General features: G+C 71.1%; 58 protein-coding genes and 1 tRNA gene (2 of these 59 cut by a window edge). 32 read left to right on the top strand and 27 right to left on the bottom strand.

The genetic code is table 11. The annotated features are described in order from the left end of the window. Nucleotides 1-214: the 5' end (the start) of a histidine phosphatase family protein gene (locus ASG91_RS11025; RefSeq protein WP_056922748.1), read on the bottom strand. The gene continues 536 nt to the left of window position 1, outside the view; 214 of the gene's 750 nt are visible here — the first part of the coding sequence; it begins with the start codon at nt 212-214; the stop codon falls past the left edge of the window. A 331-nt stretch (nt 215-545) separates the two neighbouring features. Between ASG91_RS11025 and ASG91_RS21205 the strand changes: the two genes are divergently transcribed. From ASG91_RS21205 to ASG91_RS10995, 6 genes are all read left to right on the top strand, one after another. Beyond that, the gene (locus tag ASG91_RS21205) at nt 546-809 is read left to right on the top strand and encodes a hypothetical protein (RefSeq protein ID WP_056922669.1); all 264 of its coding nucleotides are present in this window, start codon (nt 546-548) and stop codon (nt 807-809) included. 4 nt (nt 810-813) lie between these two features. Next, on the top strand, nt 814-1,698 hold the full coding sequence (locus ASG91_RS11015) for a DUF72 domain-containing protein (RefSeq protein ID WP_235545537.1): 885 nt from the start codon (nt 814-816) through the stop codon (nt 1,696-1,698). A gap of 105 nt (nt 1,699-1,803) precedes the next feature. Next, a complete protein-coding gene (locus ASG91_RS21030) occupies nt 1,804-2,667 on the top strand; it encodes a hypothetical protein (RefSeq protein WP_200961281.1) in 864 nt (287 codons plus the stop codon). Next, entirely contained in the window at nt 2,664-3,083 is a 420-nt protein-coding gene (locus ASG91_RS11005; protein ID WP_056922666.1) for a phage holin family protein, read from the top strand. Before ASG91_RS21030 ends, ASG91_RS11005 begins: the two co-directional genes overlap by 4 nt. Next, nucleotides 3,080-3,658, top strand: coding sequence for a DUF3618 domain-containing protein (locus ASG91_RS11000; protein WP_056922665.1), 579 nt, complete (start codon nt 3,080-3,082; stop codon nt 3,656-3,658). Before ASG91_RS11005 ends, ASG91_RS11000 begins: the two co-directional genes overlap by 4 nt. A gap of 216 nt (nt 3,659-3,874) precedes the next feature. Further along, nucleotides 3,875-4,351: an SRPBCC family protein gene (locus ASG91_RS10995; RefSeq protein ID WP_056922664.1), complete on the top strand. Its 477-nt coding sequence runs from the start codon at nt 3,875-3,877 to the stop codon at nt 4,349-4,351. On the opposite strand, the gene ASG91_RS10990 is transcribed toward ASG91_RS10995, so the two are convergent. From ASG91_RS10990 to ASG91_RS10980, 3 genes are all read right to left on the bottom strand, one after another. Then, nucleotides 4,341-5,930, bottom strand: a complete 1,590-nt coding sequence (locus tag ASG91_RS10990; protein WP_056922663.1) for an NAD(P)/FAD-dependent oxidoreductase — start codon at nt 5,928-5,930, stop codon at nt 4,341-4,343. The genes ASG91_RS10995 and ASG91_RS10990 overlap by 11 nt on opposite strands. Before the next feature lie 87 nt (nt 5,931-6,017). Further along, entirely contained in the window at nt 6,018-6,680 is a 663-nt protein-coding gene (locus ASG91_RS20895) for a lysoplasmalogenase (protein ID WP_056922662.1), read from the bottom strand. A gap of 20 nt (nt 6,681-6,700) precedes the next feature. Beyond that, nucleotides 6,701-7,168 carry a DUF4396 domain-containing protein gene (locus ASG91_RS10980; RefSeq protein ID WP_056922661.1) on the bottom strand — a complete coding sequence of 156 codons (468 nt, stop codon included), beginning with the start codon at nt 7,166-7,168 and terminating at the stop codon, nt 6,701-6,703. A 185-nt stretch (nt 7,169-7,353) separates the two neighbouring features. Here ASG91_RS10980 and ASG91_RS10975 point away from each other — a divergent pair, with 185 nt between their 5' ends. Next, a complete protein-coding gene (locus ASG91_RS10975) occupies nt 7,354-7,992 on the top strand; it encodes a hypothetical protein (RefSeq protein ID WP_056922660.1) in 639 nt (212 codons plus the stop codon). Here ASG91_RS10975 and ASG91_RS10970 read toward each other — a convergent pair. Beyond that, complete coding sequence (locus tag ASG91_RS10970; protein WP_056922659.1) at nt 7,980-8,831, bottom strand: arylamine N-acetyltransferase; 852 nt, start codon at nt 8,829-8,831, stop codon at nt 7,980-7,982. The two genes, ASG91_RS10975 and ASG91_RS10970, sit on opposite strands and share 13 nt — an antisense overlap. A gap of 112 nt (nt 8,832-8,943) precedes the next feature. On the opposite strand from ASG91_RS10970, the gene ASG91_RS10965 reads away from it, so the two are divergent. The 9 genes from ASG91_RS10965 to ASG91_RS10925 all read left to right on the top strand — a co-directional run bounded on the left by ASG91_RS10965 (nt 8,944) and on the right by ASG91_RS10925 (nt 15,043). Continuing rightward, nucleotides 8,944-9,378, top strand: a complete 435-nt coding sequence (locus tag ASG91_RS10965; protein WP_082594100.1) for a DUF1232 domain-containing protein — start codon at nt 8,944-8,946, stop codon at nt 9,376-9,378. Nucleotides 9,379-9,441: 63 nt separating this feature from the next. Then, complete coding sequence (locus ASG91_RS10960; protein WP_371262047.1) at nt 9,442-10,566, top strand: anti-sigma factor RsbA family regulatory protein; 1,125 nt, start codon at nt 9,442-9,444, stop codon at nt 10,564-10,566. A 212-nt stretch (nt 10,567-10,778) separates the two neighbouring features. After that, nucleotides 10,779-10,970: a hypothetical protein gene (locus tag ASG91_RS10955; RefSeq protein WP_056922657.1), complete on the top strand. Its 192-nt coding sequence runs from the start codon at nt 10,779-10,781 to the stop codon at nt 10,968-10,970. A gap of 380 nt (nt 10,971-11,350) precedes the next feature. Beyond that, nucleotides 11,351-11,788 carry a hypothetical protein gene (locus ASG91_RS10950; RefSeq protein ID WP_056922656.1) on the top strand — a complete coding sequence of 146 codons (438 nt, stop codon included), beginning with the start codon at nt 11,351-11,353 and terminating at the stop codon, nt 11,786-11,788. A 198-nt stretch (nt 11,789-11,986) separates the two neighbouring features. Beyond that, complete coding sequence (locus tag ASG91_RS20670; RefSeq protein ID WP_157606299.1) at nt 11,987-12,211, top strand: hypothetical protein; 225 nt, start codon at nt 11,987-11,989, stop codon at nt 12,209-12,211. A gap of 172 nt (nt 12,212-12,383) precedes the next feature. After that, nucleotides 12,384-13,472 (top strand): sigma-70 family RNA polymerase sigma factor, encoded by a 1,089-nt coding sequence (locus ASG91_RS20205; RefSeq protein WP_235545536.1) that lies wholly within the window; start codon nt 12,384-12,386, stop codon nt 13,470-13,472. Beyond that, nucleotides 13,469-14,368, top strand: a complete 900-nt coding sequence (locus ASG91_RS10935) for an STAS domain-containing protein (protein ID WP_056922654.1) — start codon at nt 13,469-13,471, stop codon at nt 14,366-14,368. The genes ASG91_RS20205 and ASG91_RS10935 overlap by 4 nt, the downstream gene beginning before the upstream one ends. Continuing rightward, entirely contained in the window at nt 14,365-14,757 is a 393-nt protein-coding gene (locus ASG91_RS10930) for an STAS domain-containing protein (protein ID WP_056922653.1), read from the top strand. Before ASG91_RS10935 ends, ASG91_RS10930 begins: the two co-directional genes overlap by 4 nt. Continuing rightward, nucleotides 14,750-15,043: a phosphatase RsbU N-terminal domain-containing protein gene (locus ASG91_RS10925; protein WP_056922652.1), complete on the top strand. Its 294-nt coding sequence runs from the start codon at nt 14,750-14,752 to the stop codon at nt 15,041-15,043. The genes ASG91_RS10930 and ASG91_RS10925 overlap by 8 nt, the downstream gene beginning before the upstream one ends. Nucleotides 15,044-15,107: 64 nt before the next feature. Here ASG91_RS10925 and ASG91_RS10920 read toward each other — a convergent pair whose 3' ends face one another. The 3 genes from ASG91_RS10920 to ASG91_RS10910 form a co-directional block, all read right to left on the bottom strand. After that, nucleotides 15,108-15,983: a YrzE family protein gene (locus ASG91_RS10920; RefSeq protein ID WP_056922651.1), complete on the bottom strand. Its 876-nt coding sequence runs from the start codon at nt 15,981-15,983 to the stop codon at nt 15,108-15,110. A 246-nt stretch (nt 15,984-16,229) separates the two neighbouring features. Continuing rightward, nucleotides 16,230-16,886 (bottom strand): hypothetical protein, encoded by a 657-nt coding sequence (locus ASG91_RS10915; protein WP_056922650.1) that lies wholly within the window; start codon nt 16,884-16,886, stop codon nt 16,230-16,232. Nucleotides 16,887-17,177: 291 nt separating this feature from the next. Further along, a complete protein-coding gene (locus ASG91_RS10910) occupies nt 17,178-17,957 on the bottom strand; it encodes a GAF and ANTAR domain-containing protein (RefSeq protein WP_056922649.1) in 780 nt (259 codons plus the stop codon). Between the two features lie 265 nt (nt 17,958-18,222). Between ASG91_RS10910 and ASG91_RS10905 the strand changes: the two genes are divergently transcribed. From ASG91_RS10905 to ASG91_RS10895, 3 genes are all read left to right on the top strand, one after another. Beyond that, complete coding sequence (locus ASG91_RS10905) at nt 18,223-19,218, top strand: NADP-dependent oxidoreductase (protein ID WP_056922648.1); 996 nt, start codon at nt 18,223-18,225, stop codon at nt 19,216-19,218. 39 nt (nt 19,219-19,257) lie between these two features. Continuing rightward, nucleotides 19,258-20,124, top strand: coding sequence for an alpha/beta fold hydrolase (locus tag ASG91_RS10900; RefSeq protein ID WP_056922647.1), 867 nt, complete (start codon nt 19,258-19,260; stop codon nt 20,122-20,124). A gap of 150 nt (nt 20,125-20,274) precedes the next feature. After that, entirely contained in the window at nt 20,275-20,877 is a 603-nt protein-coding gene (locus ASG91_RS10895) for a TetR/AcrR family transcriptional regulator (RefSeq protein ID WP_056922646.1), read from the top strand. Between the two features lie 507 nt (nt 20,878-21,384). Here ASG91_RS10895 and ASG91_RS10890 read toward each other — a convergent pair. Both ASG91_RS10890 and ASG91_RS10885 read right to left on the bottom strand, forming a co-directional pair. Continuing rightward, on the bottom strand, nt 21,385-22,044 hold the full coding sequence (locus tag ASG91_RS10890; RefSeq protein WP_200961280.1) for a response regulator transcription factor: 660 nt from the start codon (nt 22,042-22,044) through the stop codon (nt 21,385-21,387). Continuing rightward, entirely contained in the window at nt 22,041-23,975 is a 1,935-nt protein-coding gene (locus tag ASG91_RS10885; protein WP_056922645.1) for a sensor histidine kinase, read from the bottom strand. Before ASG91_RS10885 ends, ASG91_RS10890 begins: the two co-directional genes overlap by 4 nt. Nucleotides 23,976-24,150: 175 nt before the next feature. On the opposite strand from ASG91_RS10885, the gene ASG91_RS10880 reads away from it, so the two are divergent. Then, nucleotides 24,151-24,513 (top strand): hypothetical protein, encoded by a 363-nt coding sequence (locus tag ASG91_RS10880; protein WP_056922644.1) that lies wholly within the window; start codon nt 24,151-24,153, stop codon nt 24,511-24,513. Further along, nucleotides 24,510-25,202 (top strand): DUF4386 family protein, encoded by a 693-nt coding sequence (locus ASG91_RS10875; protein WP_056922643.1) that lies wholly within the window; start codon nt 24,510-24,512, stop codon nt 25,200-25,202. The genes ASG91_RS10880 and ASG91_RS10875 overlap by 4 nt, the downstream gene beginning before the upstream one ends. A 306-nt stretch (nt 25,203-25,508) precedes the next feature. Here the strand turns inward: ASG91_RS10875 and ASG91_RS10870 are convergent. From ASG91_RS10870 to ASG91_RS10850, 5 genes are all read right to left on the bottom strand, one after another. Then, a tRNA-Ala gene (locus tag ASG91_RS10870) sits at nt 25,509-25,581 on the bottom strand. 99 nt (nt 25,582-25,680) lie between these two features. Next, nucleotides 25,681-26,292 (bottom strand): histidine phosphatase family protein, encoded by a 612-nt coding sequence (locus ASG91_RS10865; protein ID WP_056922642.1) that lies wholly within the window; start codon nt 26,290-26,292, stop codon nt 25,681-25,683. Further along, on the bottom strand, nt 26,289-26,663 hold the full coding sequence (gene rsfS / locus ASG91_RS10860) for a ribosome silencing factor (protein ID WP_082592622.1): 375 nt from the start codon (nt 26,661-26,663) through the stop codon (nt 26,289-26,291). Before rsfS ends, ASG91_RS10865 begins: the two co-directional genes overlap by 4 nt. A 7-nt stretch (nt 26,664-26,670) precedes the next feature. Continuing rightward, a complete protein-coding gene (nadD, locus tag ASG91_RS10855; protein WP_256363723.1) occupies nt 26,671-27,279 on the bottom strand; it encodes a nicotinate-nucleotide adenylyltransferase in 609 nt (202 codons plus the stop codon). 2 nt (nt 27,280-27,281) lie between these two features. Next, nucleotides 27,282-27,515 (bottom strand): hypothetical protein, encoded by a 234-nt coding sequence (locus ASG91_RS10850; protein WP_056922640.1) that lies wholly within the window; start codon nt 27,513-27,515, stop codon nt 27,282-27,284. A 1,077-nt stretch (nt 27,516-28,592) separates the two neighbouring features. Between ASG91_RS10850 and ASG91_RS10845 the strand changes: the two genes are divergently transcribed. Further along, nucleotides 28,593-29,573: a glycosyltransferase family 2 protein gene (locus ASG91_RS10845; protein WP_056922639.1), complete on the top strand. Its 981-nt coding sequence runs from the start codon at nt 28,593-28,595 to the stop codon at nt 29,571-29,573. On the opposite strand, the gene ASG91_RS10840 is transcribed toward ASG91_RS10845, so the two are convergent. Continuing rightward, on the bottom strand, nt 29,527-30,222 hold the full coding sequence (locus ASG91_RS10840) for a bifunctional 2-polyprenyl-6-hydroxyphenol methylase/3-demethylubiquinol 3-O-methyltransferase UbiG (protein ID WP_056922638.1): 696 nt from the start codon (nt 30,220-30,222) through the stop codon (nt 29,527-29,529). The two genes, ASG91_RS10845 and ASG91_RS10840, sit on opposite strands and share 47 nt — an antisense overlap. A gap of 84 nt (nt 30,223-30,306) precedes the next feature. After that, on the bottom strand, nt 30,307-31,587 hold the full coding sequence (locus tag ASG91_RS10835) for a glutamate-5-semialdehyde dehydrogenase (protein ID WP_056922637.1): 1,281 nt from the start codon (nt 31,585-31,587) through the stop codon (nt 30,307-30,309). Between the two features lie 151 nt (nt 31,588-31,738). On the opposite strand from ASG91_RS10835, the gene pdxY reads away from it, so the two are divergent. Both pdxY and ASG91_RS10825 read left to right on the top strand, forming a co-directional pair. Beyond that, entirely contained in the window at nt 31,739-32,590 is an 852-nt protein-coding gene (pdxY, locus tag ASG91_RS10830) for a pyridoxal kinase PdxY (protein ID WP_056922636.1), read from the top strand. Nucleotides 32,591-32,643: 53 nt separating this feature from the next. Continuing rightward, complete coding sequence (locus tag ASG91_RS10825) at nt 32,644-33,576, top strand: hypothetical protein (protein ID WP_056922635.1); 933 nt, start codon at nt 32,644-32,646, stop codon at nt 33,574-33,576. Nucleotides 33,577-33,607: 31 nt separating this feature from the next. Here the strand turns inward: ASG91_RS10825 and proB are convergent, their stop codons facing one another. From proB to ASG91_RS10795, 6 genes are all read right to left on the bottom strand, one after another. Then, the gene (gene proB / locus ASG91_RS10820; protein WP_056922634.1) at nt 33,608-34,732 is read right to left on the bottom strand and encodes a glutamate 5-kinase; all 1,125 of its coding nucleotides are present in this window, start codon (nt 34,730-34,732) and stop codon (nt 33,608-33,610) included. Beyond that, nucleotides 34,729-36,261: a GTPase ObgE gene (obgE, locus tag ASG91_RS10815; RefSeq protein WP_056922633.1), complete on the bottom strand. Its 1,533-nt coding sequence runs from the start codon at nt 36,259-36,261 to the stop codon at nt 34,729-34,731. Before obgE ends, proB begins: the two co-directional genes overlap by 4 nt. Nucleotides 36,262-36,430: 169 nt before the next feature. After that, entirely contained in the window at nt 36,431-36,700 is a 270-nt protein-coding gene (gene rpmA, locus ASG91_RS10810; protein ID WP_056922632.1) for a 50S ribosomal protein L27, read from the bottom strand. Between the two features lie 37 nt (nt 36,701-36,737). Then, complete coding sequence (rplU, locus tag ASG91_RS10805; RefSeq protein ID WP_056922631.1) at nt 36,738-37,046, bottom strand: 50S ribosomal protein L21; 309 nt, start codon at nt 37,044-37,046, stop codon at nt 36,738-36,740. A 216-nt stretch (nt 37,047-37,262) separates the two neighbouring features. Beyond that, nucleotides 37,263-40,442: an Rne/Rng family ribonuclease gene (locus tag ASG91_RS10800; protein ID WP_082594083.1), complete on the bottom strand. Its 3,180-nt coding sequence runs from the start codon at nt 40,440-40,442 to the stop codon at nt 37,263-37,265. Between the two features lie 170 nt (nt 40,443-40,612). Further along, nucleotides 40,613-41,365: a TIGR03936 family radical SAM-associated protein gene (locus tag ASG91_RS10795; RefSeq protein ID WP_056922630.1), complete on the bottom strand. Its 753-nt coding sequence runs from the start codon at nt 41,363-41,365 to the stop codon at nt 40,613-40,615. Nucleotides 41,366-41,444: 79 nt separating this feature from the next. Here ASG91_RS10795 and ASG91_RS10790 point away from each other — a divergent pair, with 79 nt between their 5' ends. The 4 genes from ASG91_RS10790 to ASG91_RS10775 all read left to right on the top strand — a co-directional run bounded on the left by ASG91_RS10790 (nt 41,445) and on the right by ASG91_RS10775 (nt 45,497). Next, nucleotides 41,445-42,422, top strand: a complete 978-nt coding sequence (locus tag ASG91_RS10790) for a phosphotransferase (protein ID WP_056922629.1) — start codon at nt 41,445-41,447, stop codon at nt 42,420-42,422. Next, nucleotides 42,422-43,339, top strand: coding sequence for a TIGR03086 family metal-binding protein (locus ASG91_RS10785; protein WP_056922628.1), 918 nt, complete (start codon nt 42,422-42,424; stop codon nt 43,337-43,339). Before ASG91_RS10790 ends, ASG91_RS10785 begins: the two co-directional genes overlap by 1 nt. A gap of 65 nt (nt 43,340-43,404) precedes the next feature. Beyond that, entirely contained in the window at nt 43,405-44,772 is a 1,368-nt protein-coding gene (locus ASG91_RS10780; protein ID WP_056922627.1) for a transaminase, read from the top strand. A gap of 161 nt (nt 44,773-44,933) precedes the next feature. Then, entirely contained in the window at nt 44,934-45,497 is a 564-nt protein-coding gene (locus ASG91_RS10775) for a hypothetical protein (protein ID WP_235543874.1), read from the top strand. 364 nt (nt 45,498-45,861) lie between these two features. Here ASG91_RS10775 and ASG91_RS10770 read toward each other — a convergent pair whose 3' ends face one another. Further along, nucleotides 45,862-47,814: a protease pro-enzyme activation domain-containing protein gene (locus ASG91_RS10770; protein WP_056922625.1), complete on the bottom strand. Its 1,953-nt coding sequence runs from the start codon at nt 47,812-47,814 to the stop codon at nt 45,862-45,864. A gap of 359 nt (nt 47,815-48,173) precedes the next feature. Between ASG91_RS10770 and ASG91_RS10765 the strand changes: the two genes are divergently transcribed. Next, complete coding sequence (locus tag ASG91_RS10765) at nt 48,174-49,130, top strand: plastocyanin/azurin family copper-binding protein (RefSeq protein WP_082594082.1); 957 nt, start codon at nt 48,174-48,176, stop codon at nt 49,128-49,130. Nucleotides 49,131-49,200: 70 nt separating this feature from the next. On the opposite strand, the gene ASG91_RS10760 is transcribed toward ASG91_RS10765, so the two are convergent. Continuing rightward, nucleotides 49,201-51,216, bottom strand: a complete 2,016-nt coding sequence (locus ASG91_RS10760; protein WP_056922623.1) for a TIGR03960 family B12-binding radical SAM protein — start codon at nt 51,214-51,216, stop codon at nt 49,201-49,203. A gap of 136 nt (nt 51,217-51,352) precedes the next feature. Between ASG91_RS10760 and ASG91_RS10755 the strand changes: the two genes are divergently transcribed. Next, nucleotides 51,353-52,210 carry an SGNH/GDSL hydrolase family protein gene (locus tag ASG91_RS10755; RefSeq protein WP_162257529.1) on the top strand — a complete coding sequence of 286 codons (858 nt, stop codon included), beginning with the start codon at nt 51,353-51,355 and terminating at the stop codon, nt 52,208-52,210. A gap of 11 nt (nt 52,211-52,221) precedes the next feature. On the opposite strand, the gene ASG91_RS10750 is transcribed toward ASG91_RS10755, so the two are convergent. Beyond that, nucleotides 52,222-53,364 carry an esterase family protein gene (locus ASG91_RS10750; RefSeq protein ID WP_056922621.1) on the bottom strand — a complete coding sequence of 381 codons (1,143 nt, stop codon included), beginning with the start codon at nt 53,362-53,364 and terminating at the stop codon, nt 52,222-52,224. A 151-nt stretch (nt 53,365-53,515) separates the two neighbouring features. Between ASG91_RS10750 and ASG91_RS20665 the strand changes: the two genes are divergently transcribed. Continuing rightward, entirely contained in the window at nt 53,516-53,689 is a 174-nt protein-coding gene (locus ASG91_RS20665) for a hypothetical protein (RefSeq protein ID WP_157606297.1), read from the top strand. Between the two features lie 28 nt (nt 53,690-53,717). Continuing rightward, nucleotides 53,718-54,329, top strand: a complete 612-nt coding sequence (locus ASG91_RS10745) for a protein-L-isoaspartate O-methyltransferase (RefSeq protein ID WP_256363722.1) — start codon at nt 53,718-53,720, stop codon at nt 54,327-54,329. A gap of 3 nt (nt 54,330-54,332) precedes the next feature. On the opposite strand, the gene ASG91_RS10740 is transcribed toward ASG91_RS10745, so the two are convergent. Beyond that, on the bottom strand, nt 54,333-55,010 hold the 3' end of the coding sequence (locus ASG91_RS10740; RefSeq protein WP_056922620.1) for a long-chain fatty acid--CoA ligase. Its footprint extends 1,173 nt past the window's final position; only the last 678 of its 1,851 coding nucleotides appear in the window; its start codon lies beyond the right edge, outside the window — the gene reads right to left on this strand; the stop codon is at nt 54,333-54,335.

The following is a 55,010-nucleotide window of genomic DNA, read 5'->3' as shown; positions in this document are numbered from 1 at the left end:
CCGCAGTGGGCCTCGCGGTCGCGTCCAGGTCCCTGAGGTGCCGGCCCAGGGCGTCCGCCTGCTCGCGCCCCGTGTCTGAGAGGGGGACGTCCGCGTCACGGTCCTGCAGGTCGAGCCGCGCGGACCCGGCCTGCCGGGCCGCGCGGTCCGCCAGGTTGCCGATGCTCTCGGCGTGACGGACCAGGACCAGGCTGGCCGGTCCGAGTCGCTGCATGTCGAGCACGAAGCTCTCCCTCCTCGCGAGCGCCGCGTGGGCCGCTCCCGTGTCCGGTGGATGTGCCTGTCTTCCTGCCTGCTACCCGGTCGGCTCCCCGACAAACCAGCGCGGTCGCCGGGGGGGCTGGATCCACCTCGCCCACCGCCGCGTCTCCGTTTCCCCGGCCGTCCCCGGGGTAGGGGCTGCCTGAGGCGCGCCACTCGGCTCCAACAGCGCGGGTCGGGTGGCGCGTCCACCTGTGGTGCGCGTTTGGATCCGGGCGGGTCGGGTATCGGTGGAGGAAGCACCATGGGGCAGGCCGGGTGCGACGCCACCCGAGGAGACGCGCATGACCACCGCGACCGGTTCCATCACGCACCCCGACTCGAGCTGGTCCGACGAGCTGGCCACCTACCTGGGTCCGGGATGCTTCCCCGCCACGCACGACCGGCTGACCGCGACGCTGATCGAGCGACATGCACCCAGCCACCTCTGGTGGCGCCTCTCAGTCGCTCCCAGGACCCGGGACTTCCAGTCGCTCGAGGACCTTGTCGGACACCTGGAGGCGTCCGGGCACGGTCCGTCGCTGGGCAGCATCGAACCCCTCTCCTGAACCAGTGGCTCGGCCGCAGGGCGATCGGGCTCCCGCTGTGCAGGCGTCACGGCGCGGAGAGATCCGCATCGGCACGTCCGGCTGGCGCTACCCCTCGTGGCGGGGTGACTTCTACCCGGTGGGGCTGCGCCAGCGTGACGAGCTCGCCCACCTGGCCAGCCAGCTCAACGCGGTCGAGATCAACGGCTCCTTCTACTCGCTGCAGCGACCGACCAGCTACGCCGCCTGGGCCGAGCAGGTGCCAGACGACTTCGTCTTCGCGGTCAAGGGTGGCCGGTTCATCACCCACATGCGCCGCCTCGTCGACGTGCAGCCGGCCCTGGCCAACTTCTTCGCCTCCGGCGTGCTCGCCCTCGGCGCCAAGCTGGGCCCGGTGCTGTGGCAGCTGCCCGCGAGCCTGCCCTTCGACGAGCAGCTCCTCAGCGACTTCTTCCGGCTGCTCCCCCGAACCACCGACGACGCGGGTGCGCTCGCCAGGACGCACGACGCCAAGCTCGACGAGGCGCGCACCCTGACCGCTCCCCTCGTCGACGCTCCGATCCGTCACGCGCTCGAGCCCAGGCACGAGAGCTTCCACTCGTCACCAGCACGAGAACTGTTGCAGCGCAACGGTATCGCCATGGTCCTGTCGGACAGCGCCGGCACCTGGCCAACGTTCGACGTCGTCACCGCCGACCTGGTCTACGTGCGCCTCCACGGAGACACCGAGCTCTATCGCAGCGGCTACTCGCCGGCCTCGCTGGAGGCCTGGGCGAGCAGGACCCGTGCGTGGGCCGATCAGGGACTCGACGTCCACGTCTACTTCGACAACGACGCGCGCGGGTACGCCCCGCATGACGCCAAGGCGCTGCTCGGCCTCCTGCAGGCCGATTCCGAGACCATCCGATAAATCGGGCGTTTCGACGTTTGCGCAGGTCAGGACCGGGCATCCCCCTTCTACCGGCGGTCGCGAAGGACCGCCTGTCCAGCACTCGTTGACAGAACAGGAATGGACATGAGCGACATCTACGGAACGACAAGCACGCCTGAGGACGCCACCCGCGAGCTCGGCACGGTGGATGTCTCCCCCGCGTCGGGCACCGACAGCTATGGCACCGACAGCCACGGCACCGACAGCCCCATCGGCTCCAGCCCCACGAGCACCAGTCCCACGAGCACCAGCGACCTGAGCAACAGCGACACGAAGCAGGTCGCCAAGGACGAGGCTCTTGCCACGGGCCAGCAGGCCAAGGACGGCGCGCAGCACGTCGCCGAGGTCGGCAAGGACGAAGCCAAGAAGGTGGTGCAGGAGACCGGCCAGCAGGCCAAGCAGCTGTGGCAGCAGACGCGCAGCGAGCTCCTCGACCAGAGCGCACAGCAGCAGACGCGGGTGGCGGAGGGACTGCGGTCCCTGAGCCGGGAGCTCTCCGGCATGGCCACCAGCAGCGAACAGCAGGGCGTCGCGAGCGACCTCGCCCAGCAGGCCTCCCAGCGCATGGGTGATGTGGCGGGCTGGCTCGACCAGCGCGACCCCGGCTCTCTCGTGACCGAGGTCAAGCAGTTCGCCCGCCAGCGACCCGGCACGTTCCTGGCCGCGGCAGCCCTCATCGGCGTCGTCGGCGGGCGGTTGAGCCGCGGTCTCGTGGCCGACCACCACGACCAGGCAGCGGAGGACGACCAGCACGTCGCGAACGCGGCCGCCTACAGCGGCACCCACACCGGGACCACGGGGACCACGGGGACCGGGACCACCGGGACCACCACCGGGACCGGGACCACCGGGACCACCGGGACCACCGGGACCACCGGCGGGACTTCCAGCGCCCACACCGACACCCGTCCGACGGCCATCGCCGACCCGGACGCCTTCCCGGCATGAGCCAGGACCCACGGCTCGACGAGTCACCGCCGCGGTCGCTGAGCAATGTGGGCGACATCTTCGCCGACATCAGCCGCGACCTGTCGACCCTGATCCGTCAGGAGACCGAGCTGGCCAAGGCCGAGCTGCGCCAGTCGGCCACCAGGGCCGGCAAGGGTGCGGGCATGCTCGGCGGCGCGGCAATGGCAGGCCACTTCGTCCTGCTCTTCCTCTCGATCACCCTCTGGTGGGGGCTCGGCAACGAGATCGGCCGGGCCTGGTCGGCCCTCGTGGTGGCGGTCGTCTGGGCCGTCATCGCAGCCGTGCTGACCAGCATCGGCCGACGAGAGATCAAGCAGGTCAAGGGAATTCCACAGACGACCGAGACGGCCCGGGAGATCCCGGACGCGCTCAGAGGGAACGAGGACAAGCGATGACGAACAACCCGGATGAGATCCGTCGTGAGATCGAGGACACCCGAGGCCGACTGAGCGACGACGTCAACGCGCTCACCGAGACGGTCAGCCCGTCCAACGTCGCACGGCGTCAGGCCGACAAGGTGGCCGGCGTCGCGACGTCGGTCAAGGACCACGTCATGGGCACCGCCGACGACCTGCGCGGCACGGGTTCCGACGCGGCGTCCGCCGTGGGACACGCCCCCGGTGCGGCGGCCACGAAGGCGCGCACCAAGACGCGGGGGAACCCCCTCGCCGCCGGCCTGGTCGCCCTCGGCGCCGGGTGGCTACTCGGCTCCATGCTCCCCGCGAGCGAGAAGGAGAAGCAGGCGGCGAGCGCGCTGAAGGACAAGGCGCAGCCGCTGGTCGACGAGGCCAAGAGCGTGGCGCAGGACACCGCCCAGGAGCTCAAGGAGCCCGCCAAGCAGGCGGCCCAGAGCATCAAGGAGACCGCGACCGACGCCAAGGACACCGTCGTCCAGGAGAGCCAGAGCACCGCCGAGGACGTCAAGTCCCAGGCGCAGGACTCCGCCGACACGGTCCGCGCCACGCAGTAGCTCCTGCACCCACCCGGCTCGGCGAGGGGTGGGTGCAGGAGCCCACCCCTCGCCGTCTCTGCAGCTGTAGGCACACAGGGGAAATACGGATGAAGGCACTGACCGGCGACGCGGCCCGCAGGCGCTGGGGTCGACACTGGATGGGGCCCGCAGCCGTGGTCGGCGTCGGCGCCGCGGCCGCCGCAGCCACCCACTCCCTACGGAAGAGGACCTGACATGGAGCAGCTCGACAAGGGCGTCGTCACCGTCACCCGTGAGTTCAAGGCCCCAGCCCAAGCGGTGTGGGACGTGCTCTCCGACGGCTGGTTCTACGCCACGTGGGTCGTCGGCGCGTCCCGGGTCCGAGGCGTCGACGAGGGCTGGCCTGCCGAGGGCACCCGGATCCACCACTCGTTCGGCGTGTGGCCAGCCGTCGTCAGCGACACCACGCACGTGCTCCGCAGCGTCCCGCCGACCGAGCTCGTCCTGAGGGCCAAGGGTTGGCCGGCGGGCGAGGCCGAGGTCGTCATCACGGTCACCCCGGCGGGCGACGACACGTGCACCGTCGCGATGGCGGAGGATGCGGTCACCGGCCCCGGCACGCTCATGCCCCAACCGCTGCGACAGCTCGCCATCGGCCCGCGGAACGTCGAGGCGCTCCGTCGCCTCGCCTACCTGGCGGAGGGCCGGCACCGGCAGGGCCTCACCCCCTGAGCAGCCGGTCCCACGCCGTGCGGGCGAGCACCCTGCGGGCCCCGCCGGTGAGGCGACCGTTCGCGCCGAGGGCCGCGCGGGCGGCGTTCCAGCCGCAGGCGCCGTGGACCCCACCCCCGGGATGCGCCGACGCCCCTGCGAGGTAGAGACCCGGCACCGGCGTCTCGGGCCGCCCCAGGCCCGGGGTGGGTCGGAACACCAGCTGCTGGTGCAGGCCTGCCGTGCCGGCGTTGATCGCTCCACCGACCAGGTTGGGGTTCTCCGACTCGAGGTCGCTCGGGGACTGCACGTGCCGGGCGACCTGGCTGTCGCGGAAGCCCGGGGCCACCCGCTCGACCGCCACCTCCATCCGCTCCACGTGCTCGGCGAGCCGATCCTCCGACCACTCGTCGTGCGGCACGTGGGTGTAGGCCCACACCGACTCGGTCCCCTCGGGCGAGCGGGTCGGGTCGGACGTCGTCATCTGCCCGAAGAGGAGGAACGGCCGCTCCGGCGTCCGCCCCACGGACAGGTCGGCGGCGAAGTCGACGAAGCCGTCCTGGTCGACGCCGAGGTGCACCGTCCCCGCGCCACGGGCGGCGTCGGCCGTCCACGGCACGGGTCGGTCGAGCGCCCAGTTCACCTTGATGGTGCCGTTGTCCCACTGGAACCGGTCGAGGTCGCGCTCCAGCCGAGGCGGCAGCCGGTGGTCGGCGAGCAGGTCCCGGTACAACGTCGTGGCGGGCACGTCCGCGAGGACGGCCCTGGTCGCTCGCAGGAGGGTGCCGTCGGCAAGCCGGACGCCGGTGGCGCGTCCCCCACCGGTCGTCACCGCCGTGACTGGGGTCCCGGTCAGCACGCGCACGCCGCGGCTCTCGGCCCGCCGGCGCAGCGCGTGCGCCAGCTCACCGGCGCCGCCCTCGGGCACCGGGAAACCGACGTCCTGGCCCAGCATGCACAGCAGCCAGCCGAACATCCCGCTCCCCGCTGCGTCGGGCGGGATGTCGCTGTGCAGGGCGTTGCCGGTGAGGAGCAGGCCGGCGCCCTGCCCCCGGAAGCGCTCCTGCGCCAGGCGACGCACCGGCGTCACGGCCAGCCTGGCGAAGTCGAGGGTATCGGCGAGGCCGAGCCGCCGCACCATGCGGGTCGCGGACGCGACCGGCGGGAACGGGGTGAACAACGCGTCGAGCAGGGGGTCGCGGATCCGGTCCCAGCCGCGCACCAGCTCCAGCCAGGCGTCACCGTCACCGGGCGCCTCGGCCTCGAGCCCGGCCGCCGTGTCCTCCGCGCGCGAGCAGAGCAGCGCGGCGCTGCCGTCGTCGAGCGTGTGGGCGAGCACGTGCGGGGCCCGGCGCCAGACCAGGCCGTGGTCCTCGAGGTGCAGGTCGCGGATGATCGGGCTCGCGGCGGCCAGGGGGTAGAACGCACTGAACAGGTCGGAGACGTAGCCGGGTGCCGTCACCTCGGCGCTGCGCACGGCACCGCCGACCTCGTCGTTGCGCTCGACGAGCACGACGTCCCAGCCGGCATCGGCCAGGGCGTTGGCGGCGACCAGGCCGTTGGGCCCTGCACCGATGACGACGGCGTCCACACTGCTCACGGGCGTTCGGTCCTTTCGCTGCAGGTCAGGGCGGTGTCACCACTCTGTCACCGACCGACGACCGGCGCCGTCCGACCCCCTCGCCCGTCAGGTCAGGTTCCCGAGTGCCTGCAGGACGCCGACCACCAGCAGCACCTGGGCGAGGTGGTAGGTCACCATCACCGCGAGCGCCCCGAACCGCCGCCCCCGCACGAACCGGTCCATCGCGAGGACCGCGTCGCTGACCATGAAGACCGTGGCCCCGAGCGCCACCAGGAGGTGCCCGGTCGCCCAGGCCGAGACCACCATCACCCCGATGACGCCCATGTATGCCGTGACGGCACCTCCCAGCGCCGGTCCCCCTTCGCGCCAGGCGGCCGGGACGACGCGACGTCCCACTACCGCAGCCAGCCCGACGACGAGGGCGAGCCCGACGAGCGCGAGGGAGGAACGCGGCATACCGAGGTGGGCGAAGGCGACCACGAAGGCGACGTGGGCCAGCAGGAAGCTGGCGAGCCCGACCACGAACCTGGTCTGGCTCTCCGACAGGAGGGCGACGTCACCGGCCAGGCTCAGGCCCAGCGCCACGAGCAGCCACCAGCCGGCGGCCGAGTCGCTCGCTCCGCCCACCCACGCGGTGATGACCAGGAGGACCAGGACAAGCGGCTTGGACACCCACTCGCGGCGACGGCCACGGATGGCGACGGACCACCAGTTCAGCGGCGCGACCAGCGCGACGGCGGCGAGGCTGGTGAGGGCGGCGGCGGACACGCCCCCAGCGTGACAGACGGTCAGCGGTGGTAGTCGTGCATCACGGCGTGACCCCGACCACGGGCGATCAGCCACCGGTTCACCGGCACGGTGACGACGAACGCGATGGCCAGCGACGCGGCCAGCGTGCCCCAGAACAGCCCGCTCGCCAGCCCGGCCTCCATCGCGCCGGGGACGGCCACGACGAACGCGTTGTCGACCACCTCCATCACCGAGATCGACACGGTATCGGACGCGAACGCGACCCCGAGGGCCGCGGCCAAGGGCAGTCCGGCCCGCAGGACGGGGCGCATCGTCAGGGAGTAGCCGAAGACGAAGGCGAGCGCGACCGACAGGACCACCGTGGCGACCGAGCCCCACCCCAGCGCGGAGCCGATCACCATGCCGAGCACCTCGCCGATGGCGCAGCCGGTGAGGCAGTGGAGGGTGGCGCTGATCGCCTGGCGCCACAGGGACTCGGTCAGGTGGCCGTGCGGGTGAGTGCTCATGACGGGGCCAACCCGTACCCCCTCGGGGTATATTCCGTCGCCCGCTGAGGTGGTCGCCCGGAAGACCCGGCCAATCGCCCGCTTTCCCGTGCGTGCGAGCGGGTATGCCGCGTGGAACCGGGCAGTTGGCCGCTTTCCTGAGGCGCGGACCGCCGGTGTCGGGGCGGCCGCCTAGGCTCGCCGGCATGACCGCACCCGTCTCGACCCCCGAAGACCTCCGGACCGTGGTCGACGCCGTCATGGCCGGCTTCGCGCAGGTGCCGGACGACGGCTGGGCACGCCCGGCCCACGGCCTCACCTGGGACTGTCGCGACACGGCCGCGCACCTCATCGACGACTTCGCCGCCTACGCGATGAACCTGTCCGGGCGCGAGGTCTACGTGGACGGCTACACCCCGTTCGTCGACCCGCCGCAGTGGCAGCCCACCACTCCCCCGAACCTGGTCTGGCCGGACCCGGCCAAGGGGACTTTGGCCATCGTCCGCTGCGTCGACGCGGCCGGAGGTCTCCTCGTCGCGGTCACCGCCACCGCTCCCCCGGGCCACCTCGGCTACCACGGGTGCGGGAACGCCGATGCCTCCGGTTTCGCCGCCATGGGCATCGTCGAGGGGGCGGCGCACGCCTGGGACGTGCTGACCGCGCACGACCTCGAGTTCCGCATCGACGGCGACCTCTGCCACCGCGTCCTCAACCGGCTCTTCCCCGGCGCCACGCGCACGGACGACGGCTGGCACGACTTCCTCGCCGCCACGCACCGCACCGAGGACAACCGCGAAGGGCACTGGCGCTGGGACTCGACGGTGCGCGCGACCTACGGCGACTGAGCGTCCCGGCCGGTTCGCAGCTGCCCCACGACGGCGAGCAGGCGTTCGGTCTCGTCGGAGGTCAGGCCGACCCGGAGCTCGTCGAGGAGTGACTCCAGCTCACCCTCGGCCAGGTCACGGTGCTCGGTGGGCTCTCCCGGTCGCCGCACGGTCAGCGTCTCGTGGGTGACCGCCACGTGCCGGTCGGGCAGGTGGCGGGTCAGCATCAGGCCGTGCCGGAAGTGGGAACTGGGGTAGGTGCTCGTGAAGTGGTGGCCGGACCGCACGTCCGCCTGCTGCACGGGCAGCTCGTCGGTGGTGTGCATCAGCTCCCACGCGCCGTCCCGCTGGCGCTGCAGCTCCCAGGTGGGGCCGCTCGCGCCACCGTCGACCCGGACCATGCGGTAGGCCCACCCGCCGTGGTCCTCCCGCGCGCCGTCCTCGAGCCGGATCGGGTGCATCAGGCTCAGCCCGAAACCGGGGTCGGAAAGCCACCGCGTACCGTCGAGCCGCACCGCCACCACGCAGTGCGTCCGGGCTGACGCCGTCACGTCACCCACCCGGGCGAGCATGCGCACCACGTCGTAGCCCAGCGCGTCGAGCACCGCGGCGAAGAGGGTGGCGTGCTCGAAGCAGTAGCCACCGCGCCCACGGCCCACGAACTTGGCCTGCACGTCGGGCAGCTCGACGCCGGGGTGCTGGTCGAGCAGGACGTCGATGTTGTCGAACGTGAAGGTGCGGACGTGCGCCTCGTGCAGCCGCTGCAGCCCGGCCAGGTCGGGAGACTCCACCTTCGCGCCCACCCTGGCGAGATATGCCTCGACGTCCACCCCTGACCCGGGGGATGCTCCCGCGGTCACGACCTGACCTCCTCGTCGAACCCCACGCTCATCGCAGCATCGTCGCACGACGACCCCGGCACGAATGGGACGGCTCCCGTCGCCCAGCCATCCGCCTGGCGTGGATGCGAGGATGACGCGCATGGACTGGTCGTGGTGGTCGATGCCGGTGGGCCTCGCCGGCGGGCTGCTCCTGGTGTGGGCCGGACTGTTGGTCGCCCTGTGGGCCGGCCGACCCGACGAGCTCGGCGTGCGAGACGCGCTGCGGCTCCTGCCCGACGTGATCCACCTGCTCCGCCGCCTCGCCACCGACTCGACCCTGCCTCGGGGGGTCCGGGTGCGGCTCTGGCTCCTGCTGGCCTACCTGGCGATGCCGTTCGACCTGGTGCCCGACTTCATCCCGGTGATCGGGTACGCCGACGACGTCGTCATCGTCGCCGTCGCGCTGCGCGCCGTGGTCCGTCACGCGGGGATGGGCGCCCTCGAGCGGCACTGGCGCGGCACCCCGGAGGGACTGTCCGCCGTGTGTCGTGTGGCAGGGCTGCGCGGGCCGCAACCGCAGCGCTGACGCCCGGGGACCGATGCGGGCGCTCATCGCAGTTCTCGGCTGTGACCTGCAGTTTTCCGTGAGATCAGGTGGGTTCAACCTCGCATTTCAGGCGTAGCCTCGGGTGAGGACGTCTGGCACGCCGGTTCACCGCACTGCCGCGGTGACCTTCTCCGAAGGGGGGCGCCCACGTCACACCAGAGAGCCAATGGTGGCACCGCTCCAGCTTGGGCGCGGGACGCTACTGCTGGGCCGGGTGGGGCCGGCGCGGGCAGGTACCGCACCCACGACGGCTATCGCCACGAGGCGTTCTTCTGGGAGGGGGACGACCAGTTCGTCGCCGGGACCGTGCCGTTCATCCGGGAAGGTCTCGAGGCCGGTCAGGCAGTGATGGTGGCGGTCACCCCGGGCCGGATCGACGTGCTGCGCGACGCGCTGGACGGCGAAGCGGGCGCGGTCAGGTTCGTCGACATGGAGCGCCTGGGCGCGAACCCGGCGCGGATCATCCCGGCGTGGCGCGCCTTCACCGACCAGCACCCCGGTCGCCCCGTGCGCGGCATCGGCGAGCCGATCTGGCACGGCCGGCGGATGGCTGAGCTCGCCGAGTGCCAGATGCACGAGGCACTGCTCAACATGGCAGTCGACACGGACACCCCGTTGTGGCTGCTCTGCCCCTACGACACCGCCACCTTGCCGGCGGACGTGGTCGCGGAGGCCCACCGGTCCCACCCCGTGGTGGTCGACGTCGAGACCCACCGGGGCAGCACCACCTACGGCGGGGTGCACCACCTGCGCAAGATGTTCAAGGCCGAGCTGCCGCGGACCCAGGTACAGGTGGTGGTCTCGCACCGGTCCTTCGGCGCTGACGACTACGCGGACGTCCGCGCCGACGTCCGGGCGCACGCGTCGTCCGTGGGGCTGGACACCGAGCGGACCGACGACCTCGTCCTCGGCGTCCACGAGGTGGCCGTCAACAGCGTGCGGCACGGTCGCGGGGCCAGTGAGCTCCGGATCTGGGAGGAGCACCACGCACTGGTCTGCGAGGTGCGCGGAGTCGGCCGCATCGTCAACCCCATGGAAGGCAGGCTCCCACCTTCGTCGGCGGACGAGCTCGGCCACGGCCTGTGGATGGCCAACCAGCTCTGCGACCTGGTACAGGTCCGGTCCGGCAAGGTCGGCACCACGGTGCGGATCCACGCCTGGCTCTAGTCGACGCGCTCGTCGACGACAGATGACACGGATGGGCTATGGCGTGTGGCGACGGGGTACCTCACCATCGAAGGTGAGGGCGAGAAGCCACCCACCCGAAGCCGACTGGCCACCTGTGACCCGCAGGTGGCGGTGGCACCGAACCACGGACGTGGAGCGGGGACGCGTCACCCGGGATCTCGGTCCCGGTTGCCAAGCCTTGGGAGAGGACCATGCTGATGGTCCCCACCGATCCCGACGAACCGCTGGTCGACACGGCCCTCGCCGACGAGATCGCGCTGCTCGGCGAGGTGATCGCCGCGGCCACCGCGGCCGGACCAGCGCTGAGCCAGGCGGAGATCGATGCGGCGCTCGGGCTGAGGGCTGCCGAGCCCGGTGCGAGCGCCGCGGCGCAGCAGGACTGACTCTTCAGCTGGTCCGTGGCCGCGACCAGCGGCTGGCCTCGTGCGGGACCCCTGCGGGGGCTCTGCGGGGGCCCGGCGGGTCTGACGCCCTGGGTCCTCTGACGCCTGGAGGTCCTCTCACGCCTTGAGCTCTGACGCCTTGAGGTCCAGGACATGACGCGAGGAGCGTGTGACGGTTGGGGTCCCAGAGGCGCGCCACGCCGCTCTGGAGCCCCGTTGCGCCGTGAGCGCCGCGTCACGTGAACGCTCGAAGGGGTCTTCATTGGTGAAGGGCCGATCACCCACAGACCCCGGCAGTGGCGCCCTCCCGTTCCCCTCACCCGTGGAGCGCCACTGCCGGCCCACCTGGATCGGCCGAATCCCACGACTGGAGCCCCCTGATGACCGTGATCGCCTTCCGACCCCGTCGCAACCCTGAGGCGCCAACCTCGGAGGGCGACGGCATACCGCTCACCGGCACGTTCCGCTCCCCTCGAGGGGACGAAGGGGTGATGACCGGCCACCTCCGGCTGCAACGACTGGTCCTGGCCCCCCGGGGAGCCTTTGTGACGGGTGTGTTCACGGGTGAGCTCCGGGAGCCCGATGGGACGGTCGTCGGCCGGGAGTCGAGGCGGACGACGGCCCCGGCGGACCTGGTCAGAGATGAGCTGGGCCTGCACCCCGTGGTCCGGCCACTCGAGCTGGACCTCATGGGGCTGGTGGTGCACGTCCACTCCTTCGCGATCGAGCCCGGCAAGGTCTTTCCCTCAGCCCGCAGTGCTGCGCGGCGGAATGTTCGTCCCGGGGCAGGGCGCGCACGCGGCGGCGAGCTGCGATGAGGGGCGTTGCCCTGGCGGTGCCGGTGGTCGTGCTCGCCCTGATGCCCGTCCTCCAGCGCATGGAGGTATGGGCGACGGACACCAGCCAGCGCACCGTCAGGCGGCGCCAGGCAGTCGGCCCCCGCGAGTCGAGGGCAGCCGCGCCGATACGTCAAACAGAGGTGCCACGGCGCCGCGTGGAGGGGGAAGCATCGCACCATGGGTGAACCCACAGGCCCCACCGATGGGGACTCGATCCCGGGACCCATCCCCCGCGATCCGCCGCCACCGCCCGGCTATGTCGACCCCCTCGACGAGAGCCCGGTGCTGGAAGGGGTCCTCGAGGAGGTCCGCGTCGACCAGGGCAGGGCCCGCGATCCCGGCGCACCCGAGCGAGCCGAGCCCGCTGGAGCGGCTGGAGAGCGGCCTCACACGTCGACCTGACGGGGGTGTGTGGGGCGGCCGCGCGGCGCTGGGATACGAGGTACCTCTCTCGGCGCCGCGCGGTGCCGCCGGCTCCAGCCGTGCCGCTCGGACGCGGCCAAGGCGCCGCGGCGGCATACATCAGTGCAGGTCAGGGGCGTGTCAGAGGCGCTGTGGGCGTAGTGTCGCAGTCGTGAGCACGGCGCGGGTACCCGACGAGCCGGCGCAGCCGGGTGGGGCGGTCGACGTCGCAGCCCTGATCCCCATGCTGCGGCGGATCGTGGCTGCGCGGGTCGGGGAGCACCCTGCCGCCGAGGACCTGGTGCAGGAGACCCTCGTGCGCGTGCTCGAGGCCGAGGACCGCATCGAGCCGGGGATGATCGAGCCGTACGCGATCGCCACGGCCCGCAACGTCATGGCGACCATGTGGCGCCGCAAGGACAGTGAGTCGCGCAACCGCCACCGGGCCCTCGATCCCAGCGTGCCGGACGAGGCCGAGGACGTGGTCGTCGCGTCCGAGGAGCAGTCCGCCATCAACGAGGCCCTCCGCCGGCTGACCGACCGGGAGCGTGAGGTCCTGCTGGCCCACGAGATCAGTGGGCAGGCGACGCGGAGCCTGGCCGAGGACTCGGGCAGCACCGCCGGCGCGGTCGCCGCCCAGCTGAAGCGGACCCGGGCCCGCTTGCGGGTGGAGTACCTCCTGGCCCTCGAGCACACCGAACCCCCGACCGACGAGTGCCGCCCGGTGCTGCTGGCGCTGTCGAGCGCCGACCGGCGCCGCCAGCGCGAGGTGGATGCGGGCAGGCACCTGCTCGAGTGCGACCTCTGCGCCAAGCTCAGCCAGCCCCTCCTCGGCCGAGGACCGCTGCGCGACAACGAGATCCACGTGGCGATCAGCGCAGACCCAGACATCGTCGCCGCCCGCCAGGCGGCACGGGAGCTGGCGATCCGCGCGGGCTTCTCAGGTGCAGACCTGACCATGCTCGCGACGGCAGTCTCGGAGGTGGCGCGGAACATCGTCCGGTTCGCGAGGAGCGGCGAGGTGACCATCGAGCTCGTGGACGGGCCGCGGGCCGGGATCCACGTGGTGGCACGCGACACCGGCCCCGGCATCGACGACGTCGAGGTCGCCCTCAAGGACGGTTTCAGCACGTACGACGGGCTGGGGCTCGGGCTGCCCGGAGCCCGACGCCTCATGGACGAGTTCAACATCGTGTCCGAGCCGGGACACGGCACCACCGTGACGATGACCAAGTGGTTCGACAAGAAGGGAACAGCATGAGCCAGGACGACGAAACGCAGGAGAGCTCGGAGCAGGTCGAGGCGTCGTCGAGTGGCGACCAGCTGCTGCCCCAGCTGGTGGCACACCTTCGGGAACACCGCGCGAAGCTCCGCGACGAGTGGGCTTCCCGCATCCGCGATGCCCACCTGCTGGAGGCGATGACCCCGCAGGAGATGTCCGCTGAGACCACGTCGGTCTACGACAACTACGTCGAGGTGCTCGAGACAGGCAGCGTCGAGGCGTTGCAGCACTATGCACGGGACCTGTCTGAACGCATCATCCCGCGGGGTGTCGAGACGCACGAGGTCGTCGGCATCGTGCTGCTCCTGCGCGACGTCCTGGCCCGTTCGCTGTTCGAGAAGTACCAGCGCGACTTCGGTCTCCTCAACCGCATCCTCGACGCCTACGAGCCGGCTGCCAACCGGATCGCCAACACCGTCGCGGTCAGCTTCGTGGACGAGCGCGAACGCGTCATCAGGCAGCAGCAGGACGCCATCCGCGAGCTGTCCACGCCCGTGCTCCCGGTGCGCGAACGGCTCCTCATCCTGCCGATCATCGGGGTCCTGGACGGCGAGCGGGCCCGACAGCTCACCGAACAGCTCCTCAGCGGCATCCGCACCCACCGGGCCAAGGTCGTCGTCATCGACATCACGGGCGCACCGGAGGTGGACGAGACGGTCGCCAACCACCTGGTCCAGACCGTGGATGCGTCCCGGCTGATGGGCGCCAGCGTGATCATCACCGGCCTGTCCCCCACCATCGCCCAGACCCTGGTCACCATCGGCGTCGACCTCAGCAAGATGAACACCATCGGCGACCTGCAGGGCGGCCTCGAGGAGGCCGAACGACTGCTCGGCTTCACCGTCACCCGCAAGGCGGTGACGGACGGCTCGTGAACTCAGGACCGGCTCTCGTCTCCATCCTGCGTCAGGGTGACACCCTCGTCGCGTCGGTCCACACTGCCCTGGACGACTCGGAGATGGTCCGGTTCCAGAACGACCTCGTCAGCCGGATCGGTGAGCACCGTGCTCGTGGGGTGATCATCGACGTGGCTGCCCTCGACGTGATCGACAGCTTCGCCTCGCGCACCCTCCGGTCGATCGCTGACATCGCGCGCCTGCGGGGAGCCGTGACGGTCATCGTGGGGATCCAACCGGAGGTCGCCTTCTCGATGGTGCGCCTGGGCATGGACATGGGCGACGTGCCGACGTCGTTGGACCTCGAAGAGGGGCTGGCCTACCTGGCGCGGGTCAACGGCCGCGCGGCAGGCGGACGCCGTGGGTGACCTGGAGGACGTCACCCTCGACTACCGCGTCGCGTTCCAGCGCTACCTCCCGCGACGCAGCGAAGCCGCCCTCACGGACGGATACGACCTCGGCCGCCGGGCCATCGTCCGAGGAGTCAGCATGCTCGACCTGGTGCACGTGCACCACGTCGTCCTGGGCGAGGTGCTGGCCGACACTCCCCGCGAGGACGTGGGTCGGATCACCGCCGCCGCCGGCGACTTCCTCCTCGAGGTGCTCGCGACCTTCGACATGGCCCACCGACGCCTGCGGACGTCATCCGAGTGACGGCGCACTGCCACGCCGAGATCTCCATGGTCGTCAGAGACCTCGACGTGGCAGTGTCGCTCGCCTAGTCCGCGACGTCGACGGGGTCGACCCGGTCGACCCGGCGGTGGAACCGCATGCCGGCGGCGCCACCGGCGATCGCACCGAGCAGGCTGGTCACGGCGGCCAGGACCAGGGCCACCACACCAGCGGTGTCCAGCTCAGACGTCTTGACCGGCAGGCGCGGGAAGCTGTTCAGCTGGCCGAGCACGTCGTACTTGCTACCCGCCACGGCTCCGATGACCGCCACCACCACCGCGACGACCAGGGCCCACAGCCACACGGCGAAACCCTGCTTGGGGCCGTTGAAGCGGGCCATCCGACCCGCGACGTAGCCGCCGCAGAAGTAGCTGACGAAGAGGATGATCGCCAGGGCGAGGGCGCCCACGACACCCACGGTGGCGACCTTGTCGGACGCGGCATCCACTGCCTCGTCCGCGTCCGTCCCGGTGCCCAGCCCCACGGCCGTCCCGGCGGCTGCCAGCACCGCGATGAGGATGACGGCCATCCCCATGGCGCTGAGCCACCCGAAGAAGGCCGAGCCGAGCTTCATCCCACCGAACCGGTCCGCCTGGACGGCGGCCAACCGGTCGCCGTCGACGACACGGTCGCGCTCCACCACCTCCGTGCGGTCCCGGTATGCCGCGCGCTCGCCATCCTCAGCCCGGTCCCGGTCGTCGACTCGCTCACCATCGTCAGCCCGGTCCCGGTAGTCGACTCGCTCGCCATCGTCAGCCCGGTCCCGGTCGTCGCTCCGATCGCCAGCTGTTCGGTCAGCGCGAGTGTGGTCACCCAGCGGCTCGCCGGGCCTGTCCCCACGCCGATCGCTGGCGTCCAGGTCCCGGTCGGTGACGCGTCGTTCGTCGTGCTCGGGGCGTCCCGGTTCGTGTGTGGTGCTCATGTGTGCCTCCTTGGTGAGGGCTTGGTCAGGACCGCTTGGCTCCGGATGGGTGCTGTGTGCACCAGTGCTCCGGGCCGGTCCTGGGACGGGGTCTACCGCCGTGAGGTACTTGCCCGCTCTCAGGCCGGGCGAAACCCGGAGGAAGTGTGGCCCCCGCCGGTCCTCCGGGTCTCGCCCCGCCTGACAGTGGCGCCGTGCGGCGCGCGCGTCGGCGCCACTGTCAGCGGTGGTCCGAGGCTGGGGAGCTCAGACCCCCAGTCCGTTGAGGATGGCGAGGATCTGGTTCAGCAGGCCGGCGATCTGGCCGAGCGGACCGCCGCCGTCGAGCAGGCCGGCGACCGCGCAGAGGAGGTTGCCCAGGAGGTTGCCCGCCCCGGTCGTGGCGATGATGTCGAGCACGACCTGGTTCAGGTGGACCTCGAGTCCCAGCAGGTTCAGGTCCAGCGGCCCGAGCACGAGGTTGAGGATGTCGCAGCTGGCGGCCGTCACCCCAGCGCCCACGGCGCCGGTGGTCGCCTGCTTCACCTGCAGGTCCATCATCTTCGTGTGCGGCACGGAGCCGCGTGCGCCCTGCATGGTGGTGGTGACCGCGCTGCGCATCATCAGCTTGTCGCCGGAGCTCCAGAACTTCTGCGGCACGATGTCCACCGTGGCGGCGCCGGTGCGGCCCTTCTTGTCGGTCCACGTCCCCTGGTAGCTCCAGGCCTTGCCTGCGCTCGAGGACGAGTGGACTGCCTTCGCCGCACCACTGTGCGGCGACGCGGCCTGCGCGGAGCCGACGAGGAGTGGACCGGTGGTGGCGACGGTGGCTACCGCGACGACGGCCACGACCCGTGCCTTGAGTGTCTTGCGCAGCGTGCCTGGCGTGCCGTCACCGTGTCCTGCTGACTTCGCGTGCAACATGTCGAGTTCTCCTTCCGGGGCGCCCTGTGGGGTGCCCGCTGATGGACCTGCGATGTCGACCTCGGTCCGGCTCGCCAGCTCACTTCACGTGCAGGTGCTGTCGCCGGGTCGTGGCACTACTGAAGACACCCATCCACGGCCGACGTGACAGGAGAAAAGGGACATGCGGGGCCTCCATCACGCTCAGGAGGACCCCACGGTGTGCGGGAGGCGGGTAGCCGCTGGCCACCGGCTCGCGTCATGAACGCACCCTCAAGGCGTCACGGGCGACAGGCCAGGAAAAGCCGGCACCTACAGACGGACCACGAGGTCGGTGGCTTCGTCCTGGTCCCGAGTTGCGTGGCCGGCCGAGGGTTGGTGAACGTGGCCCGTGCTCGCGTCGGCCACGTGTCGCAGGTCGTTGGACTGCTTGACGAGATGAGCCGCGAGGTCACGGAGCTTGACGTTGGACATCTGCGAGAGACGGGACAGGCGCTCAAAGGCGTCCTCGTCGTCGAGATCGAACCGCTCCATGATCAGCCCGGTGGCCTTGCCGATCGTCCGGCTCGACTGGAGGGCCGCTGCAAGGTGGCTCTCGCGTCGGGTCTGGGTCACGGCCAGGGAGGCCTGCGCAGCAAACAGTCTCGCGTGCGCCAAGCGGTCGGTGTCGAGGTGGGTGTGCGTCGTCGAGTAGAAGGTCAGCCCGCCGACGGTCTGCTCCTCGACCTCGATGGGCACACTCAGCTGCGACCGGAGGCCCAGGTTGACAGCGTGCGGGATGAACCTGGGCCACCGATGCTCGCTCTCGGCGTCGTCGATGATGACGGTGTGGCCGTCCCTGACCGTGGTGAGGGACGGACCTTCGTCCATGGCGTACTGCAGGTCATCGAGCTCGAACACGAGCTGATCCGTGCCGGCCAGGGTGCTGAGGGCACCGGTGCTCTCGGCGATGCAGATGCCGACGTGGGTCCCCGGCACCAGTTCTCTCGCCACGTCAATGATCGAGTCCAACACGGGTATCGCATGCTCGGCACGCCACACGGATGACCACGAACGGTGGTTGACCAGGTTCTCGGGGGGCCAGCTGTCCATGGTGCCTCCAACCGTCATTGAACTGCCGTGACGAGCAGGCGCTGCCTCGGTGGACACCGAGCGGAGGTGGGTTGCCAAACCTGCTCATCGGGGTCTGGGATGAGCCTCCGTTTCGGAGGATACCCGTCGAGAGGCCAGCGAGGCGATGGGCGAATTCCGAGCTCATCCCCCCGGTGAGCAGCAACCTGGACGACCTTCGCTTGACAACAAACCTGAGTGTGTTCATTATTGAGGCTACTCATATTATCGTTGTCCAGGAGTCAGCATGCGAGCGTTCGTCATCACGCAGTACCAGGGTCCGTTGCAGGAGGCGGATGTCCCCGAGCCCATGGTCGGAGAGCACGACGTGCTCGTCCAGGTCCGGGCTGCCGGGCTCAACATGCTCGACGAGAAGATCCGGACGGGCGAGTTCAAGCAGATCCTCCCGTACCAGCTGCCGCAGATCCTGGGCAACGACGTCGCGGGAACGGTGATCGGCGTCGGCGCGAAGGTGCAGGGCTTCAGGCTCGGCGACGAGGTGTACGCCCGCCCCGACAAGGACCGCATCGGAGCCTTCGCGGAACGCATCGCGGTGGCCGAGGCCGATCTGGCGCTCAAGCCGGCGTCCCTCAGCTTCGAGGAAGCGGCCTCGCTACCGCTGGTCGCCTTGACTGCTTGGCAGGCCCTCGTCGAGCGAGGCAACCTGCAACCGGGGCAACGGGTCCTCATCCACGGCGGCGCCGGCGGAGTGGGGACGATCGCGATCCAGCTCGCCAAGCACCTCGGTGCCACGGTCGCCACCACGGTCAGCACCGGCAACGTCGACTTCGTGCGCGCGCTCGGGGCGGACGTGGTCGTCGACTACCGCAGCCAGGACTTCGAACAGCTTCTCGACGGGTACGACCTCGTGCTGGACAGCCTCGGCGGGAAGAACCTCGAGAAGTCGCTCCGCGTGCTGCGTCCCGGCGGCAAGGCGATCGGGATCGCCGGGCCACCCGACGCGGCGTTTGCCCGCGAGCTCGGCGCGAACCCGATCCTCCGGCTGGCGACGACTGCCCTCAGCAGCCGCATCCGCCGCCAGGCGAGGGGCCTGGGCGTCACGTACGAGTTCCTCTTCATGCGCGCCAGCGGCGACCAGCTTCGCCACATCACCGACGTCGTCGATGCCGGCGCGCTGCGGCCCGTCGTCGGACGGGTCTTCGACTTCGACCAGACCGTGCAGGCAGTTCAGTCGCTCGACAAGGGCGGCATCCGCGGCAAGGCCGTCATCAGCAGGGCCTGACAAGCCATCTCATCACCCACCAGGACACCGGAGAACATCATGAGCACGAACAACCACGCACAGGACGACGTCATCACGACCTACAAGGACGCGCCCGCCCAGACCATCCACGCCGGCGGCGTGACCTACGCCTACCGCGAGCTGGGGCCGAAGGGCGGGATCCCCGTCGTCTTCTTCGTCCACCTCGCCGCGAACCTCGACAACTGGGACCCCCGGATCATCGACCCGATCGCCGCCCAGCACCACGTCATCACCTTCGACAACCGCGGCGTCGGAGCCTCGACCGGCACCGTTCCCGACAGCATCGAGGCGATGGCCGACGACGCGGTGACCTTCATCAAGGCGCTCGGCTTCGACCAGGTCGACATCTTCTCCTTCTCCCTCGGCGGCATGGTCGCCCAAGCCCTGGTGGTGAAGCACCCCGGCCTCGTCCGCAAGCTCATCCTCACCGGCACCGGTCCCGCTGGCGGCAAGGACATGGACAAGGTCGCCGGCGTCACCTACTACGACATCCTCCGGGCCGCCGTGACCCGGTCGGACCCGAAGGAGTTCCTCTTCTTCAACCGCAACGCCACGGGCAAGCCCGCCGCCCGCGCGTTCGTGCAGCGCCTCAAGGAGCGCACCACTGACCGTGACAAGCCGGTCGCGGTCAAGGCGTTCCAGACCCAGCTCAAGGCGATCAAGAAGTGGGGACGCTCGCCCGCCGCCGACCTGTCGAAGATCAGCCAGCCCACCCTGATCGCCAACGGGGACCACGACCGGATGGTGCCCTCGGTGCTCTCCGAAGACCTGCACCGGCGCATCAAGGGCTCCGAGCTGGTCATCTACCCCGACTCCGGCCACGGTGGCATCTTCCAGTTCCACGACAGATTCGTCCCGGTCGCCCTCGAGTTCCTCGCCCGCTGACCATCCGGGCGACCAAGCTCGCCGGACCGGTCGGCGCGCTCTACCCGGAGCTCCGCGACATGAGGGCTCCTCTCACCGCCGTGGAAGAATGAGCGCCGGCACATTCGAGCCCACCCCCAGGAGCCCACACCGCAGAGAAGGGCGGCAGCCATGCCACTCACCTCCCAATCCGTCGGACGGCGTGAGCGGAACAAACAGCAGAAGCTCGACCGCATCACCGCCGCCGCACGGGAACTCTTCGCCGAGCGCGGAGTCGACGAGGTCACCGCCCAGGAGATCGCCGACAAGGCCGACATCGGTGCGGGCACGTTGTTCCTCTACGCCAAGAACAAGGGCGAGCTCCTGCTGCTCGTGCAGAACTCGGCCTACGCCGATGCGCTGACCCAGGGCAGGACGGCGGCCGAGACCACCCCCGACCTGCTCGACGCGGTGATGGCGATCGTCCGCCCGGTCGTGGAGTGCAACCGCAAACAGGTCGACAACGGACGGACCTACCTCCGGGAGATCGTCTTCGGCGACCCCGAGGAACCGCACCACCGCGACGCGCTCAACCTGACCGTGCAGACCGAAAAGGCGATCGCCGACGTGCTGCAACGGGACGATCGCATCCACTCCGACGAGGCCGCCACCCTCGCGCACATCGTCTCCGCGATCATGTTCGTCAGCATGGCCGCGACCATCAACATCGCCAACCCCGCCGACGACCTCGTGCACGAGATACGAGATCAGGTCCGGGTCCTGCTACGCGCGTGATGCGTCGGCAGTCAGCACCGAATCGCTCGCTTTGCGCGTGCTCCTGTCGGATCTCATGAGCGGTGGCAAGCGAGATGGCCCCTGACCAGCGTTTCCGCTGGCCAGGGGCCATCTCGTGTCCGGTGGAGCTGAGGGGATTCGAACCCCTGACCCCTTCCATGCCATGCACCTCCGGCACGTCCACCGGTGTCCCAGACCGTCCACCCTGAGCACGACGCATTCCCCCAACGTCCCCCAAAATGCGCCGAAACCCGCCGCCGTTGTCAAGCAGTTGGTCAAGTATCCGTTTGGGCCACCCGCGCCCCATGGAGTGCGGGGGCAGACACCAGCGGGGATAAAGTGCGCGCGATGTCGCACGGTGCATCGAATAGGCCCTAGGACCACACCGGGTCGTATGCCGGGTGGCTGGCCGGGCCTCATGGCGTCGGCCAGGTGTCGTCAACACTCCTCGTCGACGCGCCCACCCTCAGTCCGGACGGCGTCGCTCATCCTTCGCGAACGCTGGCCTCATCGAGGGTGGTTGCCCGGGTCGTATCCGAGTCCGGCGTCGCGAGCCAGGACTGCCGCCTGGGTCCGGTCGACGACCTGCAGCTTGGTGAGGATGTTCGAGACGTGGTTGCTCACCGTCTTGGGCGCGAGCTGCAGCCGGTCCGCGATGGTGCTGGTCGGGAGCGCCGCCGCGAGCAGCTCCAGCACCTCCAGCTCGCGGGCAGTCAGCGAGGGGAACGGAGCAGACGTGCGAGCAGCGGGCGTGTTGATCTGGTGCAGGACGCGCTCGGCGACTCCGGGCCCGAAGATCACCTCACCGGCCGCGATCGCACGCACAGCGCGGGCGATCTCTTCCTGCTCGGCACCCTTCAGCAGGTAGCCATGGGCGCCAGCGCGCATCGCGGCGAAGAGCGAGTCGTCGTCGTCGAACATGGTCAGCACGCAGACCCGCGTTGTCGGTGCGAAGCGGGCGATTTCGCGAATGGCGGCCAGTCCGTCCATCCCCGGCATCTGCAGGTCCATCAGGACCACGTCGGGTCGGTGCAGCACGGTTTCGCGCACCGCCTCGGCTCCGTCGCCGGCAACCCCCACGACCTCGAAACCGGCCAGGGTCGACAGCACTCCGGACAGCCCGGAGCGCACGACGGGGTGGTCGTCGACGACCAGGACGCTGATCATCGGGCCGCCACGGGTACCGAGATCCGTACGTGTCCACCATCGGGACCCGAACCCACGTCGCAGCGTCCCCCGAGCTCCGCCGCCCGTTCGCGCATCGAGCTGATGCCCACCCCGGAACGCCAGCTGCCGTTGACGGCGCCGTCGTCGAGCACCTCGCAGCGCAGCTCCCCGTCCCAGACCAGCCGCAGACGGACGGTTGACGCGCTCGAGTGGCGGACCACGTTGGTCAGCGCCTCCGTGGCAATGCGGTACACCGCGAGCTCGACCGCCGCCGGCATCCGCGGCAGGTCCGCAGGGATCTCGACCTGCACGAGCAGGTCGGAGCCGTCGGCCCGCCGGGTCGTCCGCGCCGCACGGATCCGCAGCGCTTCGGCGAGGCCGAGCTCGTCCAGCGCCGGGGACCCCAGGTTGTCGACGATGCGCCGCACCTCCCGGATCGCAGTCCGGGAGTCGCTGCGCACTGCGTCGAGACGCTCCAACAGCCGCCCGTCGGCATCGGCGCTGGGGCTCGCCGTGGCGGTGGCCAGGTTGTGGGCCATGTCGGCGGACAGCGCGACCCCGGTGAGCAACGGCCCAAGACCATCGTGCAGCTCTCGTCTCAGGCGCCGCCGCTCCTCCTCCTCGGCCAGGACCAGCCGTTCCCGTGAGATCTTGAGCTCGCGCAGCAGGTCGGTGGCGTGGAGTGCGGTCGACAGCGGACCGGAGAGCATCCGGAGGATGTTCGCGTCGGCGGCGGAGAGTCGGCGCTCCCCGCCGCGCAGGCCAACGACCAACACACCACCCTCGAGTGGCAGTGTCGCCGTTGACCCACCGGGCGTGCCGCCTGCCGCGCGGATCTCATCGCCGACCACCACCGCGACGTAGGGCAGCCGCAATGCGGCGCGAACCTCTTCTAGGGTCTCGGACAGGCCACCGGAGAGTGACTGGCCGACGCGGGACGCCACGCGGACCGGGTTGCCGCGCTCGCCGTAGAGCAGCCTGTCGATCGCGGCCTGGAGCGTGGCGCGGACGGGCAGTGCGAGCAGTGCCACCAGCAGCGCCGACGCGACTCCCGAGAGCACCACGACGAGCCCGGCGTAGGCTGCCAGCACAAGGCCGGAGAGCAGCGCGTAGGTGACGACGCGGCTGACGACGAGCTTGATGTCGAGCAGTCCGTGGCGCAGCACGGCGACTGCCACCGCCGCTGGGAGCAGCGGGATCGTGAAGAGGACGAGGAGCGGCGTCCCGGCGACCAGCGCCCACGGCGTCACTGCCACGACGATCACGGCGGCCGCGAGGACCAGCCAGAGCAGTTGACGACGAACCACCTCGTCTCCCCTGCGATAGCGGAACACCATGCAGCCCAAGCCAATCAACACCGACAGCACCCAGCGCACCTCGCTCACCGTCCAGAGCCAGGCAAGTTCGTCGTACCGCGCCAATGCGAGGTAAGCAGGCGGCATACCCGGTGGTGTTTCCGTTCCCAGCCCCACCTCCAGCAGGAACAGCGGCGAGGTGACCGCGACAGCCGCGGCGACCTGGAACCAGCGCCCCGACCTCAGCCGCCCATCCGGCAGCAGGAACAACGACAGCGGGATGGCCAGTCCGATGTTGACCGGCCAGGCCCAGTTGAACACCGTCATGTCCAGGCGCACGATCCAGACCGGCGCGCCCTGATCGTGGAGAACCTGACCGAGCGGTGCGGCGAGGCCGGACAGCACCTGGCAGGAGCCACCCACGACGTAGAGCCACCCGAGCAACAGGCGCGGACGGTGCCACGCGATCAGCGCACCACAGAGGGCGAAGCTCACCCCGATGACCACGTTGCTGACCACGAACGCATCGAGGGCCTGGGCGAACGACCAGTGCGCTGCCGTCGTCGCAACGACGGCCCCGGCGGACGCCAGGACAGCCCCCGCTCCAAGCCCCGCCCCGAGCCATCGCACGCCCATCGGCATCTCCTCGCTCGCGCCGTGAACGACGATACCGAGTGACCATCCAGGCAGGTCGGGAAATCTTCCCGACCTGTCCGGGCAATCACCCGGTCACGGGGGCACGGCTGCCCTTCTGGACGGGTAGGCCGTCGGCGGATCGTCGAGAGCACCACCTCTCTCGAAAGGAACCACCATGCATTCCTCGACCGCCACCAGCCGTCGCGCGGGACTAGGCATCCTCGGCCTGCTGTCGCTGGCCGACTGCTCGATGCTCCTGCTCACTGACGGCAACACCCCGCCCTACTCCGTCGCCGCCCTGGTTACAGCGCTGGGCCTGATCAGCCTGGCGCTCGTGATCCGGGCCTTCCGAGACGGCAGCCGCCCGATCCGTCTCCTCGTGGGCCTGCGGGCGCTCTCCGCCGTCGCCGCCCTGCCTGCGTTCTTGGTCGACGACGTACCCGCAACGGCGCAGGCCGCTGCCGCCGCCACGGTGGTGCTGACCGTCATGGGCATCTTGCTCATCGGTCGTACCGACGCCCGGATCGTGACGTCATGAGCACCCGCACGTCGGACGTCGCTGCCGCACCTGTCCGCCGCTCGTCCCCAGCCTTCAGCACCTGGGCGACGGCGCTGCTCCTGCCGCTCGGACCGGCGGCCGTGGCCGTGCTGCGCCTGATCCTTCCCTACTACACCGCAGGATCACCCGAGGAGACCGTCGCCGAGGTCGGGCGCCACCCCGGTGCACAGTCCGCGGTCCTGTGGCTCGGGTTCATCGCAGTGTTCACCCTGGTGCCAGGCGTGATGACAGCGGCCGGCCTCTGTCGCGCCGCGTCGCCTCGCCTCACCACGTGGGCCCTGGGCCTCGCCGTTCCCGGCTATCTCGCGCTAGGGATCATGCTGGCCTCTGACCAGGTCCTGTGGAGCGCGCAGGAAGCCGACCTGTCTACCACTCAGGCCACTGCGCTCTTCCTGGCCGCACATCCGACCATCGACATCGCGATCGGCATCTTCGTCATGGGCCACGTCCCGGGGACGGTCCTGCTCGGGATCGCGCTCGTGCGCTCTGGACGGATCCCCGCGTGGGCCGGCTGGGTGACCGCGGTCTCGCAGCCGCTGCACTTCGTGGCCACGGTCATCCTGGGAAGCCCTCAGGTCGACTTCGTGGCGTGGTCCCTCACCGCCGTGGGCATGGCAGTGGTCGGGCGAGCACTGCTGCGCCACGACTCGTCGGTGGGCTTCCAGTGACGTCGTCCCTGATGGGGCGCGGTATGCCGGGCGAGGCAAAGCGAGTTCGGCCTAGAGACGGACGCCCTGGTGCCGCAGACCGACATCTTCCCGGCATGGGAAGTGACAGCGAGAACTTCGGACGTCCAAGCACGTGAGGGGACCCCCAGGGACCGTGGAGACTGGCGAAACGCGCCCTCCCGGGACGTGTAAGTCAAGCAGTCAGTCAAGCATCGCGCTTCCGGCGCAGGAACTAGTAACTGGCGACGGCCAGCGAAAACGGCGCCTGACCTGCGATTTCGCAGGTCAGGCGCCGTTCCGTATTTGTGGAGCTGAGGGGATTCGAACCCCTGACCCCTTCCATGCCATGGAAGTGCGCTACCAACTGCGCCACAGCCCCGGATCTCCCGAGGGGGATGTCCCCCGGAGGGGACTGCGGAAGTTTACCCAGTACCCCCACCCAATCTCCAAATCGGCGGGTGGACCGGGGTCCACCGCGTCAGGCGTGCGCGTTCCACGCGCTCAGCTGCCACCCGATCCGGCTCTGCCTGAGCTCCGCCCAGTGGCAGTTGCCCATGGTCGCCAGCGCATGGGTGGCCAGGTGCTGGTCGATCCCGAGCAGGTGGGCGATGGCGGCCCGGCTCGAGACCCCGTGCGCCACGATGACGACGCACTCGTCGTCGCCGAGGTCGTCCAGCACCTCGCGCAAGGACTCCCCCGCACGACTGCCGACCTCGGCCAGCGTCTCGCCGTCGACGCCGCGGCGGACGTCGGCCCGGTCCATCTCCACGAGCAGGTCGGCATACCGGGCTCGCACCTCGCTGGTGTGCAGCCCCTGCCACTGCCCCACGTGGATCTCACGCCAGCGGGGGTCGAGGGTCACCGGAACCCCGGCCGCCTCCGCCACGTGCTGGGCCGTGACCGCCGCCCGTGCCAGGTCGGAGGAGATCACCCTCGAGGGCCGGTATGCCGCGATGGCCCGGCCCGCGGCACGGGCCTGCTCCACGCCGAGGTCGGACAAGGGGGTGTCGAGCTGCCCCTGCCAGACGCCACCGGCGTTGTGGTCGGTCTCGCCGTGCCGGACCAGCAGGACGCGTCGCGCAGCGGTCATGCGTCCCGGCGCTTGGGCACGCCGAGGTCGATCTCGGGACAGTCCTTCCAGAGCCGCTCGAGCTCGTAGAACTCCCGCTCCTCGTCGTGCTGGACGTGGACGACGATGTCGCCGAAGTCGAGCAGCACCCAGCGGCCGTCCCGCTCGCCCTCGCGGCGGATCGGCTTGGCGCCCTTCTCGCGGAGCTGGTCCTCGACCTCGTCGACGATGGCGCCGACCTGTCGGTCGGTGCTCGCCGACACGATCACGAAGACATCGGTCAGGGCGAGCTGCTCGCTCACGTCGATGCCGGCCACGGTGGTGGCGAGCTTGTCGTCTGCTGCTTTGGCGGCCGTCATGGCCAGGTCAAGGGATCGTTCGGTGGCGGGCACTGCTCTCCTACGTTCGTGCCGGTGCGCCGGCGGGTGAGCCGGCGGCATACAGGCGGTATTTGTTGACGTACTGGACGACGCCGTCGGGCACGAGGTACCAGACGGGTTCGGCGCGCTCGACGCGCGCCCGGCAGTCGGTGGAGCTGATCGCCATCGCGGGCACCTCCTGCAAGGTGACCCGGTCGGCCGGGAGGCCCGACTCCGACAGGAGGTAGCCCGGACGGGTCACCCCGATGAAGTGGGCCAGCCGGAACAGCTCGTCGGCGTCCTTCCACGACAGGATCTGGGCCAGCGCGTCGGCGCCGGTGATGAAGAACAGCTCGGCATCGGGCCGTTCGGTGTGCAGGTCGCGCAGGGTGTCGATCGTGTAGGTGGGGCCGGGGCGGTCGATGTCGACCCGGCTCACCGTGAAGCGGGGGTTGGAGGCCGTCGCGACCACGGTCATCAGGTAACGGTGCTCGGCCGGGCTGACCTCGCGCGCGTCCTTCTGCCACGGCTGGCCGGTGGGCACGAAGACGACCTCATCGAGCCCGAACCGGGTCTGGACTTCGGAGGCGGCCACGAGGTGGCCGTGGTGGATCGGGTCGAACGTCCCGCCCATCACTCCGAGGCGCATGGTCAGTGGTGACTGCCCTGGTGGTCGGCATGGGCGTCGTGGTGGCCGGCCGACGCATGCGTGCCGTGGGCTCCGCCGGTCGCGACCTTGGTCGCCACGCCGCGGAAGAACCACAGCACGCCCAGGAGGGCCAGGAACGCGACCATGGCGATGGCCCCGAACGCGTAGGGGGACATCGGCAGCTCGCGGGTGTGCTCCTCGGCGGCAGTGACCAGGGTGAAGGCAGACGACGACATGCCCCACAGCGTACCTGCCGCCGACCCCCTCCCCGCGACCATCACCGTCGGGCTGCGCAAGCCCGCGCTGTCCACGGATGTTGTGCACAGGGGTGTGCACAACCTGTGCGTTGCGCACACCCGGGTGTGGACAACCGTGTGGGAAACCCGTGGACAGAAAAAGGTGCGCGAAACCTATTGCGGCACAACGGATCGGGCCACTAGAAATCTCTCACGCGCTCCAGTCGGAGGGTCGAGACGAGGAGACTCGGACGGCCACGAGGCAGGAGCACAGGTCAACCGGATAACGGACGACCGCCTCGACCGGGTTCGCTCGGACGAGGTCCTCGAAGCCTTCGGGCAGACAGGTTCGCGGGCGACGCCGCGGAGGAACGCCGGGCCCGTTGGCCAGATCGCATCGCCTTGGCCGCACCGGTTCGCCGGAGCGACCAGGCGCCACCGTCGCAGTGGCCACAACACCCGGTTCGCCGGGGGGCGTGGGCGGTCGAACGGGGCAGCACCGTGGGGCGGTTCGCCGGCCCAGGGAGCTGCACCAACAGTGGGGGTCGCCGTCACCTCGGTGAGGACGAAGCCTGCTGGTGGGACGTCAGGTCGCTTCGGTGACCGGGCAGCCCGCACCCCGTGGCCGACAACAGACCCACTCCGGTGGGGAAACCGACACCACACGTGGAGCCGTGAACCACTTCGGTGGCGAGCGACCCCGCACCGTGGGAAGTGCCGTCACCTCGGTGACGACAGGACCCGCACGTGGGAAGTGCCGTCACCTCGGTGACGACAGGACCCGCACCCCGTGGCTGACACCGCACCCGCTTCGGCGGGGTGACACCGACACCACACGTGGGAGACCAGGCCGCTTCGGCGGCCGGGTGTCCCGCAGCGGACAGGGCACCACCTCGGTGGCGCCGGACTCCGCACCCGGCGATCCGCCCAGCTGCTGGTTCTGCCAGCGGCCGGGAGGATCTCCACCCGAGGGCCCCTCGAACTCATACTTCGAGGGGCCCTCACCTTTGCTTCTAGAGACCTTTGCTTCTAGAGACCTTTGCGTGTCGACGTGGCCTGTCCCCGTAACCTTGGGACATGGCCCCCGAGCTCAGCATCGTCATCCCCGTGTACAACGAGGAAGACGTGCTGCCCCTGCTCGCCGCGCGGCTGCGACCCGTGGCGGACGGGCTCGGCGCCACCTACGAGGTGATCACCGTCGACGACGGCAGCGACGACCTGTCCCCCGCAGTCCTCCAGCGGCTGATGCGTGACTGGCCGCAGCTGCGGATCGTCCGGCTGCGGGCCAACGCCGGTCACCAGGCCGCCATCTCGGCCGGGCTCGCGAGCGCCCGTGGCGACTACGTCGTCACGCTCGACGCCGACCTGCAGGACCCGCCCGAGGTGATCCCCGAGATGCTCGCCCAGGCGCGCGCCCAGCGGGCCGACGTCGTCTACGGCGTGCGGTCCGACCGCTCCAGCGACTCGGCCTTCAAGCGGCTCAGCGCCAAGGCCTTCTACCGGGTGATCCGCGTGCTGTCGGGCACCCACGCCCAGGTCGACGCCGGCGACTACCGGCTGATGTCGCGGGCGACCGTCAACGCCATCAACTCGCTGCCCGAGCACCACCGGGTGCTGCGCTTCGTGGTCCCGGCCCTGGGCTTCCCGTCGACCTCGGTCACCTACCGGCGGGACGAGCGGGCGGCGGGCAGCTCGAAGTACCCGCTGTCCAAGATGATCCGGCTGTCACTCGACAGCGTGACCGGCTTCTCCACCGCTCCCCTGCGCGCCGCCACCTGGCTGGGCCTGCTCGGCGGCCTCGCGGCGCTGGGCCTGCTCGCGTACGCGCTGGTCGCCGCCTCCCTGGGCCACACCCTCCCGGGCTGGACGTCCACGGTCGTGGCGGTTGCCGGCGTGGGGGCGGTCCAGCTGCTGTGCGTCGGGATCCTCGGCGAGTACGTCGGACGGATGTACGCGCACCTGCAGGCCCGACCGACCTACTTCGTCGCCTACGACTCGCTCACGGGGCCGGTCACCGCCGCGGACGAGCCCGCACCATCAGCGTCACGCCGGGCATAGCCTTCAGCGGCAGGTAGCGCTCGGCCGTCACGATCGCGCGCAGGCCCAGGTTCACGAGGGGGTGCACGGTCTCGAGGTCCGAGCCGCTCGCCTTGCGCCGCCGCAGGGCGACGACCGGACGCAGCAGCACGTTCCAGGACGTCATCGAGGCGACCTCGAACCCGTTCCGCTCCAGGACCGCACGCAGCGTGTCGCGGGTGTAGCGGCGCACGTGGTCGACCGCCACGTCGTGGTCCGACCACAGCCTGGGGTCGGCGGGCACCGCGATGAGGAACATCCCACCTGGGCGCAGGGCCCGGCGCACCTCGGACACGGCGGTGTCGTGGTCGACGATGTGCTCGAGCACGTCGAAGGCCACGACCAGGTCGAGGCTGTCGTCGCTCACCGGCAACGCCGTGGCGTCACCCCGCACCACGGAGAGACCGCGCTCGGCAGCGACCTCGGCCCCGTCGGCGCCGTACTCGAGCGCGCTGACCGACCAGCCGGCCCGGCGCAGCACGCGCGTGTTGCCGCCACCGGCCGCGCCGATGTCGAGCGCGGTGCCGGGACGCAGCCCGCCGATCATCCGGCCCAACAGGTGGCGCCGCTCGCGGTACCACCAGTGCGCATCCTCGAGCGCGGCCAGCTTGCGGACCTCGGTGCCTTCCAAACTACTCAGTGCCTTCCACGGGCGCTCATCCTGCCAGTTCGCGTGGACCCGCGTGACCGGCCCCCGGTATGCCGCGCGGCCGGCTCAGGCGCGCACCTGTCCGTCGCCCTCGACGATCCACTTGGTCGTGGTCAGCTCAGGCAGCGCCATCGGGCCGCGGGCGTGCAGCTTCTGGGTGGAGATGCCGATCTCCGCGCCGAACCCGAACTCGCCACCGTCGGTGAACCGGGTGGACGCGTTGACCATCACGGCCGCGGAGTCGACCTCGTTCGTGAACCGCCGGGCGGCCGCCCGGTCCTCGGTCACGATCGCCTCGGTGTGGCCCGAGCTGTAGGTGCGGATGTGCTCGAGCGCGGTGTCGAGGTCGGGGACCACCCGGACGCTCATCTCGAGCGCGAGGTACTCGGTGCCGTAGTCCTGCTCGGTGGCGGCCTGGTGCGGCACACCGGCCGCTTCGGCGGCGGCACCGGAGGCGTCGTCGGTGTGCAGCGCCACCCCCGCCCCGGACAGCTCGGCGAGCACCTTGGGCAGGAAGTCCGCCGCCACGGCCTCGTGCACGAGCAGGGACTCGGCGGCGTTGCAGACGCTCGGACGATGGGTCTTGGCGTTGACCGTGATCGCAAGCGCCTTGTCGAGGTCGGCGGCGGCGTCGACGTAGACGTGCACGATGCCGATGCCGGTCTCGATCACCGGCACGGTCGACTCGGTGACGACGGTCTGGATCAGCCCGGCCCCGCCCCTGGGGATGATCAGGTCGACCAGCCCGCGGGCGGTGAGGAGAGCCCGCACCGCGTCGCGGCCACCCTCGAGCAGCGTGACGGAGTCGGCGGGCAGGCCCTGCGCCTCCAGACCGGTGCGCAGCACCTCGACCAGCGCCCGGTTGGTCGACTCGGCAGCCGAGCCGCCGCGCAGGATGACCGCGTTCCCGGACTTCAGGCCGAGGCCGGCCGCGTCGACGGTGACGTTCGGGCGGGCCTCGTAGACCATGCCCACCACACCCATCGGCACCCTGACCTGACGGATCTGGAGGCCGTTCGCGAGCGTCGAGCCGCGGACCACCTCCCCCACCGGGTCGGGCAGCGCCGCGACGGCGCGCAGCGCCTGGGCCACGTCGGCGACCCGCTGCGGGTCGAGCGCCAACCGGTCGAGCAGACCCTGCGGCATACCCGATGCGCGTCCGCGCTCGAGGTCGTCGCCGTTGGCGGCGACGATGCGGTCGGTGGCGGCGTCGAGGGCGTCGGCGAGCGCGAGCAGCGCGGCGTCCTTGTCGGCGCGGGACAGCAGCGCCAGGCGGCGCGAAGCCACCCGTGCGGCGCGTGCCGCGGTGGCCACCTGCTCGACGGCGGCGGGGTCGATCTCAGCCATGCTCCAAGGGTATGCCGCGTGGCCACCCCGCCACCCGCCGGTCCAGCAGCCGGGTGGGTCCCTTTCGCCAGGCCATGCACTGCCCCCCACGGCTGGGGCAGTGCATGGCCTGCCCACCCTGCCCCGGACGGCTCGCTGGTTGAATGCTGGGGTGAGCATCCTGTCGATCCAGTCCTCGGTCGCGTACGGCCACGTCGGCAACAGCGCCGCCGTCTTCCCCCTCCAGCGCCTCGGGGTCGAGGTGTGGCCGGTGCACACGGTGCACTTCTCGAACCACACCGGCTACGGCGAGTGGCGCGGCCCGCTGCTGCCCGCCGATGACGTGCGCGCCGTGATCCGGGGGGTCGAGGAGCGCGGGGCGTTCCCCGGCGTGGACGCGGTGCTGTCGGGCTACCAGGGCGGCGAGGACATCGGCGACGTCATCCTCGACGCCGTCGCGAAGGTGAAGGCTGCCAACCCTGCCGCCATCTACGCCTGTGACCCGGTGATGGGCAACGCGAAGAGCGGCTGCTTCGTGCACCCGGCGATCCCGGTCCTGCTGCGGGAGCGGGTCGTGCCGGCCGCCGACCTCATCACGCCGAACCAGTTCGAGCTCGGCTTCCTCACCGGCACCGAGCCGCACACCGTCGAGGAGACCCTCGCGTCCGTCGAGCTGGCCCGGGCGATGGGGCCCTCCATCGTCCTGGTGACCAGCGTCGAACGTCCGGACGCACCGGCGGACACCATCGAGATGATGGCCGTCACCGACGACGGCGCGTGGATCGTGCAGACCCCGCGGCTGCCGATGAAGGCCAACGGCTCCGGTGACGTCACCGCGGCCTTGTTCACCGCCCACTTGCTCGCGACCGGCGACCCCGCGGTCGCCCTGGCCCGCACGGCCAGCAGCGTCTTCGACCTGTTGGCCAACACCCTGGAGTCGGGCGAGCGCGAGCTCCAGCTGGTCCAGTCGCAGGCCACCATCGCCGAGCCGCAGATGCAGTTCGAGGTCACCCGGCTGCCGTGAGACCACACGGCCCGCGCACGCAACCTTTCTCCGGGCGTGGACGTCCCACCGGTATGAGCAGGCTCTCCCCCGCCGTCGCCGCTGTCCTGGCCGCCACGCTGCTGGCTGCCTGCGGATCGGTGGGCGGTGGCGCGGGAGGTGGCGGCTCCGCCTCGCCGACCATGGACGACCGGGACCGGGCGCAGCGGGCGGCCCAGCTGCTCGACCGGTACGCCGACGCCCGCAAGACCAGCGACTCCCCCGCCCTCGACCTCGGCGACCAGCTCGAGCAGCAGGAGGGCGACTGGGAGCCCGCGGTCGGCGAGAACAACAAGCTGGCCTGGCTCACCGGTCACCTCGTGGCGGTCGCCCCGCTGCCCGACGCCCCCGGGCCGGGTCGGGTGCTCGACGGGACGGTGGGCGGCGTCACGACGACCGTCGTCTCCGCCGACGACGCCCTCGCGGCGATGACCTCGCGGCGCAGCAACTGCGACGGGTGCACCGACCTGCGGGTCACCGGAGCGGTGCTGACCACGATGGACGTGCGGACCTCGGCAGGGGTCGTCACCGTGCCCGGCTGGCGGTTCTCGTTGGACGGCACCGCCGTGACCCTGCTCCGGGTGGCGATCCCCGCGTCGGCTCTCGTCCGCACCCCCGTGGACTGGACGCCCGCGCCCGGCGACGGCCTGCGCCCGGAGTCCTTCGACCTCGCTCCGGACGGCCGGACGATGACCCTGGTCTTCACCGGCGCGCCCGACGAGCCGGGGGCGTGCGGTGCCGACTACCGCGGCGAGGCCTTCGAGTCGGACCAGGCCGTCGTCGTCGCCGTGGTGCAGATCCCGCGCGAGCCCAGTGGTCAGGACATCGCCTGCGCGGCGATCGGCGCCGTGCGGATGGTCGACGTGACCCTCCACCGCGAGCTCGGCGACCGCACCGTGCTCAGCCTCGCCGACGGACAGCAGGTCGTGCAGGGCTCGGCCCGCACGATCGGGCCGCCCCTGCGCTGACCCGGCCACGCGGCACACCTCAGGGTGCGGGCTAGAGGATGACGAGGTCGTCGCGGTGCACGACCTCACGCTCGTACTCCGGACCCAGCTCCTTGGCCAGCTCGCGCGTCGAGCGACCCAGCATCCCCGGCAGCTCGGCCGAGGTGTAGTTGACGAGACCACGGCCGATCACGCGGCCCTCGGGCGCGCAGAGGTCGACCGGGTCGCCGTCGGAGAAGGTGCCCTCGACGCCGGTGATCCCGGCCGGCAGCAGGGAGGTCCGACGCTCGGTCACCGCGCGCACGGCTCCGGGGTCGAGCAGCAGGCGCCCCATCGGGGTGGTGGCGTGGGCCAGCCAGAGCTTGCGGGAGGTGCGCTTCGAGCCGGTCGGGACGAAGACCGTGCCGACGTCCTCCCCTGCCAGCGCCCGCTCGACCTGCTCGGCGCTGGTCAGCACCGTCGTGATGCCGGCGGCGTTGGCGATCGAGGCCGCCTCGACCTTGGTCACCATGCCGCCGCTGCCGACGCTCGACCCGGTGCCGCCGATGACGACGTCGTCGAGCCCCGCGCCCCCGATGACCGTGGGGACGCGCTTGCTGCCCGCCTTGGTCGGGGGCCCGTCGTACAAGGCGTCGACGTCGGTGAGCAGCACGAGGCCGTCGGCGTGCACGAGGTGGGCCACCAGCGACGCCAGCCGGTCGTTGTCGCCGAACCGGATCTCGTGGGTGGCCACGGTGTCGTTCTCGTTGACGATCGGCACGATCCCGAGCTCGAGCAGCCGGTCGAGGGTGCGGCGGGCGTTCGTGTAGTGCGAGCGCCGGGTCACGTCGTCGGCGGTGAGCAGCACCTGCCCCACCGTCAGCCCGTGGGCGCCGAAGGCACGTTGGTATGCCGCGACGAGGGCTCCCTGCCCCACGCTGGCTGCCGCCTGCTGCGTCGCGAGGTCCCACGGCCGCTTGGTCAGCCCCAGGGGTGCGATGCCCGCGGCGATGGCACCCGAGGACACCAGCACGACCTGGTGGCCGGCGTTGCGGCGCTTCGCGAGCACGTCGACGAGGGCGATGAGCCGCTGCTCGTCGAGCGCCCCTCCGCCGACGTCGGTCAGGCTGGAGGAGCCGATCTTGACCACCAGGCGCCGGGCGCGCGCCACGTCGCCCCGGCGGTCGACCGCGCTCATTCCTCGGTGTCCTCGTCCTTCGCAGTGGCCCAGTGGCCGGCCCGCCGCTCGGCGGCCAGCTCGTCGCGGGCGACGGTCCGGGCGACCCGGCGCTCGGCGTAGTCGGCCCGCTTGTCGTCTCGGGTGGGGCGGGTGGCCTCGTCGAGCCGCAGGTCGGTGCCGCGGGCGCCGAGCAGCTCGGCCCCGGCCACGAGGGTGGGCTCCCAGTCGAAGACCACCGCGTTGTCCTTCGGCCCGATCAGCACGGTCGCCCCGGCCACCGCACCGGCCTTGAACAGGGCCTCCTCGATGCCGGCCCGGCCGAGCCGGTCGGCGAGGTAGCCGACGGCCTCGTCGTTGGAGAAGTCGGTCTGGCGGACCCAGCGGGTGGGGCGCTCCCCCTCGATGCGGAAGACCTCACCGTCGGCGGTGTTCTCGCGGATGACCTTGAAACCCGAGTCGTCAACGGCCTTGGGCCGGATGACGATGCGCTGCGGCGTGGCCGCGGCGACCGCCTCGATCTCGGCGCGGGCCTCAGCGACGTGTCGGGCCATCGCGAAGGTCAGCTCACGCAGCCCGGTGTGGGCCACGGCGGACACGACGAAGACCTCGATGCCGCGCGCCTCGAGGTCGGGCTTGACCATCTCGGCCAGCTCGAGCGCGTCGGGGACGTCGGACTTGTTGAGCACGACGATGCGGGTGCGCTCGGCCAGCGGGCGACCACCCAGCGTCGCGTCCGGGACGTACTGGGCGAGCTCGCGCTCGATGACGTCGAGGTCGGTCATCGGGTCGCGACCGGGCTCGAGCGTCGCGCAGTCGATGACGTGCACCAGCACCGAGCACCGCTCGACGTGGCGCAGGAACTCCAGGCCCAGGCCCTTGCCCTCGCTGGCGCCGGGGATCAGGCCCGGCACGTCGGCGATGGTGAACCGGCTCTCGCCGGCCTGCACCACACCGAGGTTCGGGACCAGGGTGGTGAACGGGTAGTCGGCGATCTTCGGCCGGGCGGCCGACAGCACCGACACGAGCGAGGACTTGCCCGCCGACGGGAAGCCGATCAGGGCGACGTCGGCCAGGGACTTGAGCTCGAGCACGATGTCGAGGGCGTCGCCGGGCTCCCCGAGCAGGGCGAAGCCGGGCGCCTTGCGACGGGCCGACGAGAGGGCCTTGTTGCCCAGGCCACCGCGACCACCCTTGGCGACGACGAACTCCCCGTCGAGCCCGACGAGGTCCATCAGCACGTCCCCGGAGCCGTCCTTGACCACGGTGCCCTCGGGCACGGTCAGCACGAGGTCGCCGCCGTCGGCGCCGTTGCGCTCGTCACCGGCGCCGGGCTTGCCGTTGGTCGCCTTGCGGTGGGGGTGGTGGTGGTAGTCGAGGAGCGTGGTGACGTTCGGGTCGACCCGCAGGATGACGTTGCCACCCCGCCCGCCGTTGCCCCCGTCGGGGCCGCCGAGCGGCTTGAACTTCTCGCGCTTGACCGAGGCCACGCCGTGTCCGCCATCGCCGGCGGCGACGTGCAGCACGACGCGGTCGACGAACGTGGTCATGGGGCTCTCATTTCTGGTCGGTGAGGACGTACTCAAGTAAAGACGATCATGGGAAAGACGTGCGGAGGGGGCGGGCCCGTGTCGGGCCCGCCCCCTCCGGTGCGGTGCGTCACGTGGTCAGGCCACGCGGCATACCGAAAGTTCTTGATCTCCTGCTTCGCCCGGAAGTTCAGCTGGCGTCCGAGGTCTCCAGCGGGACGATGTTGACGACCTTGCGCCGACGCTTCGTGCCGAACTGGACGTTGCCCTTGACGAGCGCGAACAGCGTGTCGTCGCCGCCACGGCCGACGCCGTCGCCGGGGTGGAAGTGCGTGCCGCGCTGACGGACGAGGATCTCGCCCGCGTTGACGAGCTGGCCGCCGAAGCGCTTCACGCCGAGGAACTGTGCGTTCGAGTCGCGACCGTTACGGGTCGAGGACGCACCCTTCTTGTGTGCCATGTCAGTACCTGCCTTCTCTGGGTCTCTGGTCCGAAACTCAGGCGTCGATCGAGGTGATCTTGACCTGGGTCAGGTGCTGACGGTGGCCCTGACGCTTGCGGTAGCCGGTCTTGTTCTTGTACTTCATGATCGTGATCTTGGGGCCCTTGGCGGCCTTGACGACCTCAGCCTTGACGGAGACCTTGGCGAGCTTGTCGGCATCGCTGGTCACGGTCGACCCGTCGACGACGAGAAGGGGGACGAGGTCGATGCTGTCGCCGGCCTTGCCGCTGACCTTGTCGATGATGAGGACATCGCCGACGGAAACCTTCTCCTGGCGACCACCAGCGCGAACAATCGCGTACACGTGGAACTCTCTTTCCTACTTCGGGTGGCACGCGCTCTCTGTCTGGACCGGCCGGCAGCTACCCACGCTGCGATCGAACACCGAAGTGAGCGAACACAGACGCGGACGCCGGACGGTGGGCGCACCAAGGCACAAGATTACCGGGTGGAGGGCGTGCCGACCAAACCGGCGGTCGTGCGGCACACCAGCAGTCAACCCACCGGTATGCCGCCCGGCTCAGAAGTGCTCGGCGGGCGCCTCCGCGCCGCCTGAGCCGGCGTCGTCGCCCGCGACCGCACGAGGCGGTCCGGCGGGTGCCACGACCCGGCCGCGCCGACGCCGCTTGGGGGCGGCCGCGACGGGCTCGGGCGTGGGCTCCGGCTCCGGGGTCGGCTCCGGGGTCGGCTCGGGCTCCGGCTCAGGGGCCGGCTCCGGCTCGGGGGCCTCCTCGGCCACGGGCTCGGCCACGGACTCGGCCACGGACTCGGTGTCGCCGCGGTCGGGCTGCTGCTGCTCGACGTCCTCGTGCACCTCGAGGGCCGGAGCGTCCTGGGCGTCGTCGAGGTCGTGGTCGCCGTGCAGGTCGTCGTGGTGGTGGTCGGCGGACTTCAGAGCCGCGGCGTGCGCCGCTGCGGCGATCTGAGCCGGCGTCGGCCCGGAGTGCACCGGCTGGGGGGCCGGCTCGGGCGTCGTGCCGGCCGCACCGGCGCGACCACGACGACCGCGACCGCTACGGGCGGCCTGGCCACCGGCGCCGGCACCGCCGCCGTTGGCACCGTTGTCGCGACCGCTGTCGCGGCCACCGTCGCCACCGCCGGACGGCTTCTCGACCGGGTCGGCGTGCACGATGATCCCGCGTCCACCGCAGTGCTCGCAGTTCTCGGAGAAGACCTCGATGAGACCGGACCCGACCCGCTTGCGGGTCATCTGGACCAGGCCGAGCGAGGTGACCTCGGCGACCTGGTGCTTGGTGCGGTCGCGGCCGAGGCACTCGAGGAGGCGTCGCACGACGAGGTCACGGTTGCTCTCGAGCACCATGTCGATGAAGTCGATGACGATGATCCCGCCGATGTCGCGCAGCCGGAGCTGGCGGACGATCTCCTCGGCGGCCTCGATGTTGTTCTTGGTGACCGTCTCCTCGAGGTTGCCACCCGACCCGACGAACTTGCCGGTGTTGACGTCGACCACGGTCATGGCCTCGGTGCGGTCGATGACCAGGGAGCCACCGGAGGGCAGCCAGACCTTGCGGTCCATGGCCTTGGCGATCTGCTCGTCCACGCGGTAGTGGGTGAACAGGTCCTCCTCGGAGGTCCACTTCTTCAGCCGCTCGGCGAGGTCGGGGGCGACGTCGCCGAGGTACTCGCTGACCTCTCCCCAGGCCTGGTCGCCGGCCACCACGAGCGAGGTGAAGTCCTCGTTGAACACGTCGCGGATGACCCGCACGGTCAGGTCGGGCTCGCCGTGGACCAGGGACGGCGCGCCGCCCTTGCCCTTGCTCTTGGAGTCGGCCTTGGCCTTGATCTTGTCCCAGGTCTTGGTGAGCCGCTCGACGTCGGCGCGCAGCTCCTCCTCGCTGGCCCCTTCGGCGGCGGTGCGCACGATCACGCCGGCGCTGTCCGGGACGACCTCCTTGAGGATCCCCTTGAGGCGGCTGCGCTCGGTGTCGGGGAGCTTGCGGGAGATGCCGGTCATCGAGCCCTCGGGCACGTAGACCAGGTAACGGCCCGGGAGCGAGATCTGGCTGGTCAGGCGGGCGCCCTTGTGGCCGATCGGGTCCTTGGTGACCTGCACGAGGACGGTGTCACCCGACTTCAGGGCGTTCTCGATCCGCTTCGGCTGGTTGTTCTCCAGGCCCGCGGCGTCCCAGTTGACCTCACCGGCGTAGAGCACGGCGTTGCGGCCCTTGCCGATGTCGACGAAGGCGGCCTCCATCGACGGGAGCACGTTCTGGACCCGACCGAGGTAGACGTTGCCGGCCATCGACGCGTTGGTCTCGCGCGAGACGTAGTGCTCGACCAGGACGTTGTCCTCGAGGACGCCGATCTGGGTGCGGCCCTCGCGCTCACGGACGACCATCACCCGCTCGACGCTCTCGCGACGGGCCAGGAACTCGGCCTCGGTGATGATCGTGCGGCGACGACCGGCCTCGCGGCCCTCGCGGCGACGCTGCTTCTTGGCCTCCAGGCGGGTCGACCCCTTGACGCTCTGCGGCTCGTCGCGGCGCGACTCACGCACCCGGGTCACGGTGCCGGGCGGGTCGTCGCCCTCGGCGGAGGAACCGCTGCGGCGACGACGACGGCGACGACGGCTCGACGAGCCGTCACCCTCGAGGCCCTGGTCGTCCGGTGCCTCGGCGTCCTGGGTGTCGGAGCCGGCCTCCTCGTCCTCGTCAGAGAACGCGGCGGCGTCGGACTCGCCCTGACCGCGACCACGGCCGCGACCCTTGCCACCGCGGCGACGACGACGGCGACCGCCCTCGCCGCCACCGTCGGTCTCGTCGTCGCGGTGCTGGCTCGCGTCGTCCTGGTCGTCCTGGTCGGCCGGCTCGGCGGCGGTGTCGTCGGCCTCGGCGGACTGCGCGTCAGCCTGGGCGCCGCGGCCTCGGCCACGACGACGCCGGGGCGCCGGGGCCTTGTCCTCGGCGGCCGGCAGGTCCGTGGCGGCGTCCGCGCCGGACGCCTCAGCGGTCTCGGCGGAGTCCGCGGTGTCGGAAGCGGGCGCGGCGACCTGCGGCGGGCCGGCGGCCTTGGTCGCGGCGCGACGGCGGGTCGGCCGGGCGGCGGCCGGGTCGGGCGCCTGGAACAGCACGCCGAAGCTGGGGACGGTGGCCGCGGTGGGCTGCCCGTCGGCGCCCAGCTCGTCCTCGTCCTCGCTCGGGATGGGCTCGATGGCGGCGGCATCGCCGGCGGCGTCGGTCGGGGCCGCGAGCAGGGCTGCGGCAGCGTCCTCGGCGGTCGGCTCGGCCGCGGGCTCGTCCGCGGGGGCGGCCTTGCTCACCTTCTTGGCGGTGGCCTTCTTCGCGGTGGTCTTCTTCGCCGTCGCCTTCTTGGCGGCGGTCTTCTTGGCAGCGGCCTTCTTGGCCGTCTTCGGAGCCGGTGCGTCGCCCTCGGCCGGTGCCGCGGAGTCAGCGGTAGCGGACTCAGCGGTAGTGGACTCGGTGGTGGCCGGCTGGTCGGCCTCGCCCTCGGCGGGTGCCACCGGCGCGGAGGCCTTCTTGGTGGCCCGACGGGCGCGCTTGCGGGCCGGCGCCGGAGCGCTCGTGGCGCCCCCGGCGTTGTCGGCGCCAGCGGCGCTATCGCCCCCAGCGGCGCTCTCGGCGCTCTCGGCGCTCTCGGTGCTCTCGGCGCTCTCGGTGCTCTCCGAGGGAGCGTCCTGCGACGAGGAGTCGGGGTTGAACAGGTCTTCCGTGGAGGCCATCCGTGGCGTCCTTCCGTCACCCACGGGCGAAGGCCACACCGAGAGTCCGGATCGGACTCTCCCTCGGCCACGTGGTGCGCGGTGTTGCTCGTGTCGGCGGCGGGTGCCGTCGGCACGGAAGTCGGTTGGGCTACGCCTGTCGAGGCTCGCGCAGGTCGCGCGGCACCAGGTCAGGCGCCGTCGTCGTCCTTGTCGGCAGCCAGTGGATCAGCCACCCCAGCGGTTGCGGGTCGCAGCGGGCCTTGCGCCAGTCGGGTCACCAGGGGTGGTGTCGGTGGCGCCAGCTCCGTGGCTGCTCGCAGCGCGGTCAGGACGTCGTCGGGGCGTACGGCCGGTGTGGTGTGCCGTACAACCACCCGAAGTATCGCACAGTCGGGCCGCTGCGACGGCTCGGTGGTCATCGACACGACGGCAGACCGCACGTCGAACGTCTTGGGCCCGGTCTTGAAGGTCCTGGTCACCTCGACCCGGTCGAGCGCGAGGAGCTGGTCTGCGGCGGCCTGCAGCTGCTCGGCCGTGACCCCCGGGAAGTCCAGCACCCAGTCGCTGCCCTGGAGGCGGTCGGCGAGGGCGCCCGGAGCGGCCTCGACCACCTCGAGCACGTCGAGGCCCTCGGGGAGCGCCTCGTCGAGGGCTCGGCGCACCGACTCGGGGTCGACCCGCTCGGTCACCGAGATCTCGAAGTACTCCGCCTCGCTGGCGGTCCCCGTCGGCGCCGCGTTCGCGTAACTGATCTTGGGGTGCGGGTGGAACCCGGCCGAGAACGCCATCGGCACCCCAGCCCGACGCAGGGCGCGCTCGAGGGCACGCTGGAAGTCCCGCGTCGAGGAGAACCGCAGCCGGCCCCGCTTGGCGTACCGGATCCGCAGCTTCTGCACCGCCAGGGCGGGTGGGGGTCCTTCGGGTACGCGTTGCCGGGCCATGGGGGCAGCCTAGGCACCTCCGTGCGAGTGGCTCCAACGGGCCATGGCGGGCCGTCGCGGAAGGTGCCACGGTGAACTCGTGGCAGCGGGCGACGTCCTGCGCGAGGTCGTGGAACGCACGGTGGTCTCGGACCACGTGGGCAAGTCCGGGGCGGGGCTCGAGCGGGTCCGGCTCCGGGACGGGCGTGCGCTCGTGGTGAAGCGGGTCGACCCCCAGCACGACGTGACCTTGGCGATGACGGGTGGCGGGCCGTCGAGGGAGTACCTCCTGTGGCGCGACGGCGCGTTCGACCGGCTGCCCCCCGGCATCGGTCACGCCGTGGTGGACGGGTGGGTCGAGGGCGACAGCACCGTCCTGGTCCTGCGGGACCTCGGCGACCACGTCCTGAGCTGGGCGGACCGGCTCTCGCCCGACCGGGCCGCCCGGACGATGACGGCAGTCGCCTCCCTCCACCGCGCCTTCCTCGGCCAGGCGCCGCCCGACCTGGCTCCGCTGGACCTCGTCCTGACGCTCTTCACGCCGCGCCGGATCCGGGCGGCGGAGCTGGCCGAGGTCGAGCTCATGCAGCTGGCGCTGCGCGGGTGGGAGCTGTTTGGTGACGCCGTCCCCACCGACGTCGCCGAGGCCGTGCTCGGCCTGCTCGACGATCCCGCTCCGCTCGTGACGGCCCTGCACCACGCGCCGGCCACGCTGGCCCACGGTGACCTCGCCACCGTCAACATGGCGTTCGACGGTGACGACCTCGTCCTCCTCGACTGGGCGATGGCGACGCAGGGACCGGGAGCCCTCGACGTCGCCCGGTTCGTCGCGGGGTGCTCCTCGGTGGTCGACGCCACCAGGGAGGACCTGATCGGGTGGTACCGCGCGGCGGCCGGGCCGGCGTGCGACGACCGGACCATGCACCTCGGACTGCTGTCGGCCATGGTCTGGCTGGGGTGGAACAAGGCGCTCGACGCGGTCGAGCACCCGGATCCGGCGATCCGGGCCCGGGAGAGGACGGACCTCGCCTGGTGGGTGGACGCCACCCGAACGGCACTGGAGAGCGGAGCGATCTGATGGACCTCAACACGCTGTACCACCGCACGGTCGAGCGCTGGGCCGACGTCGTCGTCGCCGTCCGTGACGACCAGTGGGACTCCCCCACCCCCTGCAGCGAGTGGACCGTGCGCGACCTCGTCAACCACATCACCTCGGAGGACCTGTGGACCGCCGCCCTCCTGGAGGGGCGGACCATCGAGGAGGTGGGCTCCAGCCTCGACGGCGACCTGCTCGGTGACGACCCGGTCGGTCGGTCGATCGATGCGGCGAAGGCGGCCACGACGTCGGTCGCGGACCGGCTCCCCCGGGGTGGCACCGTGCCGCTCTCGTTCGGCGACACGGAGGTGTCCGAGTACGTCTGGCAGCTCGCCGCCGACCACCTGATCCACTCCTGGGACCTGTCGGCGGCCACCGGGACCGACCGACGCCTCGACCCGGTGCTCATGGCAGGGGTGGCCCGCTGGTGGGCCGACCGCGAGGAGCTGTACCGGGACGGTGGAGCGGTGGGGGCGCGCGCGATCTCGCACGGCGGCCAGCAGGGCGACCTGCTCGCCACCTTCGGTCGAGACGCGGAGTGGGGACCCAACCACGCCTGCGCCGCCCGCTTCCTGCGCGCCTTCGGCAGCGGCGACATGGACGCGGCCCGGCTCGAGATGACCGCCGACTGCGTGTTCGAGGCGACCGGTCCGGCACCCGACGGGGTCCGCCACGAGGGAGCCGACGCCGCCCACTCCGTGTGGACCCAGATGTTCGCCGAGACCACGAACCCGCTGTTCTCCACCGAGGAGCAGTTCGTCGCGGGCGACCGGGCCGTGGTCCGGTGGTCCTACAGCTGGACCGACGACCAGGGCGCTCCCGGCCACATCCGCGGGGTCGACGTCATCCGGTTCCGGGACGGGCTCATCTGCGAGAAGCTCTCCTACGTCAAGGGCTGAGACCCCCCACCTACGGAATCCGCAGTCTCGTGCGGGCGGCCGGCTCGCGGTCCTAGCGTGTCCCCATGGCAGACCTCGACCGCGCCCGGCTGGCCACCCTCCTGCAAGCCGAGCAGGCGGCATACACCGGACGGCACCCACGCAGCCGCGCCCTCTTCGAGGAAGCCGGCAACCTCTTCGGCCGGGTGCCGATGACGTGGATGAACATGTGGTCGGGCGGCTTCCCGCTCTACCTCGACCACGCCTCGGGCAACCGCGTGACCGATGTCGACGGCCACACCTACGTCGACTTCGCGCTCGGCGACACCGGCGCCATGGCGGGGCACTCTCCCGCCGCGACCGTGGCCGCGGTGCAGCAGCGGGCCGGTGAGCTCGGCGGGATCACGACCATGCTCCCGACCGCTGACGCGCAGTGGGTGGGCGCCGAGCTCGAGCGACGGTTCGGTATGCCGTTGTGGAGCTTCACGCTGTCGGCCACCGACGCGAACCGGTGGGCGATCCGACTGGCGCGGCTCGCGACCGGGCGGCCCAAGGTGCTCGTCTTCGCCTACTGCTACCACGGCTCAGTCGACGAGGCGTTCGCGCTGCCCGGACCCGACGGCAAGGCCCAGAGCCGTCCCGGCAACGTCGCTCCCCCGGTCGACCTCGACCTCACGACGCGCGTCGCGACGTGGAACGACCTCGCCTCGGTCGAGGCGGCGCTGGCCCACGGCGACGTGGCGGCGGTGCTCACCGAGCCCGCCCTCACCAACATCGGGATCGTCCTGCCCGAGCCCGGGTTCCTCGAGGGCGTGCGGGAGCTGGCCACGAGGTACGGCGCGCTGCTGATGGTCGACGAGACGCACACCTTCTCGGCGGGCTGGGGCGGCGCGACGACCGCGTGGTCCCTCGAGCCCGACATGCTCGTCATCGGCAAGTCCATCGGTGGCGGGATCCCGTGCGGCGCCTACGGGTTGTCGCGCGAGGTCGCGCAGGCCATCACCCGGCACACCGAGGCGGGCGACGCCGACATCGTCGACGTGGGCGGCGTCGGGGGCACCCTCGCCGGCAACGCCCTCTCGACGGCTGCCATGCGAGCGACCCTCGGCGAGGTGCTGACCCGCGAGGCCTTCGCCCACATGACCGAGCTCGCGACCGCCTTCACGACGGGGGTCCAGCAGACCCTCGACGAGCTCGACGTCCCGTGGTCGATCAGCCGGCTCGGTGCGCGGGCGGAGTACCGCTTCGCCCGCCCGGCACCGCGCTCGGGTGAGGAGTCCGCCGCGGCAGCCGACGACGCGCTCGACGCCTACCTGCACCTCGCGATGGCCAACCGGGGCATCCTCATGACGCCGTTCCACAACATGGCGCTGATGTGCCCGGAGACCTCGCGGGACGACGTCGACCTGCACACCCGGGTCTTCCGCGAGGTCGTCGGCGCCCTCTTCGCCTGACCGCTGGGCGCACGGACCGATATGTCCGGGTGACGGTGCCGAGCACCCGGCGTAACTTCGGGAGGTGGACCACTTCGCTGGGAAGCGGCCCCTGCGAGAGAAAGCGGAGGGTTGAGGTGTTCATCCAGATCATCCAGGGAAAGTGTCGGGACGCGGACCGAATGCGCCGGCTGACCGACGAGTGGCGCGAGGAACAGGGCCCCAAGGCCGAGGGCTGGCTGGGTGGGACCTACGGGATCACCGACGACAACGAGTTCGTGGGCGTGGTCCGGTTCGAGAGCCGGGAGGCTGCCGCCCGCAACTCCACGAGGCCCGAGCAGGGTGAGTGGTTCATGAAGATGCAGGAGTGCTTCGACGGCGACGTCACGTTCCACGACTGCGACAACGCCCAGATGTTCCTCAACGGCGGGTCCGACGACGCCGGCTTCGTGCAGGTCATGCAGGGCCGGCTCAGCGACCCGGAGCGGTTCCGCCGGTTCATGGACCAGCCGATGGACATGCTGCAGGAGCAACGCCCGGAGATCATCGGCGGCACCATCGCCATCGACGAGGACGGCTTCTTCACCGAGACGATCGCCTTCCGGAGCGAGGAAGAGGCCCGGATCGGCGAGAAGAAGGAGATGCCCGAGGACCGTCGTCGCGAGTTCGAGGACGAGATGTCGCAGGTCAGCGACATGCGGTACCTCGACCTGCACCAGCCGTGGTTCGCGAGCCGGATGGGCTAAGCCCTCAGGACCTGGACCACATGAGCGCCGCGCCCACCCCGCGGCGGCGATGCTCGACGTCCACCCACACGCTGCCGAGAGGCAAACGTATGCCGCCCGCTCAGCCATGGCGCGAAGCCTAGGCGAGCGGGCGGCATACCCCAGCCCTCTCCGCACGAGCGGCTGGGGGGTGGCACCAGCGGGCGGGTTGAAGGGGACCCGACCACTGGTGCGCGGCGGTCTGGAGGAGGCGACCGCGGCCACTGCCATTGGACAACGCTGCGGGGTCATCCTCCGATGACAAATGTCACCGGTTTCATGTGAGTTCCCTGAGAGTGGTGCACCGGCGGACGGGTGAAGGGACCCGCCCGCCGGTGCCCGGCGGTCAGGAGGAGGCGACCGCGTTCAACCACGCTTGTCCGTTGGGGACGCCGACTCCGGTGACGTCGTCGTACCCGGGGCGGACGTGGATGGTCAGGGCGGCATCGCTGTCGAAGGTCCGCTCGCTGTAGACGTAGCCCGCGGAGGCGTCCACGCCGTTCACGTAGTCGGACCGGACGTCACCGGGGTAGGTGGCGAGGTCGGTCTTGGTGATGTCGATGCTCGAGCCGCGCGCGCCGTAGAGCACCGGGTTGGCCAGGCCGAAGGCGTGTCCGGCCTTCTGCTGGGCGAGGGCGAACATGCCTGCGTAGAGCGGAGAGGCCAGCGAGGTGCCGCCGATCCGGTACTCGGAGTACTGCTGCGAGCCGTCCGGGAAGGTCTGGGTCTCCCCGACGAGCATGCCCGTGTTCGGGTCACCGAGCGCCGCGACGTCAGGCACCGCACGCATCGCGCCGCCACCGTAGGTCTGCGAGATGGCGCCGGGCACGACACCCGCCTGGTAGGAGGGCTGGGCGAACAGCCGCGAGGTGCCACCGCCGCTCCCGTAGAGGAACGCAGGAGTGTTCCACGTCCTCGTGGCCTTGTTCAGCGTGCCCTTGGCCGTCTCCCACCCGAGCTCGAAGACCCGGCCGTTCGACTGCGAGACACCAGCGCTGGTGCCTCCCACTGCCGTGACGTAGGGACTGGAGGCCGGCCAGTCCGGCGTCGGGCTCGCGCCCGCGACACCACCGGTCTCGTCGGCGTCGTCGCCCGAGGAGAAGAACAGCGTCATGCCCTCGGCAGCGGCCTGGACCTGGGTGTCCAGCGACGGCTTGATGGTGCCCGTCGGGAGCGCCTCGCCGCCGTAGCCGTAGGAGTTGGTGACGATGTCGACCAGGTGTCCGTCGACCACCCGGTTCATGATCGCGTCGAGGTCGCGGTAGTTGTTCGGCGCACCGATGTAGGTGATGTCCGCCCCCGGGGCCATCGTGTGGACGGCCTCGACGTCGAGGGTCTCCTCACCGGCCCAGCCCTGCGGGTCCTGCCTCGGGTTCTCCGGGCGGTTGTACGTGCCCGGGGCCACGACCTGGCTGAAGTGCCCGCTGAGCGAGGGCAGCCCGTGCGCCGCGGAGTAGGTGTTGGCGTCCTGCAGGATGGTCGGCGAGGCGTAGCCGTCGATGATGCCGACCTTCACGCCGCGTCCGTCGTTGCCCGAGCCGATCGCCCCGGTCATGCCGTAGAGGCCCTGGAGCTGCGCCCCGGCATACCCCTTGGGCGCGAAGGCGCTCGGCGAGGACGGCAGCGGGGTGCCATCGGGGGTGGGCGTGTTCTGCACCGTCTTCTGGCCCCAGTAGTCGCTCATCGGCTGGGCGTTGCGGAACAGCGCCGGACCCGGGGTCACCTTGTCCTGGTGGGCCAGGGTCTGCGACTCGTCGAGCCCGACCACGCCCTCCACTGCGGTGAGGTTCGCCGGCACCTTGAGCGCGGTGGCGTTGCCACGCACCGTCTTGCCCTCGGTGCGGTACTCCGCGAACGAGGTGTCGAACGCCTTGGCGGCCTGGGCGAGGGTGCCGGTGGCCTCGACGTACTTGCGGTTGGCCGGGACCGCACCGACGGTGAAGCCCTGGCCCTTGAGCCACGACGAGACGCTGTCGACGTCAGCCTGGGCCGGCGAGAACTTGGCGCGGAACTGCGCGGGGGTCAGGAACTTCTGGTAGCTGGCGCTGCCGGGGGTCGAGACCGCGTTCGCGTAGGCCGCGGCCGCGTCACCTCCTCGGTAGTTGAGGTACACGCGGAAGGTGACCTGCTGGGTGGCGTCGGTGGAGCCGGTGCGGTTCTTCGCGGCGGCCCACGACGGGACGCTGCCGGGCAGGGCGTGGGGCCCGGCAGTGGTGGCCAGCGCGGAGCCGGCCGATGCTGCGGTGACCAGGGCTGCTGCACCGAGGGCGGCGCAGGCGGTTCTCGAGAGACGGGACATGAAACCTCCGGAACGGGGTGGCGACGCAGCCGGGTCTCGGCTGAGCCGGGTGGAGCGGTTTCATTCGACAACCATTTCGCACCCCGACCCGATGACAAATGTCAGGGCTTTCGGATGCGTTCCATGGCGCGGATGTGAGCCCGTGGCGCCCGCACCGCGCGTCACCTCCTGAAAGGCGATGCTGCCGGGCCGCACGGCTCGCCAGCATCGCCGTGTTGCCCCCGGAAATCGTCCTAAGGCATGACGCCACGAACGGTCACGAGGGGCACTCTTGTCGTGGAGTGCCCGCGCTGAAGGGGCCCACGAGCAGTCCGACGCGGTCGCGACCGCGATCGTGAGTTCTGCCCTGAGGAGCACCCATGTCTGGGAAGTCAATGCTGCGACGGCTCGTGCTGGCCGTCGTCTCCGTCACCGTCCTCGTCATCCCCGTCGCCGTGGGCTCGACCGCCTCGGCGGCCATCGCCGGACCCGTCACGTGGCACGTCCGCGTCGGCGCCGAGACCCCCGACATGGCCGTCACCGCGATGGCCTTCCTGCCCAAGGACGTCTGGGTCGACGCGGGCGACACCGTCCACTGGACAGCCAACAGCGCAGAGCCGCACACCGTGACCTTCCTCGCGCCGGGGACGGCCCTGCCCGAGTTCAACCCGTTCGACCCGTCCCAGACCACGGTCCAGGGATCCTCCACGTATGACGGCACCGCCTATGCCAACTCCGGGATCATGGCCACGCAGCCGATCTTCGTCTTCACCGACCCGGTCGCCACGTACGACCTGACCTTCACGGCCACGGGCGACTTCACGTACGTGTGCCTGCTGCACGGCCTGATGATGACGGGGACGGTGCACGTGCGTCCGGCGGGCACGGCCTACCCCTACACCCAGCGTGACTACGACCGGGTGGGGACGCAGCAGGCCAACGCGACCCTCCACCGAGGACGCACCGCCTGGCGCGAGGCCAAGCTGGCCCATGCCACCACCGGCTCCCGTGTGCTCGTCGGCGTGGACGGCGAGGGCTTCGGGGTGTCGCGGTTCGTCCGTGACCGGATCGTCGTGCACGTGGGCCACACCGTGTCCTTCTACGTCGCCGGACCCGGCGCGCCGCACACCGTGACCTTCGGTCAGGAGCCCCCGGGGCTCGCCATCCTGGCTCCGTCCGGCGACCCGACCCACTTCGCCGGTGGGGACCTCAACAGTGGGGTGCTCGCGCCCGGTGCGCCGTTCGACGTCACCTTCACCACCGTGGGCACGTTCCACTACATCTGCGCCATCCACGACGACATGGGCATGGTCGGTGACGTGGTCGTCGTCCCCTGACCCCGAGGGAGTGTGAGCGATCCGCCGGGCCAGAGCCCGTCGGATCACTCACACTCTCGCGGTGGGTCGCTCAGTGGGTGTGGGAAGCCACCGTGGACGCGAGCATGCCCTCGCGACCGGCACCGACGACGGTGAGCGGCAGCAGGGTCTTGCCGGTCGGCCCGATCTCGATGTCGGTGCCCATCTGGGGGCAGACACCACAGTCGAAGCAGGGCGTCCAGCGGCAGTCGTCGACCTCGGTCTCGTCGAGGGCGTCCTGCCAGTCGGCCCACAGCCACTCCTTGTCGAGGCCGGAGTCGATGTGGTCCCAGGGCAGCACCTCGGTCTCACCGCGCTCACGCGTGGTGTACCAGGCGACGTCGACCGGCAGGTCGGCCAGCGCGGTCTCGGCCGCCGTCATCCAGCGGTCGTAGGAGAAGTGCTCGCTCCAGCCGTCGAACCGGCCGCCGTCACGCCACACCTGCTCGATGACCCGGCCGACCCTGCGGTCGCCGCGCGACAGCAGTCCCTCGACGATGCCGGGCTTGCCGTCGTGGTAGCGGAAGCCGATCGAGCTGCCGTAGCGACGGTCGGACCGGATCGCGTCGCGCAGCTTGGCGAGCCGCGCGTCGGTCTCCTCGTCACCGAGCTGCGCGCACCACTGGAAGGGCGTGTGCGGCTTGGGGACGAAACCGCCGATCGACACGGTGCACCGGATGTCGCGGCGGCCCGAGACCTGGCGACCGGTCTCGATGACCTTCTTGGCGAGCTCGGCGATCTGGAGCACGTCCTCGTCGGTCTCGGTCGGGAGGCCGCACATGAAGTAGAGCTTGACCTGGCGCCAGCCGGCGCCGTAGGCGGCGGAGACGGTCTTGATGAGGTCGTCCTCCGACACCATCTTGTTGATGACCTTGCGGATCCGCTCGCTCCCGCCCTCCGGGGCGAAGGTGAGCCCGGAGCGGCGCCCGTTGCGGGTCAGCTCGTTGGCCAGGTCGATGTTGAACGCGTCGACGCGGGTGGACGGCAGCGACAGCCCGGTCTGGGTGCCCTCGTAGCGATCGGCCAGCCCCTTGGCGATGTCGGCGATCTCGGAGTGGTCGGCCGAGGACAGCGACAGCAGCCCGACCTCCTCGAAACCCGTTGCGGCCAGACCACGCTCGACCATCTCACCGATCCCGGTGATGGACCGCTCGCGCACGGGGCGGGTGATCATGCCGGCCTGGCAGAACCGGCAGCCACGGGTGCAGCCGCGGAAGATCTCGACCGACATCCGCTCGTGCACCGACTCGGCCAGCGGCACCAGCGGCTGCTTCGGGTACGGCCACGCGTCGAGGTCCATCACGGTGTGCTTCGACACCCGCCACGGCACGCCATGCGCATCCGGCTTCGGCGCGATCCGCTGGATCCGCCCGTCGGGCAGGTAGGACACGTCGTAGAGGGACGGCACGTAGACCCCGCCGGTGCGCGCGAGGCGCAGGAGCAGCTCGCGCCGGCCACCCGGCATACCCTCGGCCTTCCAGGCGCCGATGTGGTGGGTGACGGCCAGCACGGCTTCCTCACCGTCGCCCACGATCGCGGCGTCGACGAAGTCGGCGACCGGCTCGGGGTTGAACGCGGCGTGGCCGCCGGCGACGACGATCGGGTCGTCGTCCGAGCGGTCGACCGCGTGCAGCGGGATGCCGGCGAGGTCGAGGGCGGTGAGCATGTTGGTGTAGCCCAGCTCGGTCGAGAACGACAGGCCGAGCACGTCGAAGTCACGGATCGAGCGGTGCGCGTCGACGGTGAACTGAGGGACGCCGGACTCGCGCATCAGCGCCTCGAGGTCGGGCCAGACCGCATAGGTCCGCTCGGCGAGGGCGTCGGGGCGCTCGTTGAGCACTTCGTAGAGGATCATCACGCCCTGGTTGGGCACGCCGACCTCGTAGGCGTCGGGGTACATCAGCGCCCAGCGGGTGGTGAGCTCCTGCCCCTGCGGGCCGTGGCCGCCACAGTTCCAGTCCTTCACCGTGGAGTTCAGCTCGCCCCCGACGTACTGGATGGGCTTGCTGACCTGCTCGAGCAACGGCTCGAGCAGCGGGAAGACGGAGGTGCCGGGGGTGGGGTTCATGGTGGGACAAGGGTAACGGCGGTGCCGCTGGGCACCGAATACGAGCGGTCACCATCGCCGGGGCGCAGGGCTCCCACCCGCCCGGGGCGCCTCCCCTCTCACCCTTCTCCCAGCATCGGTTCCTAGCATCGCGCGGGTGTCTCGTCACCGGTTGCCACGCACGGTCCTGGCCGGCGGAGCTGCCCTCGCAGCCGCGGTCGTCGCCCTCGTGGCGGTGGTCGGCGTGGTGGGGTGGTGGGCGCCCAGCGGGTCGGCACCGGAGCCGGACCACTCCGCACGGGCCGAGAGCGCCGCCACGCCCACCCGGACGACGACCTCGTCCGCCTCGAGCCCACGGTCCGTCGTGGGAGTCGGCGACTCGGTGACCGCCGGGACCAACTGCGACTGCGCGCCCTTCGTGGCGCGGTTCGCCGAGCTGCTCGGCGCCCGGGATGGTCGGCCCGCGACGGCCACCAACCTGGGCGTCCCCGGCCTGACCACTCACTCGCTCGCCACCCAGCTGACCCAGGCCGGACCAGCCAGGTCGGTCGCCGCCGCCGACCTGGTCGTCGTGACCATCGGGGCCAACGACCTCGGACCGCTCGAGGACCGCTGGGAGCAGGGCGGCTGCGGGCCGGCCTGCCTGGCGCCCGCCGTGGCCGCCATGGCGCGCGGGCTCGCGACCGATCTCGCCAGGGTCAAGGCACTCGGCGGCTCGGGCCAGCGGGTGGAGGTGACGACCTACTGGAACGTCTTCGAGGACGGCGACGTCGCCGACCGGCAGCGCGGAGCGGGCTTCGCCGACTGGAGCGACAGCGTGACCGTGGCTGCCAACCGGGCGATCTGCGCGACGACGCGGACCTTCGGTGACACCTGCGTCGACCTCTACGCGCCGTTCCTCAGTGCGGACGGCAACCGCAACCCCACGCCGCTGCTGTCTTCCGACGGGGACCACCCCGACGCCGCTGGTCACGCCCTGATCGCCCGCGCGCTGCTGGCGGCCACCCCGCGCTGACGGCCGGGAGGTCAGCGGCTGAGGTGGGCGGACAGGAAGTCCAGGGCGCGCGGCAGCACCGCCGACCACGCCCTGAAGTTGTGGCCACCGTCGGGGACCACCTCGGTCGTCACGGACATCGGTGCGTGCACCAGGGCCACGAACCGGCGGGTGTCCCGCAGCCCCGTGCCGCTGACCTCCCCCGTCCCGATCGAGGCGAAGAGCGAGACCGGCGGGGCCGGCTGGTGTCGCAGCAGCCACTCCGGGTCGTTCAGGTCGCGCAGCACGGCCGAGCCGCCCCAGAGGTCGCCGGTCGTGTCGTCCTCGAGCGTGTGGTAGTACCCGGAGAGCGACGCACCGGAGGTGAAGACCGAGGAGTGCGTGAGGACCAGCTTGGCGGCGCAGTAGCCACCGGTCGAGTCACCCATCGCGCCCCACCCCACCGGCGACACCCGCAGGTCCTGCGAGATCGCCCGCGGGACGTCCTCACCGAGGAAGGTCAGGACCTGGGGGCCGGCCGGGACGTCGGTGCACTCGGTGTCACGCGGCGGCGCAGCGGTCGGTCGCAGCATCACGAGGACCATCGGTTTCGCCAGGTGCGCGTCGAGCTGCGACAGGAGGACCTGGGGGTACTGCATCCTGGAAACCAGCTCCCGCGTCGCGCCCGGGTAGCCGGTCATCACCTCGACCCCGGGGAACCGCTTCCGCAAGTAGGCCTTCTGGAAGTACTGCGGTGGCAGGTAGACGGCCGCCGCCTCGGACAGGCCGCTGTGGGCGCCCACCACGGTCAGGGCCTCGACCCGGCCACGAGTGGACCACTGCGCAGGCGTCGACCAGGAGTCGATGCCGGCGAGCGAGGGGTCGAAGCTGGCTGCGCGAGGAGGTCCACCGTGGTGCCGCCCGACGTGGGTGGCCGCGGCGTGGACGACCGCGCTGCCGGAGAGCGACGTGCCGAGGAGCTCGGACCAGGACCCGTAGAAGTAGCCGTAGTCGTTGAGGGCCGCCGCGACGAAGAGCACGGCGGCCAGCTGGCCGGCCACGACCAGCCCGATCCGCTGCCCGACCTGCGCCGTCCGTGGTCCGTGCACGCGGGACCAGAGCAGCAGGGTCAGGCTCGTGCACCCCAACGTCGCGACCCCCAGCGTGACCAGCAGGGGCCAACCCAGCAGGGGCATGACATGCGACCTCCGACCTGCCCCGACCGCGGAGCACGAAGCCAGCGTGCGCGCCGCGGATGTGCGGTGCCTGCGACTCCGCTGGGGGTTGGCTGGGAGCTGCCCGAGGGGACTCAGGTGGCTCCCAGCATCGCGTCCTAGCCTCGCCGCCATGCGCGCGTCCTCGGTCCGGATCATCGCCGTCTTCGGTCTGCTGCTGACCCTGGCGGTGTCCGCGCACTGGATCGGGGGCGGGCCCGACCCGGCTCCGTCGAGCCACCCCAGCGCGAGCCACCACTCGGGTCAGGTCGCCACCCCGGTCGGCTCGTCCGGGTCCCCACGCTGACCAGCCCGGACGGTCGCATACTGGAGCCGTGCCGAGCCCGGCCGAACGCGTCGCCGCGGCCATGGAGGCGGTGCCCCGCACCGGCTTCCTGCCGCCCGCCCAGCGCGCCCACAGCGACCGTGACGCGCCGCTGTCGATCGGTCACGGGCAGACGAACAGCCAGCCGACGACGGTGCGCCAGATGCTGGAGCTGCTCGACGTCCAGCCCGGCGACCGCGTCCTCGACGTGGGCTCCGGCTCGGCGTGGACCACCGCGCTCCTCGCGCACCTGACCGGCCCCGCCGGCAGCGTCACGGGCGTCGAGCGGGTGCCCGACCTGGTCGCCTTCGGAGCGGCGAACCTGGTCGCCGCCGGTATGCCGTGGGCGCACGTCGAGCGTGCCGTGCCGGGCACCCTGGGCTGGCCCTCCGGTGGTCCCTACCAGCGCATCCTCGTCTCCGCGCAGGCGCCGGCGCTGCCGGCCGAGCTGGTCGACCAGCTCTCCGCGGCAGGGGTGCTCGTGCTCCCGGTGGCGGGCCGGATGCTCCGCGTGCGGGCAGACGACGGCGGGCCGACGGTCGAGGAGCACGGGTGGTACCGCTTCGTGCCCCTCGTCGCCGACCCGCCGGCGGGGCGTGCCGCCCCGGGTCCTGCTGGCTAGCGCCTAGCCCGCGTAGTGGGCGTCGAGCGTCTCCTGGTACTTCTCGCTGACCGCCTTGCGCCGCAGCTTGAGGCTCGGGGTCAGGTCGCCGTCCTCGATCGTGAGGTCGTGGTCGAGGATCGTGAACTTCTTGATCTGCTCCCACCGGTTGAGGTTCACGTTGAGGTTGTCGATGTAGACCTGCACCATGTCGTGCGCCTCCTTCGAGGTGACGATGGCCCGGTAGTCACCGGTGACCCCGTGCAGGTCGGCCCACTCCTTGATCGCGTCGGGGTCGAGCGTGACCAGCGCCGTGACGAAGTTGTGGTCCGCGCCGTAGACCATGAACTGGCTGACGTAGGGGCACAGCCCCTTGAAGGTCGACTCGATCAGGGACGGCGCGACGTACTTGCCGCCCGACGTCTTGAAGAAGTCCTTCTTGCGGTCGGTGATCCGCAGGTAGCCGTGGTCGTCCAACGTGCCGATGTCACCGGTGTGCAGCCAGCCGTCGGCGTCCTTGGTCTCGGCGGTGTCCTCCGGCTTGTCGTGGTAGCCCTCCATTATCCCGGGGCCGCGCAGCAGCACCTCGCCGTCCTCGGCGATCTTCACCTCGGTGCCGGGCAGGGCCCAGCCCACGGTGCCGATCGCGTTGCCGGCCGGGCGGTTCACGAAGGACGCCGCACTGGTCTCCGTCAGGCCGTA

It is taken from the genome of Phycicoccus sp. Soil802 (genome assembly GCF_001429605.1).
In the GTDB taxonomy this organism is placed as follows: Bacteria; Actinomycetota; Actinomycetes; order Actinomycetales; family Dermatophilaceae; genus Pedococcus.
This window is presented reverse-complemented; position numbering and strand designations above follow the sequence as displayed.

Bases quoted from the DNA above. Each gene is read 5' to 3' on its own strand.
- ASG91_RS21205 (WP_056922669.1), top strand. From the start codon at position 546: ATGACCACCGCGACCGGTTCCATCACGCACCCCGACTCGAGCTGGTCC.
- ASG91_RS21030 (WP_200961281.1), top strand. From the start codon at position 1,804: ATGAGCGACATCTACGGAACGACAAGCACGCCTGAGGACGCCACCCGC.
- ASG91_RS11005 (WP_056922666.1), top strand. From the start codon at position 2,664: ATGAGCCAGGACCCACGGCTCGACGAGTCACCGCCGCGGTCGCTGAGC.
- ASG91_RS11000 (WP_056922665.1), top strand. From the start codon at position 3,080: ATGACGAACAACCCGGATGAGATCCGTCGTGAGATCGAGGACACCCGA.
- ASG91_RS10995 (WP_056922664.1), top strand. From the start codon at position 3,875: ATGGAGCAGCTCGACAAGGGCGTCGTCACCGTCACCCGTGAGTTCAAG.
- ASG91_RS10980 (WP_056922661.1), bottom strand. From the start codon at position 7,168: ATGAGCACTCACCCGCACGGCCACCTGACCGAGTCCCTGTGGCGCCAG.
- ASG91_RS10975 (WP_056922660.1), top strand. From the start codon at position 7,354: ATGACCGCACCCGTCTCGACCCCCGAAGACCTCCGGACCGTGGTCGAC.
- ASG91_RS10965 (WP_082594100.1), top strand. From the start codon at position 8,944: ATGACGCGCATGGACTGGTCGTGGTGGTCGATGCCGGTGGGCCTCGCC.
- ASG91_RS10955 (WP_056922657.1), top strand. From the start codon at position 10,779: ATGCTGATGGTCCCCACCGATCCCGACGAACCGCTGGTCGACACGGCC.
- ASG91_RS10950 (WP_056922656.1), top strand. From the start codon at position 11,351: ATGACCGTGATCGCCTTCCGACCCCGTCGCAACCCTGAGGCGCCAACC.
- ASG91_RS20670 (WP_157606299.1), top strand. From the start codon at position 11,987: ATGGGTGAACCCACAGGCCCCACCGATGGGGACTCGATCCCGGGACCC.
- ASG91_RS10935 (WP_056922654.1), top strand. From the start codon at position 13,469: ATGAGCCAGGACGACGAAACGCAGGAGAGCTCGGAGCAGGTCGAGGCG.
- ASG91_RS10920 (WP_056922651.1), bottom strand. From the start codon at position 15,983: ATGAGCACCACACACGAACCGGGACGCCCCGAGCACGACGAACGACGC.
- ASG91_RS10915 (WP_056922650.1), bottom strand. From the start codon at position 16,886: ATGTTGCACGCGAAGTCAGCAGGACACGGTGACGGCACGCCAGGCACG.
- ASG91_RS10910 (WP_056922649.1), bottom strand. From the start codon at position 17,957: ATGGACAGCTGGCCCCCCGAGAACCTGGTCAACCACCGTTCGTGGTCA.
- ASG91_RS10905 (WP_056922648.1), top strand. From the start codon at position 18,223: ATGCGAGCGTTCGTCATCACGCAGTACCAGGGTCCGTTGCAGGAGGCG.
- ASG91_RS10900 (WP_056922647.1), top strand. From the start codon at position 19,258: ATGAGCACGAACAACCACGCACAGGACGACGTCATCACGACCTACAAG.
- ASG91_RS10895 (WP_056922646.1), top strand. From the start codon at position 20,275: ATGCCACTCACCTCCCAATCCGTCGGACGGCGTGAGCGGAACAAACAG.
- ASG91_RS10890 (WP_200961280.1), bottom strand. From the start codon at position 22,044: ATGATCAGCGTCCTGGTCGTCGACGACCACCCCGTCGTGCGCTCCGGG.
- ASG91_RS10885 (WP_056922645.1), bottom strand. From the start codon at position 23,975: ATGGGCGTGCGATGGCTCGGGGCGGGGCTTGGAGCGGGGGCTGTCCTG.
- ASG91_RS10880 (WP_056922644.1), top strand. From the start codon at position 24,151: ATGCATTCCTCGACCGCCACCAGCCGTCGCGCGGGACTAGGCATCCTC.
- ASG91_RS10875 (WP_056922643.1), top strand. From the start codon at position 24,510: ATGAGCACCCGCACGTCGGACGTCGCTGCCGCACCTGTCCGCCGCTCG.
- ASG91_RS10865 (WP_056922642.1), bottom strand. From the start codon at position 26,292: ATGACCGCTGCGCGACGCGTCCTGCTGGTCCGGCACGGCGAGACCGAC.
- nadD (WP_256363723.1), bottom strand. From the start codon at position 27,279: ATGCGCCTCGGAGTGATGGGCGGGACGTTCGACCCGATCCACCACGGC.
- ASG91_RS10850 (WP_056922640.1), bottom strand. From the start codon at position 27,515: ATGTCGTCGTCTGCCTTCACCCTGGTCACTGCCGCCGAGGAGCACACC.
- ASG91_RS10845 (WP_056922639.1), top strand. From the start codon at position 28,593: ATGGCCCCCGAGCTCAGCATCGTCATCCCCGTGTACAACGAGGAAGAC.
- ASG91_RS10835 (WP_056922637.1), bottom strand. From the start codon at position 31,587: ATGGCTGAGATCGACCCCGCCGCCGTCGAGCAGGTGGCCACCGCGGCA.
- ASG91_RS10825 (WP_056922635.1), top strand. From the start codon at position 32,644: ATGAGCAGGCTCTCCCCCGCCGTCGCCGCTGTCCTGGCCGCCACGCTG.
- proB (WP_056922634.1), bottom strand. From the start codon at position 34,732: ATGAGCGCGGTCGACCGCCGGGGCGACGTGGCGCGCGCCCGGCGCCTG.
- obgE (WP_056922633.1), bottom strand. From the start codon at position 36,261: ATGACCACGTTCGTCGACCGCGTCGTGCTGCACGTCGCCGCCGGCGAT.
- rpmA (WP_056922632.1), bottom strand. From the start codon at position 36,700: ATGGCACACAAGAAGGGTGCGTCCTCGACCCGTAACGGTCGCGACTCG.
- ASG91_RS10800 (WP_082594083.1), bottom strand. From the start codon at position 40,442: ATGGCCTCCACGGAAGACCTGTTCAACCCCGACTCCTCGTCGCAGGAC.
- ASG91_RS10795 (WP_056922630.1), bottom strand. From the start codon at position 41,365: ATGGCCCGGCAACGCGTACCCGAAGGACCCCCACCCGCCCTGGCGGTG.
- ASG91_RS10785 (WP_056922628.1), top strand. From the start codon at position 42,422: ATGGACCTCAACACGCTGTACCACCGCACGGTCGAGCGCTGGGCCGAC.
- ASG91_RS10780 (WP_056922627.1), top strand. From the start codon at position 43,405: ATGGCAGACCTCGACCGCGCCCGGCTGGCCACCCTCCTGCAAGCCGAG.
- ASG91_RS10775 (WP_235543874.1), top strand. From the start codon at position 44,934: ATGCGCCGGCTGACCGACGAGTGGCGCGAGGAACAGGGCCCCAAGGCC.
- ASG91_RS10770 (WP_056922625.1), bottom strand. From the start codon at position 47,814: ATGTCCCGTCTCTCGAGAACCGCCTGCGCCGCCCTCGGTGCAGCAGCC.
- ASG91_RS10765 (WP_082594082.1), top strand. From the start codon at position 48,174: ATGTCTGGGAAGTCAATGCTGCGACGGCTCGTGCTGGCCGTCGTCTCC.
- ASG91_RS10760 (WP_056922623.1), bottom strand. From the start codon at position 51,216: ATGAACCCCACCCCCGGCACCTCCGTCTTCCCGCTGCTCGAGCCGTTG.
- ASG91_RS10750 (WP_056922621.1), bottom strand. From the start codon at position 53,364: ATGCCCCTGCTGGGTTGGCCCCTGCTGGTCACGCTGGGGGTCGCGACG.
- ASG91_RS20665 (WP_157606297.1), top strand. From the start codon at position 53,516: ATGCGCGCGTCCTCGGTCCGGATCATCGCCGTCTTCGGTCTGCTGCTG.